Origin of the sequence: Streptomyces sp. NPDC047049 (assembly GCF_040643995.1) — a bacterium.
GTDB classification, from domain to species: domain Bacteria; phylum Actinomycetota; class Actinomycetes; order Streptomycetales; family Streptomycetaceae; genus Streptomyces; species Streptomyces mooreae.
This window is the reverse complement of sequence record NZ_JBEYVM010000001.1, coordinates 748273-804958: the sequence shown is the minus strand read 5'-3', so window position 1 is coordinate 804958 and position 56686 is coordinate 748273. Positions and strand designations below refer to the sequence as shown.

Here is a 56686-nt window from a genome sequence, read left to right as displayed (position 1 = left end):
ATGGCCAGCCGGGGCCGGGTGCGCAGCACCACGAGGACCATCACGGCGACGTGGGTGGCGAAGGCCGCCCCCCCGATGACGCTGGCGAACGGGGACGCGAAGGCTGCGTGGGTGACCGCCGACACGGCGAAGGCACCCGCGGACAGCCAGTAGGCACCCACCGGGCGGAAGAGCGTGAGCAACGGCCCGGCGGCGACCAGCGCGCTGAAGCCGGTAACCAGGACGCCGCGCAGCGAGCCGCCCCCGTCGCTGTCGGCGAGGCTCGCCAGGAAGACACACGCCGAGAAGAAGCCGACGAGGGAGTGCGGCAGCCACCGCGCCCAGTGCCGCAGCCGCTGCGGCAGGAAGGGCAGCCACCGGGACACCTTGGCGTCCTCCAGCGGCGGCATCGGACGGAAGGCGAAGGCGCCGACGAACAGGTCCTGGCGCAGCCGGTGCAGGGCCCCGTGGGCTATCCGGGCCTCGGAACGCAGGTGGCTCTGCGTCTGGGTGGTGTCGTTCACGCTGACAAAGGTAAGCAACGAAGGGCCCCCGGGCGTCCCCACCAGTGAGGATCTGCCGAGGTCCGCCTCAAGTACTACAGGTCCGGCGCAGTTGGGCGAAGAGTGTGTGACAGCTGGGGCTGCCGGGGGTGACGGGGCCGTAGTGACCGACGCCGGGCAGCTCGCGCAGGTCCGTGGTGCCGGGGCTGTGTGCGGCGTAGCGACGGGAGAGGTCGAGCGGGACGTCCGGGTCGTCGGTGCCGTGCAGGATCGTGACCGGGACGCCGGCGGGCGGGTGGCACACCGGGTCGGCAGCGGCGATCCGGTCCGCGAGGCCGGGCCCGTCGCCGAGCAGTTCGGCGACCGCGCCGTTGCTCAGGCCCAGCGCATGGGCGCGGGCGAGGTCGGCGACCGGTGCGACGGCGAGGACACGGGAGACGCGGGTGCCGGGGCGGGCGGCGGCGAGCAGCGCGAGCTGGCCGCCCGCGGAGTGGCCGGCCAGCACCACATCCCCGCCCCCCGGCAGTTCGCGCACCGCCGCCGCGAGGCCCGCCGTCACATCGTCGAAGGTCTGCGGCGCCCCGCCGCCCGCACCGACCCTGCGGTACTCGGCGAGCGCGACCGGCAGCCCCTGCGCGGCCAGTGCGGCGGCGAGCGGCGACAGATGGCGGCGGTCGTAGGCGGCGCGCCAGAAGCCGCCGTGCAGGAGGACGACCAGCGGGGGCCCGGCCGCCGGCGCCGGTGCCCCGTCGGCCGTCCTCGCCTCGTCCGCCCTCCGCTCGCCGTCGGCCCACCGCTCGCCCTCGTCCGGCCGCTCGCCCTCGGCCGCCCGCGCGTCCTCGGCCGCCCGCGCGTCCTCGGCCGCCCGCGGCAGGTACAGGTCGACGATCTGGTCCGGATGCGGCCCGTACGCCACCGTCCGGTCCGGCGCCACCGGGGCCAGCCCCAGCAGCGCCGCCTCCTCGTCCGCCGCGCTCACCCGCCGGCCCCGGCCGCCCCGGACTCGACCTCGGGCAGCGCCCGCAGCACCTCGCCGAGCACCCACGCCGCCCGCTCGGCGTCCGCGAACGAGGTGTAGAGCGGGGTGAAGCCGAAGCGCAGCACGTCGGGCCGGCGGAAGTCGCCGACCACCCCGCGCCGGATCAGCTCGTCCATCACCTCTTCCGCCGCGTGGGAGCACTCCAGCGACACCTGGCTGCCGCGCCGCCGGTGGTCGTACGGCGTGACGGAGCGGGCCCGGCCCGGCGGCACGTAGGCGTTCACGCACTCCAGGAAGAAGTCGGTCAGGGCGAGGCTCTTGGTGCGTACGGCCTCGATGGACACCCCGTCCCAGACCTCCAGCGCCGCCTCCAGCGCGAGCAGCGACAGGATGTCGGGGGTGCCGACCCGGCCGCGCGTGATGCCCTCGGCGGGGACGTACGCGGGGTCCATGGCGAACGGGTCGCCGTGCGAATTCCAGCCCGGCAGCGGCGATTCGAACCGCTCCTGGAGGCTTTCGCGGATGTAGAGGTAGGCGGGCGCCCCCGGGCCGCCGTTGAGGTACTTGTACGTGCAGCCCACGGCGAGGTCGACGTGGTGCGCATCGAGCCCGACCGGCAGCGCACCGGCGCTGTGGCACAGGTCCCAGACGGCGAGCGCGCCCGCGGAGTGCAGCGCGTGGGTGATGCCGGGCAGGTCGTTGAGCCGTCCCGTGCGGTAGTCGACGTGGTTGACCAGCGCCAGCGCGGTCCGCTCGGTGACCTCGTCGGCGATCCGGGCGGGCTCGACCGGGCGCACCGCGAGGCCGGTCATCCGGGCCGCTGACCGGGCGATATAGCCGTCGGTGGGGAAGGTCGTGGCATCGACGAGGATCTCCGTGCAGCCCTTGCCGGCCATCCGGACGCCGCCCACCACGGCCTTGAAGAGGTTGACGCTGGTCGAGTCGCCGACCACCACCCGGCCCGGTGCCGCTCCGATCAGCGGCGCGATCTTGTCGCCGACCCGCTCGGGCGCGGTCCACCAGCCGGACTCGGTCCAGGACCGGATGCGCAGCTCGCCCCACTCGCGGGCGATGACATCGGCGATCCGGCCGGGCACCGTACGGGGCAGCGCGCCGAGGGAGTTGCCGTCCAGGTAGACCGCGGCGTCGCCGGAGGCGTGATCGGGCGCGGCGTCGAGGACGAAGCGGTCGCGGATCGCGGCGAGCGGATCGGCGGCGTCCCGCTCCGCGGCGCGCGCGGCATGCTCGCGGGCGCCGGACGGCTCCTGGAGGCCGGCGTGGTCGGGGAATTCCGGGGTCTCAGACATGGCTGCGCGCCGTCCACAGCTCCGGGAAGACGTTCTTGCGTGCCCGCTTCTCCAGCCAGGCCACCCCCGCGGAACCACCGGTGCCCATCTTCGCTCCCATCGCTCGCCGGGTCGCGACCAGGTGGTCGTTGCGCCAGCGCCAGACCAGCTCGGCCACATCGGTCAGCGCCTCGCCGAGCCGGACGAGGTCGGAATCCTGCGGCCCGGCGTAGATCCCGGCCCAGACGGCCTCGACGGCCGGGTCGGCCTCGTAGCGCAGCGCGGGGTCCCGCCGGAGGACGGCCTCGGGCACGGCATGGCCGCGGCGGGCGAGCAGCCGCAGCACCTCGTCCCACAGGCTCGGCTCCTGGAGGGCCTTCTCCAGTTCGGCGTGCTCCCGCGCGGCGCCGCGGTGCGGCACCAGCATCGACGCGGACTTCTCACCGAGCAGGAACTCCATCCGCCGGTACATGGCGGACTGGAAGCCGGACCCCTCGCCGAGCGCGCTGCGGTAGGCGTTGAACTGCGCCGGGGTCAGCCGGGCGAGCGGCTTCCAGGCGGCGTTCAGCGCCTCCAGCTCGTAGGTGGAGCGGCGCAGCGCCTCCTCGGCCTCCGCCAGGTCGTCGCGGCGCAGCGCCTTGGCGGCGGTGCTCCACTCATGGACGATGACGGTGAACCACAGCTCCATGACCTGGGTGGTGACCAGGAAGACCATCTCGCCGGGGTCGTCGGAGAGCGGGTGCTGCAGGTGGGTGAGGACGTCCGCCTGGACGTAGTCCTCGTACGGGGTCGTCCCGCTGCTGCCGATGCTGAGATCCGGGGCGAACGGCGGGTCGGGCTCGGCGGTGCCGGCCGGTGCAAGGCCCGTTGCCGGTGCGGTCGAGGCGCTGTCCACGGGGTCGGTGGGAGACGGCTGCGACATGAGGGACTCCTCAGGTGCGAACTACCGGGTAGCGGTCCGCCCCTTCCTCGTCGGCTCGGGAGCCCCGGTCCCCTCGGGCGCGGGATGACCCGGCCCACTGGAAATGATCCGTGCTGGGCAGCGACCGCGCAAGGGCCGACCGCGATCACGCGGCCGGCCCGTTGATCTTGCCCGGCAGGTCCCCGCGGGAGGGCGACGGCCCTGCTGCGGGGAGAACCGGAGGCAGCCCCTCAGCTGAGGGTGTCGGCCGCGGTCGGCGAGGAGTCCCGCAGGAAGGTCGAGCAGCGCTCGTACTCCTCCTGCTCACCGATCGCCTGGGCGGCGCGGGCGAGGGCGTGCAGCGCCCGCAGGAAGCCGCGGTTGGGCTCGTGCTCGAACGGCACCGGGCCGTGGCCCTTCCAGCCGGCCCGGCGCAGCGCGTCCAGGCCGCGGTGGTAGCCGGTGCGGGCGTAGGCGTACGACTCCACGACCCGGCCTTGCTCGAAGGCGTCGTCCGCGAGCTGGGCCCAGGCCAGGGAGGAGGTCGGGTACTTCGCGGCGACGTCGGACGGCGCCGTGCCCGAGGCGAGCAGTTCGCGGGGTTCCGGGTCGTCGGGCAGATGGGTCGGGGGCGGTCCCCCGAGCAGGTTCTCGTGAATGGCCATGCTCCCCAGTCTGCCTGGTCGCCGGGGCGGGGCGGGCGGCGGCCGGGATCTTGCCCCTGGGGGGTACGGCGGGACGGGGGCGGATACGGGTGGCCGGCGGCCTGGGCGGCTACGGGCCCGGAGGCCTGGCCCGGTCTCCTAGGGCGTGTCCCCCTCGGCCGGCCGGCCCGGCCGTCCCCCGCCGCGCGGCAGCCGCTGGACCCGCCGGACCGTGGTCTCGCCCGGATCCAGCGGCGGTGCGCTCACCCCGCAGTGGTAGGTCGTCTCCGCCCGGCAGGGCTCCTCGGCACCCGGCGCGGCGCGCAGCACATTGGCGCGTACGGTCAGCGCGGCGATCAGCGCGCCGATCACCAGGATGCCCGCGCACAACGGCATGGCCCGCCGGAAGGCCGCGCCGAACGCCTCCGCCGAGCGGTAGGCCTCCGGGCCGATGCCCGCCAGCAGCGGCAGCGCGGCCACCGCCATCAGGCTCGCGGCCCGCGCCGCCGCGTTGTTGATGCCGCTGGCCAGGCCCGCCCGGTCCACGTCCACCGACGCCAGCACGGTCGAGGTGAGCGGCGCGACCAGCGTCACCATGCCCGCGCCCAGCACCACCAGCGCGGGCAGCACGTCGGCGAAGTACGAGGCGCCCCGGCCCACCCGCGTCATCAGCAGCATCCCCGCGGCGCACAGCAGCGGTCCGACGGTGAGCGGGATCCGCGGCCCGATGCGCTGCCCCAGCTGGCCCGAGCGGGCGGACAGCAGCAGCATCAGCACGGTGGTGGGCAGCAGCGCGGTACCGGCCTGCAGCGCCGAGTACCCCACCACGACCTGGAGCTGGAGCACCGCGAGGAAGAAGAAGCCGCCGAACGCGGCGTAGACGCACACCGTCACGGCGTTGACAGCCGAGAACAGCCGGATGCCGAAGATCGCCGGGGGCAGCATCGGATCCTTCCGCCGCCGCTCGACATGGACGAAGAGCACCCCGAGCAGCACCCCGGCCACCGCCGGGACGATCACGCCGGGCCCCGCGCCCCCGCCCGGAGCGGCGATCAGCGCATAGGTCACCCCGGCCAGCGCCAGCGCCCCCAGCACCGCGCCGGGCACATCGAAGCCGCGGCGCTCGCGGGCGTCCCGCTCCCGGGTCTCGGGGACGTGCCGCAGCGCCACCGGTACGCACACCGCCGCCAGCGGCACGTTCAGGAAGAACACCCAGCGCCAGCCCGCCCCGTCCACCAGCCAGCCGCCGATGAACGGGCCGACCGCCGCGGCCACACCGCCGAGCCCCGACCAGGCGCCGACCGCCCGCGCCCGGTCATCGGGGTGGAAGACGGCCTGGATCAGGGCCAGCGAGCCGGGGGTGAGCAGCGCCCCGCCGACGCCCTGCAGGGCCCGGGCCGCGACCAGCACCCCGGCGCCCGGCGCGAGCCCGCACAGCAGCGAGGCCGCGGCGAACCACACCACGCCGATCACGAACACCCGGCGCCGGCCGAAGCGGTCGCCGAGGGCGCCGCCCAGCAGGATCAGCGAGGAGAGGGTGAGCATGTAGGCGGTGACGGTCCACTGGAGGACCGCCAGGTCCGTGTTGAGGTCCCTGCCGATCCTGGGCAGGGCGACATTGACGACGGTGCTGTCGAGCATCGCCATGCCGGACCCCAGCACGGCCGTCGCCAGCACCCACCGGCCCTGTGCCGAGGCCAGCCGGACCCCGCCGGGCGCACTCGGTTCGCTCATACCGCGAGCATGCCCGTATCCGCGCCCGCTCGCCCGCCCTGAGCGCACGGCAGGCACTGGGTCCGGGCACAGGCAGGCACTGGTCCGGGCGCGCGGCGGGCGCGCGGCGGGCACCACCGGGTCCGGACACACCGAAGGCCCCGCATCACGGCGGATGCGGAGCCTCGGTACGCAGCGGGACCGGCCATGCGGCCGGCCGCGCTTACTTGATCTTGGTGCCGGTGGAGCGCAGGTTCTCGCAGGCCTGGGTGACGCGCTGGGCCATCCCGGCCTCGGCCAGCTTGCCCCAGCTGCGCGGGTCGTAGGCCTTCTTGTTGCCGACCTCGCCGTCGACCTTCAGCACACCGTCGTAGTTACGGAACATGTGGTCCGCGACCGGGCGGGAGAAGGCGTACTGGGTGTCGGTGTCCAGGTTCATCTTGACCACGCCGTTCTCCAGCGCGGTGGCGATCTCCTCCGGGGTGGAGCCGGAGCCGCCGTGGAAGACGAAGTCGAACGGGGCGGCCTTGCCGTACTTGGCGCCCACGCCCTCCTGCAGGTCCTTCAGCAGCTCGGGGCGGAGCACGACGTTGCCCGGCTTGTAGACGCCGTGGACATTGCCGAAGGAGGCGGCGAGCAGGTAGCGGCCCTTGTCGCCCAGGCCCAGCGCCTCTGCGGTGCGCAGCGCGTCGTCGACCGTGGTGTAGAGCTCGTCGTTGATCTCGTGGGTGACGCCGTCCTCCTCGCCACCGGTCGGGGTGATCTCGACCTCAAGGATGATCTTGGCGGCGGCGGCCTTGGCGAGCAGTTCCTGGCCGATGGCCAGGTTGTCGGCCAGGTTCTCGGCCGAGCCGTCCCACATGTGGGACTGGAACAGCGGGTTCTGGCCCTTGGCCACGCGCTCCGCGGAGATGTCCAGCAGCGGGCGGACATAGCCGTCGAGCTTGTCCTTGGGGCAGTGGTCGGTGTGCAGCGCGACGGTGACGTCGTACTTCTCGGCCACGACGTGCGCGAACTCGGCGAGCGCGACCGCGCCGGTCACCATGTCCTTGTTGTACTGGCCGCCCAGGAACTCCGCACCACCGGTGGAGATCTGGATGATGCCGTCGCTCTGCGCCTCGGCGAACCCACGCAGCGCGGCGTGCAGCGTCTGCGTCGAGGTGACGTTGATGGCCGGGTAGGCGAACTTTCCTGCCTTCGCCCGGTCAAGCATCTCGTTGTAGACCTCGGGGGTTGCGATGGGCATCTGTCCGCTCCTTCAGGTGTGCGGGTGTGCTTTCTTGGCCCTGACCAGGGGGCGAGGACTTCGCCGAGCACATCTTCCCAGACTCGGCCGATTGCTCCACATCCCGCGCCCGGCCGTCCCGCAGTGTGGGCGGCCGGTTTCACGTGAAACCAGCCGCCCCTCGGTAAAGCCGCAGTTCAGCGCGGTTCTGCCGGATTTCGCGCGGTCCTCGGCCGCGGTCAGCTCAGGCCGAGGTCGCCGAGCTGGTAGCCGGTGATATAGGGGACTCCGGCCTCCGCGATCGCGGACGCGGCGCCCCGGTCGACGATCGTTGCCACCGCAACGACCTCGGCGCCCGCCTCACGCGCCGCCTCGACGGCGGTCAGCGGGGAGCCGCCGGTGGTGGAGGTGTCCTCGACGACCAGCACCCGGCGGCCCTTGAGGTCCGGACCCTCGATACGGCGCTGCATACCGTGCGCCTTCTGCGCCTTGCGGACCACGAACGCGTCCAGCCGGCCGCCGCGCGCGGCGGAGGCGTGCAGCATCGAGGTCGCGACCGGGTCGGCGCCGAGCGTCAGCCCGCCGACCGCGTCGTAGTCGAGGTCGGCGGTGATCTCCAGCATCAGCTGTCCGACCAGCGGCGCGGCCTCGCCGTCCAGGGTGATCCGGCGCAGGTCGATGTAGTAGTCGGCCTCCTTGCCGGAGGAAAGCGTCACCTTGCCGTGCACCACGGCCTTGTCCTTGATCTGCTGCAGCAGCTCGCCGCGCACGTCGTCACTCATGCGCACGAGCTTACGGGCTGCCACGGCAACCTTTTCAGGCGCGCACGGCCCCGCAGCAGGCGCACGTCACCCCGCGGCAGACACCCGGCCACGGCCCTCGGGCGGTATGCCCGTGCCGGCCCTCAGGCATTTCCCCGCGACAGGCTCCGCCAGCTCCAGGTCGTGGAGATCTCCAGCGGGTCGATGGGCGTGACCAGGCGCGGCAGGGTGTTGAGGCCGTTCGGCGGGCCGGACTGCGGCTCGACGCAGACCGCGGCCTCCTGCTCGTCGTAGACCACGACCCACTCGCCGCGGCTGCTGACCGTCAGCTCCAGCCGGTCCGGCCAGGTGAGGGTGGCCGCGACCCCTTGCGGCATCCCGAAGCAGTCGTCCCAGGGCCCCGGCTGCGGCGGGATCCGCCGGCCGGTCGGGAGGTGGTCCGCGCCCCGCTCCTCCTGCCATTCGGGCGTGAAGTCGAGCCGTGCGTCCGCGCCGCCCTCGCCGAGGTTCCGCAGGAACCAGGGGTGCCATCCGGCCTGCGCGGGGAAGGAGTCGCCGGTGGCCTCGACGCACAGGGTGAGAGTGAGCGAGCCACCGTCCGCGGCCAGCTCGACGACCTGGGTGACCCGCCCCGGATACGGCCAGGGCGCCGCCGGATCGGCCAGGTCGTAGGTGAAGACCGCCTCCGTGGCGCTCGAACGCGCGGTCCGCCAGCGAAGGTCGCGGCCGGTGCCGTGGATGGCGTGCGGCGCGGCGTTGAGGGGCATCCGGTGCAGCTCGCCCCCGTTGCGGAACTGGCCGTGCGCGATCCGGCCGCACCACGGAACCATCGGGAAACAGCCGTACCTGTCGCCCTGCCGCAGCAGCTCCGTACCGCCCACCCGCAGGCCGGCGATCCGACAGCCGTTGTCCGGACGGACGGTCACTTCGGTGTCTCCGGCGGCCAGCCGTACGCCTGGTGACGCCTGCTCCGGCGCCGCGTTCCGCGTGGTGTTGTCGGTGCTCACGGGAACGACCCTAATGGTGCGTCGGCCCCCGGCGCGGGACGCCGCTACAGGGCGCGGGGACGGCGCGGGACGCCGGGACGGCGCGCGGCCGGCCGGTGAACGACGGGGTCAGCGCCGCCGGCGCAGCACCCGGCCGACGACCACGGCGGACGCCAGCACCACGGCGGCGGCGGGCGCCGCCCAGCGCAGGGCCACCGAAGTGCCGTGCGGTTCGGGCGCGGGCACCGGTGCGTACCGCCCGCGCGGCGGGGCGTGGTCGACCTCCTCCGCGCTGCGCCCGATCATCGTCCGGCGGGCGTGCGCGGCCTCGGCGGGGGCGAGGCCGTCCGGATCGTGACCGTAGGCGTGCTCGGGGTGCCCGTCGTGCGCCGCGCGGAAAACGTCCTCGGCGTCTCCCGCGTCCCCCGCGTCGAGATTCCCGGCGTCCCCGGCCGCCTCGCCGAGGCCCGCCGCCTCCCCGGCGCCTTCCTCACCGCCCGGGCCTCCGTCACTGCCCGGCTCCAGGGACGACGGCGGCACCTCCGTGCCGGACACCCCCGGCTGGGCCGCGTCGGCGGTGCCCCCGGCCGAAGGGCCGTCGCCGGTCCGCCCCGTCACCGGACGCTGCCGCAGATCGGCCGCCAGGTTCTCCGCGAAGCGGTCCAGCAGCCGGCGGCCGGCGGTCCGGGCCGACTGGTCGGTGGCCTCGGCGAGCCGGCCGTCGCCCTGGACCGTGCCCGAACAGGCCAGCGTCGTCCCGGGACCCGGTTCGGTGGCCGGGGAGAGCCGTACGGTCAGGGTCAGCGTGACCGACCCGTCGCCCCGCGTCTCGGTGCCCTTCGCCTCGACGGTGACCATGGCGGCCGCACCGCCACCGTCGCCGCCCGTGCCGCGGTCGCCCGGACCGCCGTCGCCGGGCCCGCCGTCGCCGGACGCATCGTCCTCGGCGGCGGCACTGACCGTCAGCGTGCCGCGGTAGGTGATGGTGGAGCTTCCGATACGCAGCCGCAGCCTGCCCACCGGGGTCCGGGGGGTGGCATCGGCGTCGAGCTGGACTCCCGGGACACAGCGCGCCACCCGCTCCGGCTCGGTGAGCGCCTGCCGCACGGTCCCGACGGGAAACGGAACGTACACCTCATGCTCCATGACATGGGAGCCTACCCAGCGCCCCCGCACCCCGTGCCGCCCGGACAGAACTTTCTGCGCGGCGCCCCGGCTTCCGCGCCGCCCCCGTCTCCGCGACCCCCTCCCCGTCCCCTCACGGGACCCTCACCAGCCCCTCCCCTGCCTCGCACCTCCGCCCGCTCAGTCGAGGTACCGCGGATGCATCAGCGTCGACGCCGGCAGCCCGGACATCCGCTCGTGGGACTCGCCGCGCCACCCGGCCCGCAGCTCCGCGCAGGTGAGCCCGGCGGGCGGCGGCGCGTCGGGCGCCAGACCGAGCCGTGGCCGGTGCCGCGCGGCCAGCACGAAGCCCCAGTACCGGTCCGGGCCGGCCGACGGCGCGGCGGCGGGCACCTCCGCGTCCACCGACGGCACGGGGGAGGCCGCGCGGTCCGGGCCGCCGTAGAACGACGCGGGCCGGCCGGCCAGCCGGTACGGCACGGTCGCCAGGCCCACCGACCGGACCGTCGACTCCACCGTCCAGTACAGGCGCGCGCGCCCGACCGGCGGTCCGGCATGCACCACCAGCCGCCCGTCGGGTGCCAGCAGCCGCGTCGCGAGACCGTAGAACTCCTGTGAGTAGAGCTTGGTGCTCGCCGCGATCCCCGGGTCGGGGAGGTCGGAGACGATGACGTCGAACGGCGCCTGCCGCCGGCCGCGCCCGTGCAGACCCTGCTGCCGCAGCCACTCGAAGGCATCGGCGGTCACCACCCGCACCCGCGGATCGCTGAGCGAGTGATGGTTGAGGCGGGAGAGACCGGGGTCGCGGCGCGCGAGCCCCAGGACACCGGGATCGAGTTCGACGACGGTGACCGAGCGGACCTGGCGGTGGCGGAGGATCTCGCGTACCGCGAGGCCGTCGCCGCCGCCGAGGACCAGCACCCTGCGGTGCGGGCCGGCCGCCATCGCCGGATGCACCAGCGCTTCGTGGTAGCGGTATTCGGTCTCCGCGCTGACCCGGAGCCGGCCGTCCAGATAGAGCGCCAGCGGCCCGCCTAAACCTTTCCTCCCCCGCCCCGCACCGGCTCCGTCCCCGTCCCCCGTACCGCCGGTCATCACCACTTCCTGGATGCCGGTCTGCACCGCGACCCGCGCCGAGGAGCCGTACACCGCCTGCCGGGCGGCCCGCTCGAACGGCGCGGCCAGCAGCACGCCCGCGGCCAGCAGCACGAGGACCAGGGCATTGGCGGCGAGCAGCGTCCAGCGGGCGCGGGCGCTCAGGTCGTCGCGGAAGAGCCACAGCACCAGCACGCCGCCGGCCACCGCGTTGACCCCGCCGGTGAGCAGGGCGCCGGTCAGCTGGCCGAAGAGCGGCAGCAGCAGGAACGGAAAGGCCAGGCCCCCGACGAGCGCACCGACATAGTCCGCGGCGAAGAGGTCGGCGACCGCGCCGCCCGCGTCCTGCCGGCGCACTCGCTGGATCAGCGTCATCAGCAGCGGCACCTCGGCGCCGATCAGGATGCCGATGGCCAGGGAGAAGCCGACGAGCGCGGAGCGGGACTGGCCGAACCAGGCGAAGCAGGCGTAGAGCGCCATGGCGGAACTGCCGCCGACCAGCGCCAGGCCGGCCTCGACCGCGCCGAAACCGACCGCCGCCCGGCAGCGCAGCCGCTTGGCGAGCAGTGCGCCGACGCCCATCGCGAAGACCATGACGGACAGCACGATCGACGCCTGGGTGACGGAGTCGCCGACCAGGTACGTGGCCAGCGCGACCAGTTCGAGTTCGTAGACCAGGCCGCAGGCGGCGCAGACGAAGACGACAGCGAGGACGAGCAGCCGGCCGGGCCCGGCCGGCACGGGCAGTCGCGCCGGTGTCATGGCCTCCGGCGGCCCGGGGACGCCGGTGAGAACGGGCTCTGGCGGGTCGATCATAAAGTGAACGCTACGTGACGGTTCCGTGCCCCTCCGTCACCCACACGGGTGCAGTCTGCGGGCCGCACCCGCCGACGGCGGCACCGCCCTCACACGGGGCGCGCGGTGCGCTTCCGCACCACACCGGGCGACCGGCCCGCGCGCCCGGCACCGTCAGCGCCCCTCCAGGCACCGACGCCCCCGGCGCACAGCTCGTACGCCCCTCGCGCCGCCCACGGCCGCACACCCTTCCACCGACCGGAGCGGCCCGCTTCGCCCACTCCGGCTAGACCGCCGCGACCGCCGCCCGTACGCCCACCCGGGTACGCGTGGCCACCAAGCGGCCCTCCTGGGGATACGCGTGCCAGGTCCGCCAGCGCACCTGGCCCTGCTGGCACTGCGCCAGCATCGCCGTGAAGGCGTGCGGCGAGCCGGGGAACGTCCCGGCGAGGCCGTGCGGATGCTCGGCCACCAGCGCGAGCAATTCCTGTGCACGCCCGGCGAACGAGCCGCGCGACAGCGTCTCCACATGGGCGGCGAACTCGTACTCCCAGTCCCCGAGCCGCTTCGCCACCCCCAGCGGCAGCGGCGTGCTGCTGCCCGGCATACAGGCGACCGTTTCGGAACAGGTGCCGCGCTCCTCCTCGAGAAGCACCTGGTGAGAAGCGCCGAGCAGCCTCAACTGCAGCTGTGCGCCGTGAAGTTCGAGATCGAGTACGGCGAGGGCCGGCAGGGGTTCCCTGCCCAGCGCCCAGGCCAGGTCGGAGGCACGGGTATCGGTGTACGCCGTCTGCAAAGTGGTGAGCATGGGTCGGCTCCGCAAGCACGCAGTGGAATGGTGGGCCGGCCCGCCCGTTGAAGGCAGGGAATATCCGCATGCCTGCCGGCTCGTGCCCACGTGGGAACGGAGAACGTGGGGGATTCTCCAGGGAGAGGGAATCATGAAAGCCCTGTCGCCCACAGCGCTTTTACCCATCTTCTCCGGCTTTCCATCCGCCCGGGGGCCCTGCAGTTCACCTGTTCAACAACCAAGCGCCCAGCGGGTGTTGATGTCTTCATCAGCACCCGCCAGGCGCATATGCGGTGAGCAACAGCCCTTCCGCACAAGTGGAGTTGGAGAAATCGGGCATCCGGCGCAGAAGCAGCCGGACGTCGGCTCAGGAGCAACCGACGGCCGGCTCAGGAGCCGCCGCCGGCCCAGGAACCCACCTCGGCCCAGGAACCCGCCACCGGCTCAGGAGCCGCCGCCACCACCGCAGCCGCCACCGCCACCGCCGCCGCCACAGCCGCCACCACCGCAGGAGGAACCGCCGCCACAGCCCCCGCCACCGTGATGCCCGCCGCCACCGCCGTGATGGTGCCCGCCACCCAGGCCCGACCCCCCGTCACCGCCGGCCCACCAGCTGCCGCCGCCCGCCGCGGACGAACCGCCCCGGCCCCGTCCGCCCCCTGATCCGTTGATGTGCCGCGAGACCAGGGCCAGCAGGCCGCCGACCAACACCGCGCAGGCCACCAGGAAATACACGATCCCCATCTGCCTCACATTCCTTTCGTTCCCCCGAAGCGAGGCACCCGCTCCGTCCGGCGCCCGGTGCGCCGTTCCGGCGCCGTCCCGCGCCGGGGCCGTCCTCGTCGACGGCCGTCGCTGTCCTTCGTACGGGGCTGCTGCCCGGCTCCCGCGATCTCAAAGCACTGTTGAGGAATTCCAGAGGTTCGACGGAGGATGGCGTCCATGGACCGACCGCTGCTGAACCGCCGCCTCGCCGAATTCGGCACCACGATCTTTGCCGAAATGTCGGCACTCGCCGTACGGACCGGCTCCATCAACCTCGGCCAGGGCTTCCCCGATGCCGACGGCCCGGAAGAAGTCAGGGAGGCGGCCGTGCGTGCCCTGCGCGACGGCCGCGGCAACCAGTACCCGCCCGGCCCCGGCATCCCCGAGCTGCGCGCCGCCGTCGCCGCCCACCAACAGCGCTTCTACGGACACCTCGGCCTCTCCTGCGACCCCGAGACCGAGGTCCTGGTCACGGCGGGCGCCACCGAAGCCATCGCCGCCTCGCTGCTGGCGCTGCTGGAGCCGGGCGACGAGGTCATCGCGCTGGAGCCGTACTACGACTCGTACGCGGCCGGCATCGCGCTGGCCGGCGGCCGCCGCGTCCCGGTCACCCTGCGCGCCGACCCCGCGTCCGGCTCTTACCGCCTCGACCTGGACGAACTGCGCGACGCGGTCACCGACCGCACCCGCCTGATCCTCCTCAACACCCCCCACAACCCCACCGGCACCGTGCTCTCCCGCGAGGAGCTTGCCGAGATCGCCCGCCTCGCCTGCGAGCGCGACCTCCTCGTCATCACCGACGAGGTCTACGAACACCTCGTGTTCGAGGGCGAGCACCTTCCCCTCGCGTCGTTCCCCGGGATGCGCGAACGCACCGTCACCATCGGCTCGGCCGGCAAGACCTTCTCCTTCACCGGCTGGAAGGTCGGCTGGGTCACCGCACCCCCGGAGCTGGTCAGCGCCGTCCGCTCGGCCAAGCAGTTCCTCACCTATGTCTCCGCCGGGCCCTTCCAGTACGCCGTCGCCGAGGCGCTGGCCCTCCCCGACAGCTACTTCACCGCCCTGCGCGACGATCTGCGCGCCAAGCGCGACATCCTGGCCGCCGGCCTCACGGAGGCGGGCTTCACGGTCTTCCGCCCCTCCGGCACCTACTTCATCACCACCGACATCCGCCCCCTCGGCCACGACGACGGCTTCGCCTTCTGCCGCGCCCTCCCCGAACGCGCCGGCGTCGTCGCCATCCCCAACGCCGTCTTCTACGACCACAAGGACCAGGGCGCCCCGTACGTCCGCTTCGCCTTCTGCAAGCAGGAGTCGGTCCTACGGGACGCGGCGGACCGCCTGCAGAAGCTCTGAAGCGAGGTGCCGCCGCATCCCGGACCGTGCTCCGTGCGTCACTGAGGAGCGACCGGCATGGCCTCGAAGTCGTCGAAGAGGTAGGCATAGACCTGCGCGAGATAGGCCCGCAGCTCCCGCTGGCCGGGGAATTGCACATAGGTCAGGCCGAACCACTGCGCCACCGTCAGCGGCTCATTCGCCACGAGGTGCCGCAGCCCCGCCCGAATCGTGTCCTGATAGTCGGGCCAGGCGAGGTCGAAAACCTCCCGCAGCATGCCGAGGTCATCGACGGCTTCGACGCCGAGCACTCCGGCGCAGAAGTTCACCAGGCGGCGGTCGACACCAGGGACGTCCAGACCGATATCGGCCAGCGAGACGGTGACCGGGTCTATTTCCTCGTAGCCGCCCGGGTACGGGTAGAGCGTGGTGTTCCGCAGGTCGGCGTCGCTCTCCGGCCCGTCCTCGCGCTCCAGATCCCGCGCCGGGCGGTACACGCCGTACAGCAGACCGCGGGTCGAGAAGTCCGCGTAGACGTAGTTCACCTCACCGCTGGGGCTGTACGGCTGCCGGGGATCGATGGTGATCGCCGTGGCCTTTCCCAGGCAGTTCTCGCCCTCTCCGTAAACCGCCTCGAACGGCAGAACCGGCGAGAGGTCATGATTCTTCAGCGCCGCTTCACGCAGGGCATCGTCCGCCCGGACCATGGCCTCCTCGGTGTCGAAGCGGCTGGCCCAAGGGCCGGTGCGCGGTGGCAGTTCGTCGCGCATTGTCATGAAACGGAGACTCCGTCCATCGAGAGTTCGAGCCGGTCGGGCGTGGCCGATCTTCCCACGGGCAACCTGTGGTGCGGCGGGGCGTCACACCACGTAGCCGGGTGGCGGGACATCATCCGGAGCCTCCGGCGGCTCCTTGCGGTCACCATAGAAGTAGTCGTACAGATCCTGCAGGTAGGCGTAGAGAAGGTCATCGCGCCAGAAGTTGACCCTGGTCAGCTCGTACCAGTCCGCCACGCCGGCGGACCGCTCACGAAGCAGGTACTCCAATGCTTCACGCAGGTTCCGGGCGTCTGGCGACTTAGGGTTCCGGGCGATGTACGACTTGTAAAGGGAGACGTCATCGATGAACTCGATATTGAGGCAGGAACTGAAGAATTTACCGACCCCACCCACCTCCGCAAAAAAATGCGGGACACTCGACGGGTCGAATTCCCTGGAGTACATTCCCACCTCACCTGTTGAAGATTCTCACCGGCTCCGGGAACATGGTCACCAATTTATGCCCACCATTCCCGTCCGGTGCATAGATCGCCTTTATCTTCGCGTGCTGAAAGTCCACCGGCTTATAGTTGATGCTTTTATCGGAGTTCATCGGATTGTCGGGGTCGATGTAGAATCCGCGGAATCTCTGACTGTGGTCACCGAGGCCCCAGGCGTCTTCGGGCGAGAAGACGACTTCATGCCGGTTGGAGTTGGGCATTCGTGTTCTCTCGCCGTCGATTCTACCCCTGGCATGCTCATCTGCATGCATAAACGCTTCACCTTGCCCCTCCGCGAAGGCCGTGGAGAAGGAATCGCATTTATGCTTTTTCCCGGTCTCCGCATCCAGGTGCGCGTCCTCCCCCAACCGCTCCTTGGCGTTCGGTCCGTGCACTGGGTCGATCTTGTTCTCGGTCTGCACATAGCCGCCTTGGCGGGCAATACGCGGATTACCGTCGTCATCTTTGAGCAGATCCCCGTTCGCGTCCTTGGGCCCGGTCGGTGTGCCCAGCCGGTCCTTCAGCATGTCGTCGGTCGGATCGAGATGCCGCTGCGGACCGTGGCCCTGCCGACGGAGGTCATCGACACGCTCGCCCACGCGCCTCTTGTGCTGGTCACGAAGGTCGTCCTCGCCCAGCGCCCGCTGGCCGAGCTTCAGGTGAACCGCGTCCCGTTCGTCGTGGTGACGCCGCATGTTCTTGCGGATCGCCTCTTCGGCGTCGTCGATGTTCTTCTTGGTGATGTCCAGCCCGTGCCCGATCGACCGGTGCCCCCTGGCCATCGCCTTCGACATGTCGGTGATCATGGAATCGATGATCGGGCGGACCGCCTTCTCCACGATCAACCCGAACCTGCCCTTGCCGAGCAGTCTGCCGCGCGTTTTGGAGTCCAGATTGCTGCTGTGGCCTTCCACCCTCTCCGCATGCCCGTGGGCGTCCTTGGCCGCCTTCGCCAGATTGTCCGGGTGCGCCCGGAACCCCTCGCTCATGCCGCACCCCCCGCAGCGCCCAGCGCCGCGTCAACGCCCTTGAAGACGAGACCGGAGACGGCCTTCTCGATCTCGGCCTGGAAGGGTTCGATCGCCATGGAGACGAGTTCGGCGATGAGGACGTCCTCGATCTCCTGGATGACCTCTCTGACGATGCGCTTGCCGACCTCGATGGCTGCCGCCTCGGCGGCTGCCGCGATGCCGAGGGTCGCCACCGTCGCGGCGGCCGCGGCCGCCATTTCGACCGCGGTGATGACGAGTTGGGCGATGACCACGCCCTTGGCCGCGACCACACCGACGGCCGCGGACTCCAGTGCCGTGGCGAGCACTTCGCAGCAATTGGCCAGGACCACGTGGTGTTCGCCGGAGACCTGGGTCCACTTGCTGAGCAAGGCGTCGTAGGACGCGCCCTCATAGGCGTCGGCGAGGCCCTTCAGGGCCCCGTCCATCCCGTCGTGCGACTCCTTCAGCCCCTGGCCGAACTCCCGCACGTGCCCGCCCCAGGCCCGGAGTTCGTCCTCGTCGATGTCGGGCCACTCCAGGCCCATCAAATCCATGATCCAGACGACTTCACCAGGCAGCTCGATGGACACCGCCGGCCTCCCCCCAGGTCCGCGTCCACCCCGACTCCGTGGGCGGACTAACAATGCACGACGCAGAGTTCCACAGGTGGCCGAAAATGTTAAGCCTGGCCGGAACGGCCTCCCTCGCGCTGCCGCCCCCTTCTCCGGAAACCGGCCGCGTCCGGCTCCGCCCCGGCGCAGACGGACGCGGGCCCCGGAGCAATGCTCCGGGGCCCGCGCAGCCAGGGTGGGTGAGGCGAGGCTCAGGCCTCGTCGTCGCCCGGCTTCTCGTCGGAGTCGCCGTCGATCTCGGCCTCCAGGCCAAGCTGCTCGACGATCCACTTGTCGAATTCGATCGAGGCGCGGACCCAGCTGACCGTGCTCGACACAAAGTGTTCGAGCGAGACACCGGTGCCGATCAGCATCGATGCCTCACCGATCAGACGGACCGTGCCGTCGTCGTGGGTGTGGGTGTAGGCCTTGGGCCACAGCGTCCGGCGGTTCCAGTCGTCGATCGCCTCCAGCAGCTTCGACTTGTCGTCGATGCCGTGGGCACGGTCGTAGAACGTACGGACGGAGAAGATCTGCTGCTCCTCCTCGCCCCGGAACATGAAGTACGTGCGGAACTGCTCCCACGGAGCGGCGAGGTCACCCTCCTCGTCGACGACGTACTTCAGCTCCATCTGGTCGAGGAGCTGCTTGACCAGGTCCTGGTCAGGCACGACGGGACCCTCAGGCCCCGAGGGCTCGGGTTCGGGCTGGCCCCCGAAATTCGGAATCGAGGACGGGTCGATGCTCACCGTGGAATTCCCTTCGTCTGGTCCCTGCCATCCTCCCCCACATCCGCCCCGTCCTGGCAACCCGGGACGGAGCGGATACGGGGAAGAGGCCGCTCAGCTGTCGGTCAGGGAAATGATCAGGGACGCGACCGGGCGGCGCAGCCGTACCCCCGGATCGCGGCGCATCCGTGCCCCGGATCGCGGCGCAGCCGTACCCCGGATCGCGGGGCGGTCAGGCCACGGCCCGCCCGGCCGGCTCCACCGACAGCTGGTCGTCGTCCACGTCCACCCGCACGGTGTCCCCGTCCAGCACCTCGCCCGCCAGGATGGCGCGGGCGAGCGGGTCGCCAATGGCCGTCTGGACCAGCCGGCGCAGCGGCCGGGCGCCGTAGGAGAGGTCCGGCGCGGGGGCGTCGGGGACCGGCTCCTGGCCCAGCCAGGCGAGCCAGGTCAGGGCGCGGTCGGTGACGTCCAGGGTCAGACGGCGGTCACCGAGGCGGCGCTGCAGGTGGTCGAGCTGGATGCGGGCGATCCGCTGGAGCTGGTCGGTGCCGAGCGGGTGGAAGACCACCACGTCGTCGAGCCGGTTGAGGAATTCGGGCCGGAAGGCGGCGCGGACCGTCTCCAGCACCTTCTCCTTCTTCTGCTCCTCCTTGAGCAGCGGGTCCATCAGGAAGTTGGAGCCGAGGTTGGAGGTCAGGATGAGGATGGTGTTGCGGAAGTCGACCGTGCGGCCCTGGCCGTCCGTGAGCCGGCCGTCGTCGAGCACCTGCAGCAGGATGTCGAAGACGTCGTGGTGCGCCTTCTCGACCTCGTCCAGCAGGACGACGGAGTACGGACGGCGGCGGACCGCCTCGGTGAGCTGGCCGCCCTCCTCGTAGCCGATGTAGCCGGGCGGCGCGCCGACCAGCCGCGCGACGCTGTGCTTCTCGCCGTACTCCGACATGTCGATCCGGACCATCGCCCGCTCGTCGTCGAAGAGAAAGTCCGCGAGCGCCTTGGCCAGCTCGGTCTTGCCGACACCGGTCGGGCCGAGGAAGAGGAAGGAGCCGGTGGGGCGGTCCGGGTCGGCGATGCCGGCACGGGTGCGGCGCACCGCGTCGGAGACCGACCGTACGGCCTCGGTCTGGCCGATCAGGCGCTTGCCGAGCTCTTCCTCCATGCGCAGGAGCTTCTGGGTCTCGCCCTCCAGCAGCCGGCCGGCCGGGATGCCGGTCCAGGCGCCGACCACATCCGCGATGTCGTCGGGGCCGACCTCCTCCTTGACCATGGACTCCTTGGACGCCTCCTGCTCGGCCTCGGCGGCGGCCGCCTCCTCCAGGGCCTGCTCGACGCCCGGGATCTCGCCGTAGAGCAGCTTGGAAGCGGTGTCGAAGTCGCCGTCGCGCTGGGCCCGCTCGGCCTGGCCGCGCAGCTCGTCGAGCTTTTCCTTGAGGGCGCCGACCCGGTTGAGGCTTTCCTTCTCCTTCTCCCAGCGGGCGGTCAGGCCGCGCAGCTCCTCCTCCTTGTCGGCGAGGTCCTTGCGCAGCTTCTCCAGCCGCTGGAGGGAGCCGGCGTCGGTCTCGTTGCGCAGCGCCAGCTCCTCCATCTTGAGCCGGTCCACGGCGCGCTGGAGCTCGTCGATCTCCACCGGGGAGGAGTCGATCTCCATACGCAGCCGGGAGGCGGCCTCGTCGACGAGGTCGATGGCCTTGTCGGGCAGGAAGCGGGAGGTGATGTAGCGGTCGGAGAGGGAGGCCGCGGCGACCAGGGCGGAGTCCGCGATCTGCACCTTGTGGTGCGCCTCGTAGCGGCCCTTGAGCCCGCGCAGGATCGCCACCGTGTCCTCGACCGTCGGCTCGGCGACCAGCACCTGCTGGAAGCGCCGCTCCAGCGCCGGGTCCTTCTCGATCCGCTCGCGGTACTCGTCCAGCGTCGTCGCGCCGACCATCCGCAGCTCACCACGGGCGAGCATCGGCTTGAGCATGTTGCCGGCGTCCATCGAGGAGTCGCCGCCCGCGCCCGCGCCGACGACCGTGTGCAGCTCGTCGATGAAGGTGATGATCTGGCCCTCGCTGGACTTGATCTCCGCCAGAACGGTCTTCAGCCGCTCCTCGAACTCACCGCGGTACTTGGCGCCCGCGACCATCGCCCCCAGGTCGAGCGCGACCAGCCGCTTGTCGCGCAGCGACTCGGGCACATCGCCCTTGACGATCCGCTGCGCCAGGCCTTCGACGACGGCGGTCTTGCCGACGCCCGGCTCACCGATCAGCACGGGGTTGTTCTTGGTGCGGCGGGAGAGCACCTGCACCACGCGCCGGATCTCGTGGTCCCGGCCGATGACCGGGTCGAGCTTGCCCTCACGGGCGGCCGCCGTGAAGTCCGTACCGAACTTCTCCAGCGCCTTGTAGGTGCCCTCCGGGTCGGCGTTGGTCACCCGCTGGCCGCCCCGGCTCGCCTCGAAGGCGGCCAGCAGCTTCTTGGCGCTCGCGCCCTGGTCGGCCAGCAGCTCACCGGTGCGCCCGCCCTTGGCGGCGATCCCGATGAGCAGGTGCTCGGTGGAGACGTACGCGTCACCGAGCTCCTTGGCGCGCTGGGTGGCGTCCGCGATGGCGGCGAGCAGATCGCGGTCCGGCTGCGGCGGCGCGACCGTCGAGCCCTGGACGCTCGGCAGCCCGGCGAGCTGCCGCTCGGCGCCGTTGCGCAGCACGGCGGCGTCCGCCTCCACGGCGGACAGCAGGTCCATGATGTTCTCGTTGTCCTGCCCGGCCAGCAGCGCGAGCAGGAGATGCGCGGACGTCATGTCCGCATGCCCGGCGGTGACCGCCCGCTCATTGGCGGCGCTCAGCGCCTCCCGGCTCTTGTTGGTCAGCTCGGCGTCCACGTCCTCGCGATCCTCCTCGACTCGTCCTCAGCAGCGTCTTCGCCCAGAGCAGCGTCTTCGCCCAGTCTGACCCCGCCAGGGGCCGGACTCCCGGGGAAATCCTGCTCTCGCCAACGTGCGATAAGTTGAGTCTAAGACACTCAAGGCTGTTTCGGGAGCCGTCCACCTCGGCTCTCGCTCACTCGTGCGAGGGAATCGTGGCCGATCGCGCCCGCCCGTCCCCGCCGCCTGGTGACACTGGCCTTCGACCACAAGGAGGTGCAGCATGACGGCTATGGCACACGAGCCGATGCCCACGCAGGACGACATCCTCCTGGAAGGCTTTCTGGCGCTGGAGACCCCGACGGGTTTCCGGGCCGAGCTCATCGAGGGGGAGATCGCTGTGACACCGCCGCCGGATGGCGACCACGAGGACTACCTGAGTCTCGTCTTCGAGCAGGTGATGCAGATGTCCGCCACTGCCATGCAGTTCTCGGGGCACAAAGGACTCGTCCTCTCCCACGCAGCGGGCCAGCCCGCGGACCACGTGATCCCCGACGCCACCATCGCCCCACGCGCGCTGCGCCTCTTCCGCGGCGCCCCTCCCTGGATGCCCAGCGACGGCGTTGCCATGGTCGTCGAGGTGACGTCGAGCAAGCCCCACAAGGACCGTGTCGCCAAGCGCCACGGCTACGCCCGCGCCGGTATCCCGCTCTACCTGCTGGTGGACCGCAGCAAAGCCACCATCACGCTCTTCAGCGATCCCTCCGGGGACGACTACGTAGGGCACAACACCGCCCCCCTCGGCAAACCCCTCCCCCTCCCCGCCCCCTTCTCCTTCGAGCTGGAAACCACCGACTTCCTCTGACCCCCGGGCCCCGGCCTACCCTTGCTCCCATGGCCCATGACCTCAGCGCCCTCAGCCCGGAATACCTCGCCTTCTGGGGCGAGTACCTGATGCCGACGCTCACCACGCTGCGTACGGACGGGACCCCGCACGTCGTCCCGGTAGGCGTCACCTACGACGCCGGGCAGCGGATCGCGCGGATCATCACCCGCAAGGACAGCACCAAGGTCAAGAACATCGTCGCCGCCGGGGCGGACGGCGCCACCGTCGCCGTGTGCCAGGTCGACAAGGGGCGCTGGGCGACCCTGGAGGGCATCGCGCGGGTGCGTACGGACGCCGAGTCGGTGGCCGACGCGGTGCGCCGGTACGCCGAGCGCTACGGCCGGATGCCGACGCCCAACCCCGATCGCGTCATGATCGAGATCGCGGTGACCAAGGCGATGGGGCGGGCCTGAGCGTCCTCCCGCCGCCCCCGTGCCCCGCTGAGCCCACGCCCTGCCGAGCCCCCGGCCCTGGCTGAAAACGGACCTTCCCGCTCCGTCCCCGGCCGTCCACCTGGTACTCAGGAGTGACGGGAACCGAACAGCTCCGTGCAAGGACGGACGGCATCGGGCCTGCCCCAGGCAAAAGACGGCAGCTGGAGGCCGCATGGCGTCGGCAGTGCGCATCGTGACGACCGCTCCGCGCCGTCCGCCCCCCGCCCGGCCGCACCCGCACGCCGAGCTCTGCCCGCGCTGCGGCGGCCAACTGGCCGTCAGCCAGGACGGCTGGAAGATCTGTCACGCCTGCGGTTACGCTTCGCCGCCCGGTACAGCCCCTCCTCCACGGGCCACCCGCGGGGGTATCGTCGCCCCCACAGTCGCCACGCCCCGGAGGGCACGATGAACTCGGTCCGAGTCACGGCGATCGCCTGCCTGATGCCGCTGTCCGAGCTGGACGAGGATCCGTTCCTGGTCGACGACCGCGGCCAGCACGACATGTGCACCCAGTGGGCGGCAGCCCGTGACTACCACCTGACCTGCCGGCTCAGCCTGCACCACCTGCGCGCCGACCACGGCGCGCTGTGGCGCGATGTCGAAGCGGGCCTGGTGGATGTGTTCGTGGCGCCCAACCGCCGGGCACTGGAGAACGCCATCGACGGCACCGCCGAGTTCACCGCACGGTGCGCCGAGGCCGGGGTGCGGCTGGAGACCACCGACCTCGACGAGCCGGTCTACACCCTGGCGATGAAGTCGCAGGTGCACCGCCGGCTGTCGATGCCGACGGCCGGGTACAACGGCTGCTGAGCGGGCACGGCCGTACGCCGACGGACACCGGCGGCACGGCACGACGCCGCGCACCGCATGCCCCACGCCGCACGCCGCACGCGAAAACGCGACAAGGGCCGGGTTTCCCCGGCCCTTTGCCACCTCACGCGCCGGGAGCCCACGCCCCGGCCGGCCGGATCACTCCGGCCGCTTGGGCCGCCACACCACCAGCGCGCTGGTCTGCTGCACGTCGTGATACGGCACCAGATCCCGCCGGTAGGAGGCGTGCACCGCCGCTTCCCGCTGCTGCATCGCGCTGGCCGCGCCCTCCAGGGCGCCCTGCAGCTCGACGACCCGCTGCTGCAGGGCCACGACCTGGTTCTCCAGCTCGATGATGCGCTTGATGCCGGCCAGGTTGATGCCCTCGTCCTGGGACAACTGCTGCACCGTACGGAGCAGTTCGATGTCCCGGGCCGAATAGCGGCGGCCCCGCCCGGGCGTGCGGTCGGGCGAGACCAGCCCCAGCCGGTCGTACTGCCGAAGGGTCTGCGGATGCAGTCCGGAGAGCTGAGCCGCGACGGAGATGACATACACCGGCGACTCTTCGGTCAGTTCATAGGGGTTACGACGCTGCCCGCCCCGGCTGTCCATCTCAAGCTCCCTTCGCGGCCTGGAACAGCTCCGCCCGCGGGTCCGGGCCCGCGGTCGCCTCGCGATAGGACTCCAGCGACTCCTTCGCCTTGCCGCTGAGGTCACTCGGGACCAGCACCTCTATGGTGACCAGCAGATCACCCCGTGTGCCGTCCTTACGGGTCGCACCCTTGCCCCGGGCGCGCATGGTGCGTCCGTTGGGGGTGCCGGCCGGCAGCTTCAGCGTCACCGGCGGGCCGCCCAGCGTCGGCACCTTGACCTCACCACCGAGCGCGGCCTCCGGGAAGGTGACCGGCACCGTGACGGTGAGGTTGTCGCCCTTGCGGCCGAAGACCGGGTGGGCATCGACATGCACAACCACATACAGATCGCCCGCCGGGCCGCCCTGCTCGCCCGGAGCGCCCTTGCCGCGCAGCCGGATGCGCTGCCCGTCAAAGACGCCCGCGGGGATGCGGACCTGCATCGTGCGGGCACTGGTCGCCCGGCCGCTGCCCTTGCAGACCTCGCAGGGGTCCTGGGCGATCAGGCCCCGGCCCTTGCAGTCGGCGCACGGGTCGGTGAGCGAGAAGCCACCGCCCGCGCCCCGGCTGACCTGGCCGGTGCCGACACAGGTCGGACAGACCCGCGGCGTACCGTTTTTGTCGCCGGTGCCCGAACACGCCTTGCACGGCGCCTGGCTGGACATCCGCAGCGGGACCGTGGCCCCGTCGACCGCCTCGGTGAAGCTGAGCGTCACCTCGGACTCGATGTCCTGGCCGCGGCGCGCGTGGGTGCGCGTACCGGCGCCGCCGCGGTTGAACAGGCCGCCGAAGACGTCCCCGAGCCCGCCGCCGAAGCCGCCGCCCCCGCCGCCCTGACCGGGCGTGCCCCCGAAGAGGTCACCCAGGTCGAAGTTGAAGGAGCCGCCGCCGCCCGGACCCGGGCGGTAGCCGCCGTTGCCGAACAGCGCCCGCGCCTCGTCGTACTCCTTGCGGCGCTTGGTGTCGCCCAGGACGTCGTGGGCCTCGGAGATCTCCTTGAAGCGCTCCTCGGCCTTGGCGTCGCCCTTGTTGGCGTCCGGGTGGAACTCCCGGGCGAGCTTGCGGTACGCCTTCTTGATCTCCGCTTCGGTGGCGTCCTTCGGGACGCCGAGGACCTTGTAGTAGTCCTTCTCGACGAAGTCCTTGGTGCTCATCCCCGACGTCCCTCCTCCCGCACGGATTTACTCTCTGTCCTCACGTCAGCCCTCGTCCGGGCCACCGTTCTCCTCGTCCGAAGCCTTGGGGTCCTCGTCGGAGGCGGACTTGGCGCCCTGAGCGCCCGGCTGGGGCTCGGCGACGGCGACCCGCGCGGGGCGGATCGTTCGTTCACCGATGCGATACCCGGGCTGCAGGATCGCCACGCACGTCGTCTCGGTGACATCCGGTGCGTACGAATGCATCAGTGCCTCGTGGATCGTCGGGTCGAAGGGCTCGCCCTCCTTGCCGAACTGCTGCAGACCCAGCTTGGCGACCACGGTCTCCATCGATTCGGCCACCGACTTGAAGCCGCCGACCAGTTCGCCGTGCTCCCGGGCACGGCCGATGTCGTCGAGGGTGGGAAGGAGCTCGGACAGGAGGTTCGCCGCGGCGATCTCCTTGACCGTGACCCGGTCCCGTTCCACCCGACGGCGGTAGTTCTGGTACTCCGCCTGGAGCCGCTGGAGGTCCGCCGTGCGCTCGTTGAGCGCCGTACGTACCTGGTCCAGCTGCGCCTGGAGCGCTACGTCCGTTACGTCCCCGGCCGGGGCCGAGCCCGCCTTGTCGGCGGACTCGGCCTGCGCCGCGTCTTCGGGAGCGGCGTCGGAAGGGACGTCGGGCTTCTCGTCGAAGCCCGGGGTCTCCTCCGTCACGCGGCACCGTCCTTCTTGGGCTTCTCGTCGTCGACGATCTCGGCGTCCACGACGTCGTCATCGGCCTTGGCCTGCTCGGCACCCTCGGCACCCGCAGCGCCCTCGGCACCGGCCGCACCCTGGGCGTCGGCGTACATGGCCTGGCCCAGCTTCTGGGAGACGGCCGCGACCTTCTCGGTGGCGGTCCGGATCTCGGAGGTGTCCTCACCCTTGAGCTTTTCCTTCAGCTCGGTGAGGGCCTCCTCGACCTCGGTCTTGACCTCGCCCGGGACCTTCTCCTCGTTGTCCTTGAGGAACTTCTCGGTCTGGTAGACGAGCTGTTCGGCCTGGTTGCGGGTCTCGGCGGCCTCGCGGCGCTTGGTGTCCTCGTCCGCGTACTGCTCGGCCTCCTGGCGCATCCGGTCGACCTCGTCCTTCGGCAGCGAGGAGCCGCCGGTGACGGTCATCTTCTGCTCCTTGCCCGTGCCCAGGTCCTTCGCGGTCACGTGCATGATGCCGTTGGCGTCGATGTCGAAGGAGACCTCGATCTGCGGGACCCCGCGGGGGGCCGGCGGCAGACCGGTCAGCTCGAACATCCCGAGCTTCTTGTTGTACGCCGCGATCTCGCGCTCGCCCTGGTAGACCTGGATCTGCACGGACGGCTGGTTGTCCTCGGCCGTCGTGAAGATCTCGGACCGCTTGGTCGGGATCGTGGTGTTGCGCTCGATGAGCTTGGTCATGATGCCGCCCTTGGTCTCGATACCGAGGGACAGCGGGGTGACGTCCAGCAGGAGGACGTCCTTGACCTCACCCTTGAGGACACCGGCCTGGAGGGTGGCGCCGATGGCGACGACCTCGTCCGGGTTGACGCCCTTGTTGGCGTCCTTGCCACCGGTCAGCTCCTTGACGAGCTCGGCGACGGCGGGCATACGGGTGGAGCCGCCGACCAGGACCACGTGGTCGATCTCGGACAGGTTGATACCCGCGTCCTTGATCACGTTGTGGAACGGCGTCTTGCAGCGGTCCAGGAGGTCCGAGGTGAGCTGCTGGAACTGCGAGCGCGTGAGCTTCTCGTCCAGGTGCAGCGGGCCCTCGGCGGACGCGGTGATGTAGGGAAGGTTGATCGTCGTCTCGGTGGAGGACGACAGCTCGATCTTCGCCTTCTCGGCGGCCTCGCGCAGACGCTGCAGCGCCATCTTGTCCTTGGACAGATCGACGCCGTGGCCGTTCTGGAACTGCTTGACCAGGTAGTCGACGACGCGCTGGTCCCAGTCGTCACCACCGAGGTGGTTGTCACCGTTGGTGGCCTTCACCTCGACGACGCCGTCGCCGATCTCCAGCAGCGAGACGTCGAAGGTGCCGCCACCGAGGTCGAAGACCAGAATGGTCTGGTCGTCCTTCTCCAGGCCGTAGGCCAGGGCGGCCGCGGTGGGCTCGTTGACGATGCGCAGGACGTTGAGGCCCGCGATCTCACCGGCCTCCTTGGTGGCCTGGCGCTCGGAGTCGTTGAAGTAGGCCGGAACGGTGATGACCGCGTCGACGACCTTCTCGCCCAGATACGCCTCGGCGTCGCGCTTGAGCTTCTGCAGGATGAAGGCGCTCATCTGCTGCGGGTTGAAGCCCTTGCCGTCGATGTCGATCTTCCAGTCGGTGCCCATGTGGCGCTTGACCGACCGGATGGTCCTGTCGACGTTGGTGACCGCCTGACGCTTGGCGACCTCGCCGACCAGCACCTCGCCGTTCTTGGCGAAGGCGACAACGGACGGCGTGGTCCTGGCGCCCTCGGCGTTGGTGATGACGGTGGGCTCACCGCCTTCGAGAACACTGACGACGGAGTTCGTCGTGCCCAGGTCGATGCCGACCGCACGTGCCATTTCAATTCCTCCAGCTGACTTGAGTGGAACAGGCTCAAGAGTGCAGTACCGAAGAAAACCTGTCAACAGACCTGAGTCTCATGGACTCAAGTTTTATGTCGCTCTTATCGTCACCAGGCTTCGGGGCCCAAGACGCCGGGGATGTACCCAGGGTTGCCTTCGCGACGCAGATCACCGGCCGGGCGGCTTCATGGCACGGGGGAGAATGGGTAACCTCAGCGACAGACCAAAAAAGTTACCGCTTAGTAGTTACTCCGTTTCCGCTCTCGCAGGTACGAGGAGCCTCCCATGCAACTCGCCGCGATCATCGTGTCGCTGGTGCTCATCGCGGTCGCCGTGGCGCTGTTCGGCCGCGCCCTCCTGCAGATCTACCGCCAGCTGCGACTGGGCGCTCCGGTGCCCGCCGGCACCCGGACCGACGCCCCCGTCCAGCGGACCGTGACGGTGGCCAGGGAGTTCGTCGGCCATACGCGCATGAACCGCTGGGGCGTCGTCGGCGTCGCGCACTGGTTCGTGGCGGTGGGCTTCCTCACCCTGCTGCTGACGATCGTCAACGCCATCGGCCAGCTCTTCCAGGCCGACTGGCTGATCCCGGTCATCGGCGACTGGCTGCCGTGGGAGATGTACGTCGAGGCGATGGGCACGCTGACGACCGTCGGCATCATCGTCCTGATCGTCATCCGCCAGCTCAGCCGCCCCGGCAACGCCGGCCGCAAGTCCCGCTTCGCGGGCTCCAACACCGGCCAGGCGTACTTCGTCGAGTCGGTCATCCTCATCGTCGGCATCTGCATCGTGACGCTGCACGCCCTGGAGGGCGCCCAGCACGGCGTCGACCACTACGAGGCGGCGTACTTCCTCTCGTACCCGCTGGTCGCGGCGTTCAAGGGGATGAGCCTCGGCACCCTGCAGAACCTCACCTACTTCTTCGCCGGCCTCAAGATCGCGACGTCCTTCATCTGGATGATCACGGTCTCGCTGAAGACGGACATGGGTGTCGCCTGGCACCGCTTCCTGGCCTTCCCCAACATCTGGTTCAAGCGCGAGGCGGACGGCTCCGTCGCGCTCGGCGCGCTGCAGCCGATGACCAGCGAGGGCAAGCCGATCGACTTCGAGGACCCGGGCGAGGACGACCAGTTCGGCGTCTCCCAGGTCGAGCACTTCTCCTGGAAGGGGCTGCTCGACTTCTCCACCTGCACCGAGTGCGGCCGCTGCCAGTCGCAGTGCCCCGCCTGGAACACCGGCAAGCCGCTCTCCCCCAAGCTCCTGATCATGTCGCTGCGCGACCATGCGCACGCCAAGGCGCCGTACCTGCTCGCGGGCGGCGGCAAGGACGAGGAGGGCAACGAGAAGGCGAGTGCCGAGCAGCTGGCCGGCGTGCCCGCGGCCGCGCTGGCCGAGGCCGAGCGCCCGCTGATCGGCACCCTCGAAGAGAACGGCGTCATCGACCCCGACGTCCTGTGGTCCTGCACCACCTGCGGCGCCTGTGTCGAGCAGTGCCCGGTCGACATCGAGCACATCGACCACATCGTCGACATGCGCCGCTACCAGGTCATGATCGAGTCCTCGTTCCCGTCCGAGGCGGGCACGATGCTCAAGAACCTGGAGAAGAAGGGCAACCCCTGGGGCCTGGCCAAGAAGCAGCGGCTGGCCTGGACCAAGGAGGTCGGCTTCGAGGTCCCGATCGTCGGCCAGGACATCGAGGACCTGACCGAGGTCGAATACCTCTACTGGGTCGGCTGCGCCGGCGCCCTGGAGGACCGCGCCAAGAAGACCACCAAGGCCTTCGCGGAGCTGCTGCACATCGCCGGCGTGAAGTTCGCGATCATGGGCGGCGACGAGAAGTGCACCGGTGACTCCCCGCGCCGCCTGGGCAACGAATTCCTCTTCCAGCAGCTCGGCGCGGAGAACGTCGCCACGCTGAACGCCGCCTTCGGTGAGGATGACGAGGACGAGTCGACCAGGAAGCCCAAGGCGTCGAAGAAGATCGTCGCGACCTGCCCGCACTGCTTCAACACCATCGCGAACGAGTACCCCCAGCTGGGCGGCGAGTACGAGGTCATCCACCACACCCAGCTGCTCCAGCACCTGGTGGACGAGGGCAAGCTCACCCCCGTCACCCCGGTCGAGGGTCTGATCACCTACCACGACCCCTGCTACCTGGGCCGCCACAACAAGGTCTACACCCCGCCGCGCGAGATCATCGCCAAGGTGCCGGGCCTGCGGAACGAGGAGATGCACCGCCACAAGGAGCGCGGCTTCTGCTGTGGCGCCGGTGGTGCCCGCATGTGGATGGAAGAGCGCATCGGCAAGCGCATCAACAACGAGCGCGTCGACGAGGCCCTGTCGCTCAACCCCGACATCGTCTCGACGGCCTGCCCGTTCTGCCTGGTCATGCTCACCGACTCGGTCAACGGCAAGAAGAACGACGGCAAGGCCAAGGAATCCGTCCAGGTCGTCGACGTGGCCCAGCTGCTGCTGGACTCCGTCAAGACCCCCGTCGACCCGGCGGGCGACGAGGAGACCGAGGACGCGCCGGAGCCGGAACCGGTGAAGTGACGAAGTAACGGCGCGCACCAGCGCGTTGGCCGACGGCCGGTCCCCTGTTCGCACGGGGCCGGCCGTCGGCGGTTCGTACCGCGGGCGCGGACGGGCAGGGCAGGACGGCGGCACCGGGACCCCGGGCCGCGGACGGCAGGACGGCGGCACCCGGGCACCCCGGGCCGCGGACGACGACACGACCACAGCGGTACGGGCGGGGCGGGGACACGATGCGCAGACGGATCGCCACGGCAGCGGGCCTCGGGCTGGCCCTCCTCCTCGGCTCCTGCGGCCTGCTCTCCCCCTCCGGCGACCCGCACCGCACCGCCCCGCACCGCGCCTCGTCGCTGCCGGCCGCGCGCCCCGTCCCGGCCGGCCGGGGCAGCAAGACCGCCGCCGACTTCAACGGCGACGGCCACCCCGATCTCGTCCTCGACAGCCTGCTCGCCCCCGCCCGCGGCCGCGACGACGACCCGGGCATCGGCATCCTCTACGGCTCCGCGCACGGACTCGCCCCGGCCACCCGGGAGTTGCTCACCCCGGCCCGCAACGCCGCCCGCACCGGTCCGGCCGTGCCCGCCGCCTTCGACGCCGAGACCGTCTGCGACCTCGACCGGGACGGCTTCAGCGATCTCGTCGTCACCACCGACCCGCCCTACGACGGCGTGGGCCGCCCGCCCGTCCCCGTCCAGCTGCTCTTCGGCTCGCCCCGGGGCCTCGGCGCCGCCCGCGCCGTGCAGCTCCGCATCCCCGACCGGGCGCGGTTCGGCAACGAATGGCCCGGTCAGCCGGTCTGCGGCGACTTCGACGGCGACGGCGCGAACGACCTGGCCGTCACCGCCTCCGGGCCCCGGATCAGCTACCTGAAGGGCCCCTTCACCCGCACCGGCGCCCCCGCGGCGGCCGGCGCCCCGCTCCCCGTCCCCGGCACCGCCCTGGCCGCCGCCGGGCCCCTCGCGCCGTCCGCCGACATCGACCACGACGGCGCCGACGACCTCCTCGTACGCTCCGCCGCCCCCGGCCGCCGCGCCCGCAGCCGCCTCGCCCTCGGCGGCCCCGAGGGCCCCCTCAAGGCCGGCCCGGCCGCCTACCCGCCCGGCTACGCCACGGCCTTCGGGCGGTTCGCCGGGGCCGGGCGGGGGGTGACCTCGGTCACCGCCGACACCGGCGGGGAGCTGTCCGTCGGCGGCCGCCCCGGCCGGATCCGGGCGGACACCGGTGGGGTTCCCACCCTCGCCGCCGCCGATGTGGACCACGACGGCCACCCGGATCTTGTGATCGGCGGCACCCGCCCCGCCCTGCTGAGCGGCACCGCGGCCGGCCTCTCCGCCGCCGCCCGCCACCTGCCCGTGCCCCGTCTCCCCGGCGCCGGGCGCCCGTACTCCACGGTTCTCGCCCTCACCGACTTCGACGGCGACCACCGCGCCGACCTCGTCCTGTTCACCCGGCGCGGCCGCACCCACGACAGGGTGACGGTCCTCCCCGGCGGCCCGTCAGGCCTCACCGCCCGCCCCGCCCTCTCCTTCACCACGGCGGACTTCACGCCCTCCTGACGAACCGCCAGGAGATTGTGGCCGGTGGCTAATACACTTGCCCGGCGCCGGGACGCATCCGAGCATGACGCCATGAACACAGACACGGGCAGGCACACGGCTGACGACCCCGGCGCCTGGGCGCGCCCCGCACCGGGGGAGACACCGCCCGCCCCGCCCGTCACGGTCCGGCTCGCCCTCCCCACCGACGCCCCCGCGATCGCCGCCGTCCACCAGGCGTCACGGCAGGCCACCATGCCCTACCTGCCGCCCCAGCGCCGTACCCACGACGAGGTCACCCGCTGGATCCGGGAGATCGTGCTGCCGCAGTGTCACACCTTCGTCGCCACCCGTGGCCCCGAGCTCCTGGGCTACGCGGCCGTACAGGGAGACCTGCTCGACCAGCTCTACCTCCGCCCGGACGTCCGCCGGCGCGGCATCGGCACCCTCCTCCTCGACGCGGCGCGACGGCACCGCCCCGGCGGTCTGTATCTGCACGTCTTCCAACTCAACACCGATGCAAGGGCGTTCTACGCCCACCACGGTTTCCGGGTGGTGGGCGCCGACGACGGCAGCGCCAACATGGAGAACCTTCCGGACCTCACCCTCCGCTGGACCCCGGTCCCCAGGCCGCGGTTCCCTCGGGGAAACCCGTAGGGGACATGCGGTGCCGGGCGCCGCGGCCTCCTGGAGACCGGGGGTGACACCCCTTAGGGGATGTCACAGCTCAGATGCAAACCCGCGCCCGATCCCCCTGCCCGGCCACCCCGCCCGCGCAGACCAGGTACTTTCGACTATGTGGCTGGATTCAGGATGGGTCGCGGACGGGACACCCGCCCCGCGCAGAACGGACAGCAGGGGCACCAGGGGCAGCAGGCTCCGTACGGGCAGCAAGCGCCGTACGGGCAGCAGCCCCCGCCGCCGCACGGGCAGTGGCAGCAGGCACCGCAGCAGTACGGCGGGCCGCAGGGGCAGCCACAGCCGCACGGACGGCACGATGAGCCCGAGTACTTCGGCGACGGTGGCTACCAGCCCCCGCAGCAGGCCTACGCGCCGTACACGAACGACAACAACCCGGGCCACACCCAGCAGTTCAGCGTCGGTGACGCCCCGGACGCCTACGACCCGCCCCAGAGCGGGTACGACAACGGCGCCGACGGCGCGTACGCGGACGGCGGCACCTACCGCGCCGGCCAGAGCACCGCACCGCCGGCCGGCCCCCGGCTGCACTGGAAGCAGCTGCTCTCCGGCATCGTGCTGCGCCCCGATCCCACGTTCTGGCAGATGCGTGACCACGCGGTGTGGGCCCCGGCACTGATCGTCGCCTTCGTCTACGGCCTGCTCGCGGTCTTCGGCTTCGACAAGGCCCGCGAGGATGTGCTCAACGCCACCCTCTCCAACAGCATCCCGTGGGTGGCGATCACCGCCGTGATGTTCATCGTCGGCAGCCTGATCCTGGGCGCGGTCACCCACACCCTCGCCCGCCAGCTCGGCGGCGACGGTCCCTGGCAGCCGACCATCGGCCTGGCCATGCTGATCATGGCGATCTCGGACGCGCCCCGGCTGCTGTTCGCGATGTTCCTCGGCGGTGACAGCACCCTGGTCCAGGTCCTGGGATGGCTGACCTGGCTCGCCGGCGGCTATCTGCTGACGTCCATGGTCAGCAAGACGCACGATCTGCCGTGGCCCAAGGCCCTCGGCGCCTCGTCGATCCAGCTGGTCGCGCTGCTCGCCCTGCTGAAGCTCGGCACCCTGTAAAGCCGTACCGGCCACCGCAAGGGGCCCGCCCCGGAGCACCAGACTCCGGAGCGGGCCCTTTGCCGTACGGGCGGCGACACGGTCTAGCCGCCTCGGGCCTGCTCGGGCCCCTCAGCGTCCTTTGGTCCCCCAGACGTCCGCCGGCTCTCTCAGTCCTCCTGTATGAACCGCTGCCCCGCCGACCCGTCGCACCCCTGCAACCGCAGCGCTTCCTTCGCCGCGCCCAGCGTCAGGCAGAGCGACGGCGCGGCGGCGGGCCGGAGCGTGCCGCCACCGTCCCGTACGAACTGCTGGTTGGCCGCGCCCGAGCAGTTCCACAGCACCAGCCCGGCCCCGGCCCGGTACTGCGCGCCCGGCACATCCAGGCACCGGTCCTGCGTCAGCCCCACATGCACCGACCGCTGCTCGCCGTCGTACCACCAGTCCTGGTTGCGCTGCCCGTGGCAGTCCCAGCCGACGACCGCCGTCCCGTTACGGCTGGACCCGCCGGTCGCGTCCACACAACTCCCCGTGCCGTCGTTCCGCAGCGGCCGGTACCTCTCGTCCCAGGCCCCCGCGTACAGCTTCGGCTGCCCGGTGCTCGCGGAGTCGGCGCAGGAGGCCTCGCGCAGTGTGGTGGCGTACAGCTGGGTCAGGCACGAGGCGAAGGCGCCGTGCCCGCGGGCGTTGGGGTGGAAGGACTGCCGCACGGAGTTCGAGTCCGGCGGAATCGGGTTGGTGAGGTTCACGTACAGCCCGCGGGCCCAGGTGTCCTCCATGCACACCTCGTGCCCGTGGAAGAGCCGCGAGGCGTCGAGGTAGGTGGCCCCCGCGTTCAGCGCGGCCCGGCGCATGCCCCGCTCGAAGGCCGGCACGGCGGTGTTGCGCCCCCAGCCCGCGTCGGAGGTGTAGCCCGTGCAGCCGCCCGGCAGCTTCCCCGGGTAGTGCGGGTTGTCCTCGACGTCCGGCCCGATCGGACTCGGATACGACATCACCACGAGCCGGTAGTCGCCGTCCGCGTACCCCGCGTCCCGCATCACGGTCCGCAGATCGCCGACGGTCCGCTCGACCTTCGGCACCAGCCCGTCGACCCGCGCCTGCCACCCCGGCTGGTACTTCGGCTCGCAGGTGCCCTGCAGCGTGAACCAGCGCACCACGCAGTCCGTCATCACCGGCCCGAACTGCAGATCGTCATTGGCGCCGGCGACCAGCAGCACCATCTTCAGCCGGGTGTTACGGGCCGCGACGGCGAGCGCGTCGCTCTGCACCAGCTCATCGGCGTACTGCTTGCTGCCGCCGATCACGATGTTGCCGGTGCCCGCGCCCGAGCAGGCGGCGTTGTACGTCACATCCGCCGCGATACCGGTCCGGTGGACCGCCGCGTCCGGCGACCGGTGACACCAGTTCGCCGGCCCGTCCGTGCCCGGCTCGTACGTCCCGACACCCTCCCCCGAGATCTCACTGTCCCCCAGCGAGATCAACGAGGTCTTCCGCTCCCCGAGGGGCCGCACGGCCGGATCCCCGTAGAGCCGGGCCGCCTCCCGCGCCCGGACCTTCTCCAGCTCCGGCGCCAACGGCTTGCCGGCCGCGGACCCGGCCCCGGCCGCCGTCGGACGCGCTGCGGTGCCGGTGGCCGTGCCGGTAGCGGTGGCGGCATTCGCCCCGCCCACGCCCCCGGAGAACACCACGGCCAGCGCCGCGGCCGAAACCACCACACCGCCCCTCAGCCGCCGCCCGCACCCCGCCCGCACCCGGCCTCCCGTACGGGACCCTGCTCCCGTACGCCGGCCACGTAACGCCCACTGGCCACGTAACGTCCACTGCCCGCGTAACGCCCGCCGCCCACGTCTCGCACGCACCATGGGGCCTCCCCTCCGGTCTGCTGTTACCGCGGGTTGTACGCGGAGGCAGCCGACAGCGGAACACCCGGAACGGAATTGGCCGGAACCGGCACCGGGCAGCACACCCGGGCCACCCGGCCGCCAACTCCCTTACGCGGGACGACACTCAGCGACCGGCCGGGTCGGCAACCGGCTGGGGCGGCACCCGGCAGCCAGCCGGGTCAGCTCAGGCAGGACCGGCCCGGCCCGACGCCTCAGGCGTCGAGAACCTGCCCCTCGCGCCGCACCACCGGCGGCTCCACGCTCCACGGGAAGTTGATCCAGTCGTCCGTGCGCTTCCACACGTACTCGCACTTCACCAGCGACTGCGACTTCTCATAGATCACCGCGCTGCGGACCTCCGCCACGGTCCCCTGGCAGAAGTCGTGCACCAGCTTCAGCGTCTTGCCGGTGTCGGCGACGTCATCGGCGATCAGCACCTTCTTCTCCGAGAAGTCGATCGCGTTCGGCACCGGCGCCAGCATGACCGGCATCTCCAGCGTGGTCCCCACCCCGGTGTAGAACTCCACGTTCACGAGGTGGATGTTCTTGCAGTCCAGCGCGTACGCCAGACCGCCCGCGACGAAGACCCCGCCACGGGCGATCGACAGCACGACATCGGGCTCGTACCCGTCATCGGCGATCGTCTGCGCCAGCTCGCGGATCGCCCCGCCGAACCGCTCGTACGTCAGGTTCTCCCGCACGTCACTCACGTATCTCTCTCAGACCTTCTGTGTGCACACCCTCTGCCACGCGCCCGCCCTGTCGGGCGCGCCCCCCACACCGGAGCGGCGGTGTCATACCTGCGTCCGGTGAAAGTTCTTGAACGACCGGGACGGCGTCGGACCGCGCTGCCCCTGGTAGCGGGAGCCGTACTTCTCACTGCCGTACGGGTGCTCGGCCGGCGAGGTCAGCCGGAACATACACAGCTGCCCGATCTTCATCCCCGGCCACAGCTTGATCGGCAGCGTGGCGACATTGCTCAGCTCCAGCGTCACGTGCCCGCTGAACCCCGGGTCGATGAATCCGGCGGTCGAATGCGTCAGCAGCCCCAGCCGCCCCAGCGAGCTCTTGCCCTCGAGCCGGGAGGCCAGGTCGTCGGGCAGCGTGATGACCTCGTACGTCGAGGCCAGCACGAACTCACCCGGGTGCAGGATGAACGCCTCATCGCCCTCGGGCACGACCTCTCGCGTCAGGTCGGTCTGCTCGATGGCGGGGTCGATGTGCGGATAGCGGTGATTCTCGAACACCCGGAAATAGCGGTCGAGCCGCACGTCGATGCTGGACGGCTGCACCATCGACTCTTCATAGGGGTCGATGCGCACCCGACCAGCGTCGATCTCGGCCCGGATGTCCTTGTCTGAGAGAAGCACGCAGACGAGGATACGCGCCCGCCCGGCCGCCCTCGCACGACGAGGGCCCGGCCCCCCACCTGGGAAGCCGGGCCCTGCCCACTCCTCGTCGCGCTTGCTCTGCCGCCGCCCCGCTCACGGGGGCGGCGCAGCTCTGCCTGTCTTCTTGATCGCTACCGCTTGGCGTGCTCGACGGGCACCGAGTGCCGCAGCCGAGCACAGCGCGGGCAGCGCAACAGCCGTCCGGGACCGAGCCGGTCGGTGGTCTGCATCGGGAACGAAGCGGTGCTGAACACGTGGCCCTCGGCACAACGTACGACGGTGCGCTCCATCAAGTCCCTCTCCCAACTGCGTGGACAACAAAAGCCACATTAGGGGATGAACTGGGCGCCCTCACAAGCGGCACTCCGAGCCCCCACCGTACGCCCCAACTCCCGCACCGAGCACCCGCATCCCACCCGGAAAGCCCCCACCCCCACACCCGCCACACCACCCCCAAAACCCCCACCGAACACCCGGCACAGGCCCCCACCCACCACGTCCGGGCACGCCAAATGCACCGCGAGGCGGCAATGGGGTAGAGTGTGCGACGATGTTCCGCCCTCGATCCGAGGCGGAATTGCGCGGGTGTAGTTTAATGGTAGAACATGAGCTTCCCAAGCTCAGAGCGCGGGTTCGATTCCCGTCACCCGCTCCATAGTTGAGGCCCAGGTCAGTGACCTGGGCCTTGTTTGTTGTCTAGACCGGGCTAGGCGTCGCGCACCAGATCCGCACCAGAAGGCTCGCTGCGCTCGCTACCGGACCCCGCGGTAGGGGCAGTTCAGGAGCACACCACGCGTTGGCGCAGGAGCGCTGACGTTCCCGGCCTCCTGGAACTGCAAGCAGTCAGATCACAGATCAGAGGTGCCGCGCACAGCGCGGCGGCGCCGGGCCGTCACCGCCGCACGGCTCCCTCCTCGTCTTCGCCGCCGGGGCCGCGCGCCGTCGACGCCCGCGCCCACAAGGGGCGAAAGACCAGGCCGGGGGTGGGGCGGTCGGCTCCACCGCTTTACCCACCTCCCCGGTTCGGGTCCCGCGTCGAGCACCGCACGTCCAGGGCCTGTCCGATGGGTCGCGCAGCTTTCGGGCGCCCCTCGGCGAAGCTGGCCGTTGGGTGGTCGCCGGGATGACGCGGTAGCTGGGGCGCTCCGCGGCCCCTCCAGGTCGCGACCCCGTTCGAGGCTCTGACTATGCTGACCGCTCCGCGGTGGATGCGAACGGTTGCGCCACTCCGGTTGCTCTTGGGAGAGGTGTGGGTGTGGCCAAGCCTGTGCGTGCGGCTGTCGGGAAGGTGTGGATCAAGTGCACTTTCTGTCAGGGCGATCTGTTTCGGGACCGTGAGGTGAAGCTCAACAGCTCCGGCATGGAGTTCATGAACTTCGGCTGGGCGAACGAGTCGGCGACCGGGCTGATCTGCTGGAGCTGCGGCTATGTGCACCTGTTCGTGAACAGAGACCTCGAACTGTACAAAGTGAAGAAAGAAGACAGGGGCTGATGTAAGTCCCGCTCGCAGGTGGTCGGCGAGCGTAGGCCCTCCATAGGAGCTGTCCGGTGGGTCATGGGGAGACTCACCGGAGGCGCCCCAGCACACCAGAAGCGCACCAGAAGCGCACCAGAAGCGCACCAGCTGGGGCGGAGAACCACGGTCAACAGTGGTCCGATCCGAGGGTTCGCAGCAGTGCTGCAGCGAGCCGTTTCACCTGGTCAGCACCCATAAGCGAGGCAAACCGCCGGTGATTCCCAAGCTCAGAGCGCGGGTTCGATTCCCGTCACCCGCTCCAGACTGAAGCCCCAGGTCAGCGACCTGGGGCTTCAGCGCTGCCTGGACCTCTTCGGAGTGGGCACGCCCTCGGCCTGGCCCAACGCCCTTCTACAGGGCGGACAAAGAGGTAGCGCACGACACCTCAGAGGTCACGCGGCGAGCACCATCAGCGCGTAGAGCCGTTCTCCCGGAGTCGCAGCCGATCTCGTCCCTGGGCCGTCGCAGGTGGCCCAAGCGGTCGTGCCGGCGCGTATGAGGAAGCGGCCCGATGGAGAGAGGTGCGCGTCCGGCGCAGCGGCTACATGTCTTCGGTAGCTGTTCTGGGCGGGTGGTAGGCGGCGCCGGCGAGGACGAAGTCCACGAGTCGTGTGGCGTTGTCATCGTAGGCTGTTTCGAAGTCAGCCTGTTCGTCGATGGGCGTGACCAGAAAGCGTTGTATCAGCGTGCTGATCACGGTTTCCAGGATGAGCGGCGTGGTGGCGTCGTCGGCGACTTCGCCGCGCTGGATAGCGCGGCGAAGGACCTCGGCAACTGTCTTGCTGTGCAGGTGTCTCAGCTCGGCCACGGCCTGTCCGAACAGCTGGGGGTAGATCTTGGCCTCGACTGCTGCGCGGAGTCGCACCAAGCCGGATGGGCCGAAGAACGACTGGCGCAGAACGTGGGTGGTGGCGATGAGGTCACCGCGCAGTGAACCGGTGTCGGGGAGTTCGTCGGTGAAACGCTGCGAGGCAAGTGCGCTGACGATCAGCTTCTCTTTGCTGTCCCAGCGTCGGTACAGCGCCGCCTTACCGACGCCGGCCCGTCGTGCCACCAGGTCCAGGGTCAGCCCGGACCAGCCGACCTCTCGGTAGACATCGAGTGTGGCGGCCAGAATCCGCGGCTCGATGTCGGGATCGGCAGGGCGGCCGGGCCCTTTTCTGCTGGGAGTGTCGTGAGGCACGACGACGAGTCTGCCATGTCAGGACGGCGTTGGCGCAGGTGGCGGGCGGGGGGCTTCTCGGCGGGGACCTCGCCGGTCCCGTTCTCGCCGGTGGACGAGACCGCCCTGGCCGGACGTAGGCGCTCTCGGGATCGCCCTGGGCCTCGTCGGCGAGAGCGTGGGCGCGCAGGGGCAGGTACTCGTAGAACCAGGCGACCGTTCCGACGTCGATCGCCGCTGCCAGGGCGTCGAAGTGGGCCGCGACGATGGACTGCCGACCGCGGTGCAGCGCAATGAGCGCGGCGAGCGCGCGCAGCGCTCGGCTCAGGGCGAAGTGTTCGCCGGGATCGAGGCCGGCCTCGATTTCCGTGCGGGCGTCGTCCCAACGACCCGTGTGGAAAGCAAGGAGAGCGCAGGCGAGGTGGGGCCCGGGCAGGGAGAGCCCTCCGGTGCGCTCCGTGGTCGGGTGCACGGATGCGAGGGGGCGTGGTGCGTCCTGAATACGGGCCTGCCCGTCCCTCACTTGACAGCCTGAAGGCCAGAGCCATAGCGTCGCACCATCAATAACGGACGCTGATCGTCTGAAATTACTGGGCACGACTCACCGCCTGGCATATCCCTCAGGCGACCCGGCATGGCGCGGCGCTGGCACCACCCTCGGGGAACCGACACCTCGCACCGCAGATCCCGCCACATCAGCTGTTCGACCGATCCCTGACAACCCATCGGCGCCGCGCGGCCGCGCGGCGCCGGCCGAAGGAGGCTCTTGATGCGAGTACGAATAGAAGCGGAGCGCTGTGTTGCGTCCGGGCAGTGCGTCCTGGTCGCCCCCACCCTGTTCGACCAGGATGACGACGGCGTCGTGGTCCTGTTGAAGGAACAGCCCGACGAAGCCGAGCGGGGCGCGGCGCAGGAGTCGATTCAGCTCTGCCCGGCGGCTGCGATCATGGCCGAGGCGTGAGGTGAACACCCCCGCCGTGCCTCCGCCCGAACACCTGCAACACATCGCTGTCGTCGGCGCGGGAGCCGCAGGGCTCACCGGCGTCGAAACCCTGCGACGAGAAGGGTTCACCGGGCGGCTGACCCTCCTGGGCGATGAGCCGAGTCCGCCCTATGACCGTCCACCGTTGTCCAAACAAGTCCTCGCCGGTACATGGGACTTCCCGCAGACGCTGCTGCGCACCGCGGATCACTACGCCGGGCTGGACGTGGAACTGCGCACCGGGTGCCGCGCGACCGGACTCGACCTGAAAGGGCGCAGACTCCACCTCGACCGGGGTGGGCAACTGGCCTTCGACGGCCTGCTCATCGCGACGGGGGTCGCGCCGCGTCGGCTGCCGTTCGCAGACGGCCTGGACGGTGTCCACGTCCTGCGCGGTGAACACGATGCTGCCGCGCTCCGTGACCATCTGCGGCAGGAACCGCGCGTGGTCGTGATCGGCGCCGGCTTCCTGGGCCTTGAGGCCGCGGCCGTCGTCCGCGACCTTGGTCTGAACGTCAGCGTCGTGGACCCGCAACAGACGCCCATGGAACGCCAACTCGGCAGACAGACAGGCGCGTTGGTCGCCGAGCTGCACCGCACACGCGGTGTGCGGATGCACACCGGACGAGGCGTCACCGGCCTGGTCAGCAACGGCGGACGGGTGACGGGCGTACGAACCAGCGACGGCGACGTGCTGGACGCCGACTGCGTGCTGGTCGCCATCGGTGCCACGCCGCAGGTGGAGTGGCTGCGTTCCTCCACCGTGCCGCTGATGGACGGGGTCGCGTGCGACGCGTACTGCCAGGCGGCCCCGGGCATCTTCGCCGCCGGGGACGTGGCCTCGTGGCCCAGCACCCGCTACGGGCGGCGGATGCGCCTGGAGCACCGGATGAACGCCACCGAACAGGGCATGGCGGCGGCCCGCAACCTGCTCCACGGCAACGTGGACGCGTACGACCCGCTCCCGTACTTCTGGACGGACCAGTACGAGGCCAAGATCCAGGTGTACGGCCTGATCCCGGCCGGCGCGGAGATGACCGTCGTCGAGGGCGACCTTGCCGAAGGGGCGTTCGTGGCCCTCTTCCACGCGGCCGGCCGTCCCGTCGCGGTGCTCGGCTGGAACAGCCCCAAACACCTCCGCCGCTATCGGCAGCAACTGCTGGAAACCCCTTCGTTCGAGCGATCTGAGACAGGTGCGTGAGATGAACCCGGAAACCGCGCAAGTCACCCTTGCCACGTCCTTCCCCTGGCCGCGCCTCCCCTTCGACCCGCCGGAGATCTACGCCTGGCTCCGTGAGGAGCGCCCGGTCACCAGGGTGACCACCAGGGCCGGCGAACCGGCCTGGCTGGTCACCCGTTACGACGATGTCCGCGCCGTACTGGCCGACCCGAGGGTCAGCGCCGACATTCGCCACCCGGGATTCCCCCTGATCTTCTCCCGCCATGAGGAATCGGCGCCCGACAACACCCGCTCCTTCCTGCGGATGGACCCGCCGGAACACACCCTCTACCGCCGCCTGCTGTCGAAGAACTTCCAGGTCAAGCGAGTGGAGGCAATGCGCCCCGCGGTCCAGGCGCTGGTCGACGACGCCATCGACGCGATGCTCACCAACCCGCACCGCCCCATCGACCTGGTCCAAGCGCTGGCGCTGCCGGTGCCCTCCACCGTACTGAGCTGGATCCTGGGCGTACCGGTGGAGGACCAGGCGTTCTTCAACAAGATCGCCGAGCAGCTGGGCCACCGGGGCGACGGCTCCGACCCCACCGTCATGGACCAGGCCCGGAACGCGCACGCGGAACTCCACGCGTACGTGTCCCGGCTGGGCGCCGCGCGGGAAGCCGCCGAGGACCCTGGCGACGACATCCTCGGGCAGCTGGTCAAGGCAGCCCGGGAGGGCGTCATCCCACCCGAGCAGGTGGCCAACATCGCCCTGGTGCTGACCGTCGCGGGCCACGACACCACCGCCGGCATGACCGCCCTGGGAACCCTGACCCTGCTGCAACACCCGGACCAGCTCGCCGAACTGCAGCAGAACCCCGCACTCATCCCCAACGCCATAGAAGAACTGCTGCGCTACCTCACCATCGTCCACCTGGTGGTGACACGCGTGGCGACCGAGGACCTCGAAGTCGGTGGCGTGGTCATCCCCGCAGGAGAAGGAATCATCCCCCTCAACTTCGCCGCCAACCGCGACGACACCCACTACCCCGATGCGGACCGCTTCGACATCCACCGCCAAGCCCGCGACCACATGGCCTTCGGCTACGGAGTGCACCAGTGCATGGGCCAGCCGCTCGCCCGCATGGAACTACACGTGATCTTCGAGACACTGCTGCGCCGCATCCCCACGCTGCGACTGGCCGTGCCCGTCGAAGACGTCCCGTTCAAGTCATGGGCGAACATCAACGGCGTGTTCGAACTGCCGGTGACCTGGTGACCTGAGAGAAGCACCGTCTCGGCCGGTCGGCCGAGACGGTGCCGTCGCTGCCGACGCCGGCTGACCGGCCCGAGCACCGGTGTGCCGTCAGCCGCAGCTGTCACCTCTGTCCGAAGTGCAGGTGAGCCATCGGCCGCCCCTGATATCCCCGGCCGACCATGTCGCCCGCCACCTGTTCCCCGCTCGTCTGCCGTTCGGCGCACCGTAGGAGTCCGCCCCGTGTGCAAACACCGCTCGACCACATCAACCACCCGCGGCAGCGCCGTCATCGGCGTGCTCGCCGCGGCCGGGATCACGGTCTCGCTGATGCAGACCCTGGTCGTGCCGCTCCTCCCCGACCTCCCCCGCCTCCTGCACACCACTGCCGGCAACGCCTCCTGGACCATCACGGCGACCCTGCTCGCGGGCGCGGTGGCCACCCCGGTCATCGGCCGCCTCGGCGACCTCTACGGCAAGCGGCGTCTGCTGCTCGTCAGCATCGCCCTGCTGGTGCTCGGCTCCGTGATCTGCGCCCTGACGGACTCACTCACCGCCATGGTGGTGGGCCGAGCCCTGCAAGGCATGGGCATGAGCGTGGTCCCGCTGGGCATCAGCCTGATGCGCGACATCGTTCCGCCGGAACGGCTGGGTGGCGCTTTGGGTTTGATGAGTTCCTCCCTCGGCGTCGGCGCCGCACTCGGCCTGCCTGCCGCGGCACTCATCGCGCAGCACGCCGACTGGCATGTGCTGTTCTGGGGCGCGGCCGGGTTGGGCATGGTCATGGCGCTCCTCGTGCTGTTCCTCGTTCCCGGCACACCGGCCACCGCAGCCGGAGGTTTCGACCTGGTAGGGGCACTGGGAGTGGGCACGGGCCTGGTCTGCCTGCTGTTGCCGGTGTCCAAGGGAGCCGACTGGGGATGGAGCAGCCCTACCACGCTCGGCCTGTTCGCGGCCGCGATCGTGGTGCTCCTCGCCTGGGGCTGGTGGGAACTTCGTACGCCGGCCCCGCTGGTCGACCTGCGGACCACCGCGAAGCGGCAGGTGCTGATGACCAACCTGGCTTCGGTCGCCGTCGGCTTCGCCATGTACGCCATGTCGCTGATCGCGCCCCAACTGCTCGCCCTCCCCAAGGAGACCGGCTACGGGCTCGGCCAGTCCATGATGGCCGCCGGCCTGTGGATGGCCCCCTCCGGTCTGGTCATGATGGCGGTCTCGCCATACGCGGCCAAGCTTTCGGCGGCGCGCGGACCGAAGACGTCGCTGCTGCTGGGAGCCCTGGCCATCGCGGCGGGCTACGCCCTCGCGCTGCCGCTGATGGGTCATCTGTGGGGTGTCCTGGTCGTCTCCAGCGTCGTCAGCGCCGGCATCGGCCTGGCTTATGCGGCCGTGCCCATGCTGATCATGGGTGCGGTCCCGGTGGACGAAACGGCGGCGGCGAACGGGCTCAACAGCCTGATGCGCTCCATCGGCACCTCGGCCTCCAGCGCCGTGGTCGGTGTCGTGCTGGCCCACATGACCACCCGCATGGGGTCGGTCACCGTTCCGAGCCAGGCGGGCTTCCGCACCGGATTCGTTCTCGGAGGAGCCGGTGCCGTGCTGGCCGCCCTGGTGACCCTGTGCCTCCCCGGCCGCCCCCCTCACTCTCCACCGGCCAGCAGACGGCCATCGCTGAGATCGTGGCCGTTCGAGCGGCCCCGGCGGTGGCCGCACGTTTCTTCTCCCGGCCGGACGTAATCGACAGGGCAGTAGCACGACTGGTCCCCAACGCCACCAAGACTCTGAACGCACTTCTCACCGAAGCACGAAGCAGCTGCGAACCGAGGTGATTCGACGCGGATGCGGGCGCATCGCAGCCGCGCCCCCCCAGGCCAGCGGCCTGGGGCTGGTTCGTTGTTCCAGGCTCTCGAGGGTGGCGTGCCCTCGGTGTGCCCTCGGTGTGCCCCAACTCCCGGGGTGCCCTGCTCGGTGGGGCAGCTGCGAGGGAGTTCAGGTGCGCTGCGCAGCCGGCACGTGCCGGCCTCCGCGCCCGGTGAGCAGCGGTCGGCAAGAGACAGAGACGCGAACGTGCTGGAGCAGTCCCTCCCCGACGCGCCATGGGCACGACCGGGAGGGCGGGAGTGAGCCACGTCACTTGCCGGGGGTGCATAGCGGGGCTGGGGCCAGTGTCTTTATTCAGGGTGTAGGGGCCGTTGAGGTAAGGGGGGACGCTGATGGGGCAGTTGCGGGCCGATGAGTTCGACCGGTTCGTGGCGGCTCGGTGGTCGGCGTTGCTTCACCTGGCGCGGCTGTTCACCGGTGGAGACCGGCACCGGGCCGAGGACCTGCTGCAGGAAGCGCTCGTCAAACTGTGGTTTGCCTGGCCGAAGGTGGCCAAGGAGGCGCCCGAGGCCTATGTGCGCAGGGTCTTGGCCCGTGCTGCGGCTCGCTCGGCACGGCGCCGCTGGTGGGGCGAGCATCCTGTGGACCAGTTGCCCGACCCGCCCGAGGTGGCAGACGAGACCGCCGCCGTGGACGAGCAGAACCGGTTGGAGGCCGTGTTGGCGTTACTGCCGGCGCGGCAGCGGGCCGCGGTGGTGCTGCGCTACTACCAGGACCTGCCCGAGCGGGATGTCGCGGAGGTGCTGCGCTGTCCCGTGGGCACCGCCCGTTCGCTGACGACCCGCGGCGTTGCACGGTTGCGTCAGCTTCTGGCTGAGGCAGAGCCGGTGGAGTGAAGAGGGAGCCATGGATCACTTCGAGCAGGAGCTGGCGCGGATGATGCGCGACAGCCAGGAGGACACACTCTATGAGGACCGGCACCGGGACCGACTGCACGCCGGCGTGCGCGCACGCCGGCGTGCGCGAGCGGCCTGGACGGCCACGGGATCAGTGCTGACCGTTGCCGGGCTGGGAGTCGGACTGATGGTCCTGCCGAGCTCTTTCGCTCAGGACGGCCCCACCCACCCTCAGCGCCGCCCCTGCACCCCCGCCGAGTCAGTCCCCATGCCGTCGGTGCCCCGCCCCGTGCCCGGTGTCACGAAGGTGCCGATGCCGACCTGCACGTCAACCACCCGGCTGGTTCCGATGCCGGCCTGCCCCTCAACCACCCGGCTGGTCCCGATGCCGACCTGCGCCTCAACCACCGGCCCGGTGCCGATGCCGCACCGTCCCTCAACCGCCGGTCCCGTTCCGACGCCGACACGAACCCCGACCGCCAGGTAGCGCCTTGGCCGCGTTCAAGCGGCCTCCACAGGTGTGTACAGAAGCCCAGCGTTCGTACACCTGGGCCAGAGATGGACGGCGACGTCCTTTTTGCGCGCGCGCCGCGCCCCGGGCAACCGAATGGGCCACAGGGGCCTGCCTCGGAACCCCCCGTGCGGGCCGGCTCCGCACAGTCAGCCGCTACGTATTCGTCGATCCTCAAGACCGTCGCCTCCCGGCCCCACAGTGGCGGGAGGCGCAGGAGGCACCGTGCTCACCGCGTTCGCCAGGGTGTTCAAGACGCCCGACCTGCGCAAGAAACTGCTGTTCACCTTGGGCATCATCGTGCTCTACCGGATCGGCGCACACGTCCCGGCCCCAGGGGTGAACTACGCGAACGTCGAGTTCTGCATGGAGCGGCCCCATGCCAACAGCGGGTTGCTCGGCCTGGTGAACATGTTCAGTGGTGGTGCGCTGCTGCAGGTCACCGTCTTCGCGCTGGGGATCATGCCGTACATCACGGCGAGCATCATCCTCCAGCTGCTGACCGTGGTGATCCCCCGGCTGGAGGCCCTCAAGAAGGAGGGGCAGACCGGGCAGGCGAAGATCACCCAGTACACCCGCTATCTGACCGTGGCGCTCGCCGCCCTGGAGGGCACCGGCCTGGTGACCGCTACCCGCGCCGGTTCGCTCTTCCGGGGCTGCCCGCGCCAGATCGTGCCCGACAGCTCGGCCTTCACCACCCTCACGATGGTCGTCACGATGACCGCCGGCACCTGCCTGCTCATGTGGCTCGGTGAGTTGGTCACCGACCGCGGTATCGGCAACGGCATGTCGATCCTGATGTTCCTCTCGATCGCCGCCCGCTTCCCGGGCGCGCTGTGGCAGATCAAGCTTGAGGGCGAGCTCGCCGGCGGCTGGATCGAGTTCTTCGCGGTGATCGCGGTCGGCCTGGCGATGGTCGCCCTGGTGGTCTTCGTCGAGCAGGCCCAGCGGCGCATCCCGGTGCAGTACGCGAAGCGCATGATCGGCCGCCGGTCCTACGGCGGTACGTCCACCTACATCCCGCTCAAGGTGAACCAGGCCGGGGTGATTCCCGTCATCTTCGCGTCCTCGCTGCTCTCCACCCCGGTGCTCATCGCACAGTTCAGCGGGTCGAAGGCGGCATGGGCGACCTGGCTCGCCACCAACTTCAGCAAGGGAGACCGTCCCGTTTACCTCGCCGCGTACTGCCTGCTGATCGTGTTCTTCGCCTTCTTCTACGTGGCCATCAGCTTCAACCCCGAGGAAGCCGCCGACAACATGAAGAAGCACGGTGGCTTCATACCGGGCATCAGGGCGGGCCGCCCGACGGCCGAGTACCTCAGCTACGTGCTCAACCGGATCACGTGGCCGGGCTCGCTGTACCTGGGGCTGATCGCGCTGGTACCCACAATGGAGTTGTTGCTCTTCCACGCGAACCAGAACTTCCCGTTCGGCGGGACGAGCATCCTCATCATCGTGAGTGTGGGCCTGGAGACCGTGAAGCAGATCGAGAGCCAGCTTCAGCAGCGCAACTACGAGGGATTCCTCCGCTGATGCGCGTCGTCCCCGCCGGCCCCGGGGCCGGCAAAGTACCCAGGTCGCGCACCGCATCGTCCCACCGCGCCAGTGCCGTGCCGGATGGACCGGTGAACAGCGGTTACTGAGTATCCCGGATCGCGAGACGCATTCTCCGTGGCCTGCACCGCATGCCTGCCTCGGGTGTGCGAATTCGCTTTCCCGAATGAGGAGTTGCCTACCAGGCCGAACGTGCCGGCCACGACACGACCGGCCTGGGGGCGCTGCTCGTGTCCGCCCGGGGCTGCTCGAAGGGGCACCCGTGGACGGGGCGGGCGGACGCTAGCGGCCGGTGTAGGTGAACTCGTCGTCCGGGCTGGTGGGAGAGGTGGCCTTGCCGACCGTCACGGTGATGTCCACCGTCTGGTGGACGTCGAAGAGATCAGGCGCGGTGGCGATGACCTGGCGGGTGGAGACGAACTCGACCGAGCCGGATGCCTTGTCCTTGAAGTGCACGGTGGCGCCCCGGGCGAAGCCCTCGCCGTTGATGGTGACCGGGGTGCCGACCTTTCCGCTGGTCGGGCTGACCGAACTGACCACCACGGGTGCGGGTCCGCCGTAGGCGAACTGGCTCATGGGGATGGCCGGGGAGGTGCCGAGGGTGTTGGTGACGCGGACGTGGACGACGCCCGTTCCGTTGGGGACCTTGGCGGTGATCTTGAGGCCGGAGGGGTCGATGTCGATGTCCTCCTCGGTGCAGGCGAAGCGGCCGAAGTCGACCATGCTGTCCTGACTGAAATACTTGCCATTGATGGTCACCGTGTCGCCTGCCGCGCCGAAAGTGGGGCTCAGGTCGGTCACCACCGGCGGGGAAGGCACGTCAGGCGCCCCCACCAGGTCCAGGTAGGTGGAGTTGGCGTGCTGGTAGGCGACCTGGCCGAGGAAGTCCTGGGTGGTCTTGTTGACCAGCTTCTCGTCAAGGCTCGTGTATCCGGTGTTCATCAGGCAGAGCGTGCCGGGCTGGACGTAGACGTTGCCGTTGGTGCGCCTGGCGATCTTCCCGATGAGCAGCTTCACTTCGTCGGTCGCCTGCGGCCCCGGGCTCGGGTACCAGTCGGTGGTGGTGTCGAGATCGGCCCACGCGTGCGGTACCAGGTCGTAGGCGTTGTTCTGGCGCTCGTCGATGACCCACGGCACGGAGTCGAAGTAGTCGACGAAGCTCTGCACGCCGGCGGTGGGAGCGGCATAGGTCATCACCGCGAACTTCGGCTGATTCGTCCAGGTCTGTGCCTGCAGGTACGGCGCGAGCATGCTGGCGATGCAACCGCCCAGGCTGTGGCCGGTCAGATAGACGGTCGGCTGCGGCGAGGAGGGCGCCGCCTTGAGCGCGACGGCGAGCGCCTGAGCGAGCGTGGTGTTCGGGGAGGGAGAGGCGATCGAGCGGGCGGTGACCACTCGTGTGAACGCGTCCTTTGCGCCCTTGGAAACGTAGATGGGCTTCGGCGATCCGCTTTCGGGGAACTGGACGACCGTGCCGACTTCGAGGTCTTCGAGGATGTCGGTCCAATCGGCGTCCGTTCCGCGAGCGATCACGGCGAATTCGTTCGAGCCGTTGGTGCTCCGTACGAGGTAGGCCATGTTGGCGTTGGCCTCGCTCAGGGCGAGCCACACCAGCTCCCACTCGTCCTGCGTTGCCAGGGTGGGATCGTGCAGTTGCGCGTTGATGCCGGTGATGATGCGGTGGGTCTGCTGCTCCAGGGTTTCCCCGGACGGACGCGGGGTGTTCCCAGTGGCTGCAAGGGCCGCGAGGGTCATGGTCACCTGGGCGATTGTGGGGTCGGGCGCCATCGTCGTTCCTGCTCCTCGGAAGTTTTGCCGGTGCGGAGGGGGACGGCCTTCGGCGGCATCCGGGCAGATCCGTGCCGAACCGACCGTCAGAGTGGGCATCCCGCGCCGGATGCGCACCGCTCCCCCTCATTCGACTGGAGGGAGAGCGGTCGCGACCTTCAGGCGGTTACGCTGCTCGGCCCTCCCGCCTGCCCGGCGCGTGCTCGCCGTCAGGCCAGGCAACGAGCGAAAGCCTGCACCCTGCCGAAGTGGTTCGCCTCGTTCGCGAAGCGAATCGTCCACCGTCTGTCGCCCGCCGCGCGGTTGCCCGTCACATCGATGCTGGCGGAGGACACGAGCCAGCCACCGCTGACGGCAACGGTGCCCCTGGGGCAGGTGACAGTGACGGTCTCGGTCTGGTTGGCTCCGATGGGACGGACCGGGCTCTCTGCGGTGAAGACGCGGTGGTGCGGGGTTTCGTCATCGGCCAGTGCGGGGGACGCCAGGCAGACGGCCAGCGCGGGTACAGCGGCCAGGGCGAGGAGCTTGGTGCGGGACATGCTGTGACCTCTCTGAGTGGTTCGTGCGTTCTCTGCGAATCGAACGCACCAGCCCAGGCTAGGAATGGGGCGGACGGAACCGCCATCCAATGCACTCCATTGGGGTGACGGAACGCGCCCCCTTGATTACTGAACGTGGTGACCTCGCAAGGGCGGGGCGGTCTTCAACTGACCGACGCACGCTGCCTGTTGAGCGGAGCTCAGCGACCGTCTCGCCCCTGGGTCCTTTGCGTGCGGTACGCGGGCGGCGTGCACAACCCGAGCGTCTTGGTGTAGCGGTCGGCCCGACGCCTATGCTGAGCTCATGACCTCCAGCGAGTACCCCCGAGGTTCCAGCGCAGCCCAGGTCGTATGGCTGGATGAGCTCGCCATCGAGATCAATGAACTCGTCGCACGCGACGGCCTTCCGCTGCCCTGGGACTTCGGCTGCGACTACAGCCCCGAAAGCCTTCCCACCCTGGAAGCCGCCGCGCTCGCCTGTCAGGACCTGCCGTGATCGTCGACCCCGTGCACGTTCACGCGTGGTGTGTTAGCGGGACGTGAGTGAGGCGTTCACGGAACGTCAGTGGTGCCGGGAAGAGTGGTGTGCACACCGCGGGAACGGCCAAAGCGACTCCCGCACGAGATGCAGGGGGAACCCGATATGCGTACGTCCCGGATTCGTAGCGCCGCCCTGGCCGCCGTCACCGCCGCGCTGGCGCTGGGCCTGACCGCCTGCGGCGGCGCCGAGGGCGGCGCGAAGGCGGCGGGTGGCGACAACGCCGCCGGCAGCGCGCAGAGCCAGTCCGCGTCCGGCGGGGGCGGCACGGGCGGCGCGGGCGGCGCGGAGCAGGCCAACGGCGGTGGTGGTGACGCCAAGGGGGGCGCGCGTTCGACGACCGCCTCGGGCGGGACGGGCGAGGTCGCGGGCAAGGGCACCACGGCCGGCGCCGGGCAGTGCCGCGGCGACGAGATGCTGCTCACCGCGGTGCACCGGTTCGCCGGACAGCAGGGCGACCACCTGCTGGTCACCGCGTCGAACAAGGGCACCAAGCCCTGCTGGGTCACCTCCTACCCGGCCGTGAAGCTCGGCGAAGCCGAGGGCACCGCACTGCCGCACTCCAAGAAGGACAACCCCGGCGGCGGCAAGCACCTCACGCTCCAGCCCGGCGGCAAGGCCTACACCGCGGTGAACCTCTTCGACTACGGCTCGAAGCACCAGACGGCACAGTCGTTCGCCCTCGCCCTGCGCGGCGCGGACGGCCACACCGGCCCCTCCTACTCCGTCGCCCTCACCGGCGCCAAGCAGTTCAGCTGGAACGAGGCCGACGTGCTGAACTGGAGCACCACGAAGCCGTACAACTTCTGAGACAAGGTCTCGCGTCAGGCCGTGGTGCGGACCGCGGCGTAGACCCGGGCCCCCTTGCCGCCGTCGGCGGATCTGCGTGTTCGTCCATGGAGCGCGGACGCTACGCAGGCCCCGCCGTCACCGTGATCGTGGCCGGCCGGTTGTCCACGGGATGCTCCCGCTGGAGGCGGGGGGCGTCCGGTGGCAGGTTCTCGTAGGTGACGCTGATCTCGCGAGGGTGACCGGCCACCTGGTCGGCGTACGAGCTCAGGGACGTCCTGGGGGGTGCGCCCTTCAGGTCATAGGTGCGCCAGAAGTCCCGGACCGAGGAGTCCCCCGAGCCGTGCACCTTGTAGGTCAGCCTCGCCGTGCCGTGGGTGACACGCGCCGTGAGCGGCACGTAGAAGCGCGACTCGGAAGGGTGCTGGTCGGGTTGCAGGCCGGCGATCCGCTGCGCCGCTTCCTCCGGCCGCGGGGGCTGCCGCGCGCCCAGGGTCAGGACGCCCCAGAAGCCCACGGCGACGGCGGCCATGGTGCAGCACACGAGCAGCGGGGGGAGCCATCGGCGGCGCTCCGGCACGGGACGATCAGCCCTTCCACGTACGGACGCTGCTCTGACCGCCCATATCGAATTCCTTGGCCAGCCCGGCCTCGTGCAGCCTTCCCATGTCCTTGTCCGTGACCACTCCCAGCTGCGGCACATCGGTGCTCTTGTTCACCGAGCCGTCCCAGTTGTAGCGGTCGGCGACGTGCACCTGGTAGTTGATCTTCGTCTGCGGTTCACCGTCCGGTCCGGGTACCACTTCCACCTGGGCGACGGTGTTGTAGTGGCAGGCGCCCACCGCGTGGTACCAGTCGGGGTCGGACGTGGCGTTGTAACCCTGCCAGCCGGTCTGCTGGACCATTTTGACGGGCTTGCCCGTGCGTTCGTACTCGGCGAGCGCCTGGGCCTTCCACGCGTCCGCGTTGGCGGCCACGTTCCTGTCGGCGTCCGCCTGCATGTCCGGCATGTCTTCCAGCATGTCGTCGACGTCCAGGTTCAGGGGCTCTCCCGTGTTGGAGAGGTAGTGGAGCATGTTGCGCGCCGCGACGGTCCCGCCGAATTCGGCCGGCGACAGCATGGCGTAGAAGCCCATGACGTTCTTCCGCTGCCGGTCCGCGTCCGTGGGCTCGACGGAGCCGTGCTCGCCGGAACCGGAGTCGGCTTCCGGCGGCGGCAGCAGCACGCCACCCCGTCCCGAAAGGACCTTCCCCATGAGGAGTCCGCCGGAGACGTCGTCCCGTACCGCAGCCTTCGTCGCGTCGTCCAGGACGCTGTATTCCACCGCCTTCCTGACGCGCTCCAGCTCATTCGCGACATGGAAGTCCACTTCCGCGGCGTAGGTCAGAGCCGCCTCGGCGCGCGTGTGCACCGCCTCGGCGTTGTCGTGGTCGGCTCGTTCGGCGCCGGCGGTGTCGGGGTCGTTCTGCGGGAAGTCACGGTCGGGGACGGTGACGGTGCCGTCGTCCTCCAGGGTGAGATCGGCTGCCTTCGTCATGGATTCGGCCTCGGCCAGCCAGGTCGACGCGAGCCTGAACCCGTCATGGGCAGCATCCAGCGTGAGCGCCGCGGCCCTCGACTCCCGGTAGGCGATGGTCATTTCGTCCAGCAGCACCCGCAGCCTGTGCAGGGCCGCGGCTGCGGCGGGGCCGTGCCACACGTGGGGCAGGCGGCGGGTGACGTCCCGGATGCGGTTACGGGCCTCCGTTGCCGCGGCGGCGAAGTCGTCCCACTCGGCGGAAGCGCGCTGCCAGTCCTTCGGCTGCGCCGCACGCAACTGCGGAACCGTGACCTTGTCCCGCCGCACGGCCGACTCCTTGACCCCGCTCTTCCCCTTGCGGGGATCACCGAAGGTCGCCATCAGTGCGCCTCCCGGTGCCGGTGCAGCAGCGCGGCCATGTCGTCGGCGGTCTGCTGGTCCGAAGCCGCGTAGGACAGCCGCGTCGTGCGCATTTTTTCGGCGAGGTTCCGGCACTCCCGTGCCAGCCGGGCGTACTCCCCCTCCCAGGCGGACGTGACGCCCTTCAATTCCTGTCCGCTGTCCCACTGCCGGTGCGTGCGCGCCGCCCCCTCCGAGGCGTCCAGGCCCTTGTCCGCCCGCTCCAAGGTCTTGGCCGCCTCGTCGAGCATGTCGGCGAACTGTCGCATCTCCTCGGTGTCCGTGCCGTATCCGTGCATACGCGCCCTCCTCGGCAACTCGGCGAAGACTGCTGCCTCTTGACACGCCATGACGGCCGGTACGGTTCTCCCGGCGGTGGGCCACGAGGGTGCGCACGGTTCCGTGGGGCGGTGGTCCGGAGCCCGGCGGGCAGGTGGGGGACGGGCCCGGTGGGGTGGCCGGGCCCGTCACCGCTGGGTCAGGCGCGGGCGTGCGCCGCCGGGTCGAGGGGGGTCCGGGCGGTGAGGACGATCTTGCCGCGCAGGTGGCCCTCGTCCAGGCGGCGGTAGGCGTCGGCGGCCTTCTCCAGCGGGAAGACCGCTTCGAGGGGCATCTGCAGGCGGCCGTCCTCGACCATGGGCAGTACGTCGTCCATGACCTGCGGGAGGGGCAGCATCTCGCGGGAGAAGCGCACGCCGTGCCGGGCGGCGTCGAGGTCGGCGATGGTGAGGACCTTGTCCGGGCTTCCGGTCAGTTCGACGGACAGCGGCAGGACGCCGCGTCCCGAGGCGTCGAGGACGGCGTCGATGCCCTGCGGGGCGGCGGCGCGGATCCGGTCGGCCAGCCCGTCGCCGTAGGTGACGGGGGTGGCGCCGAGGTCACGGAGGAAGGGGTGGTTGGCCTCGCCGGCGGTGCCGATGACGGTGGCGCCCAGGGCGCGGGCGAGCTGGACGGCCATGAGGCCGACGCCGCCCGCTGCGGCGTGGACCAGCAGCGTCTGGCCGGCGACCACGCCGAGCCGGCGCAGGGTGCGGTACGCGGTCTCGGTGGCGACCGGCAGGGCGGCGGCCTGCTCGAAGGTGAGGCTGTCGGGCTTGGCGACGATGTTGCCGGCGTCGGCCAGGGCGTGGGTGGCGGCGGCGTCGTGCCGGACGGTGAGTCCCAGCACCGCCTGGCCGGTGCTCCACTGCGTGACACCGGGGCCGAGTGCGTCGATGACACCGGCCATCTCCAGGCCCAGGGTCTGGGGTTCGGCGGGCGCCTCCTGGCCGGGGGCGAACAGGCCCCGGCGCTTCTTGGAGTCCAGGGCGTTGGCGCCGGCGGCGTGGATGCGGACGCGGACCTGGCCGGGGCCGGGTTCGGGGAGCGGCACGGCGGCCAGTTCCAGTACCCCGGGTCCGCCGTAGGCGGCGTGCTGGAGTCTGCGGGCGAGGGCGGTCATGGCGGGTCCTTCCGGGAGGGAGGGGGGACGAGGGGGCGGGGAGGGTGGTGTTTCGGAGGGCGGGGCCGGGGCTCGGCGCGGGGGCTCGGCTCGGCGTCGGGGCGGGGCTCGGCGCCGGGGCGGGGCTCGGCGCCGGGGTGCCCGGGGGCGGGCCGGCGTAGGTGTCGCTGGGCCCGGTCCGGCGTGGGCGTCCCCGGGGCGGCCCGCATGGGCGGCGTGCCCCGGCCGGGTGTGGCGGCCGGCGGTCCTTGCCGTGACCGGTCGGCCCGTGCCACGACCGGTCAGGCGGGCAGGGCCGGGTAGTCGGTGTAGCCGCGCGCTTCGCCGCCGTAGAAGGTGGTGCGGTCGGGCTCGTTGTAGGGGCCGCCGGACGCGAGACGGCGGGGCAGGTCGGGGTTGGCCAGGAACAGCGCGCCGAAGGCGAGCATGTCCGCGGCGCCGTTCTCGATCAGGCCGAGGGAGTCGTGGCCGGTGGGCTCGGGGTGCGTGAACGGGTTGAGGACGAACGTGCCCGGCCAGTCCTTGCGCAGACGCCCGGTCAGACTCTGGTCGGGGCCTTCGAGCACGTGCAGATAGGCCAGGTCCAGCGGGGCGAGCGCGGCCACCAGGGCCGTGTAGGTCGCCTCCAGGTCCGACGGGTCCGTCTCGGCGATGTCGTTGAACGGGGCTCCGGGGGAGATACGGATACCGGTCCGGTGGGCACCGATCACCTCCGCGACGGCGCGGGTGACCTCGACGGCGAAGCGCACCCGGCCCGCGACGTCGCCTCCCCACGTGTCGGTGCGCTGATTGGCGTTGGGGGCGAGGAACTGGTGGATCAGGTAGCCGTTCGCTCCGTGGAGCTCCACCCCGTCGAAGCCGGCGGCGATGGCGTTGCGCGCCGCGTCGGCGAAGTCGGCGATCGTCCGCACGATCTCGTCGTGCGCCAGTTCCTTCGGTGTGACGAAGTCCTGGGGACCCTGGTGGGTGTACACCTGGCCCTGCGCGGCGACGGCGGAGGGGCCCACCGGGGTCAGACCGTCAGGCAGCAGGCTGGGGTGGCCGATCCGGCCCGTGTGCATCAGCTGCGCGAAGATCACCCCGCCCTCGCGGTGGACCGCGTCGGTCACCTGCCGCCAGGCGGCGACCTGCTCGGCGGAGTGCAGGCCCGGGGTGTCGGGGTAGCCCTGGCCGACCACCGACGGCTGGACGCCCTCGGTGATGATCAGGCCGGCGCTTGCCCGCTGGGCGTAGTAGGCCGCCATCAGCTCCGTCGCACCGGCCCCCGGCCCGTAGGCGCGGCTGCGGGTCATCGGCGCCATCGCCACGCGGTTGGCCAGGCGCTTGCCGCCCAGTTCGATCGGGTCGAATGCGGTCGTCATGATCACTCCTTCGGTAGGGGCGGGAGGCCGCCCGTACTGGCGGCGCTCCCTCGGCATGCGAGGCTCAGCAAACCATTACCTGGCCGAACAAGTAAAACCCTGCAAAGCCATCCCGACCCCCTGCGTGAACTGCGTCACCCGCCGCCTCGCACACCCGGAAACCCTCCATTGACATGCGGCAACAACCCATTGAACCCAAGGGCACCACAAGGCATGGAGGGTCGCTATCCTGGCTGCATCCGGCGAGCTGTGAGCCGGATTACTGTCCGGCAAAGTTCAGCCGGGAAAGGACGCACTTGATGAGCCGGACAACCAATCGCACCACCCAGCAGGACGCGCCGAGCCGGCCGCAGCAGGCGACGCCGGCCACCTCCTCCGTACCGGTGCCCGCTGCCGCCCAAGCGGGGCCGGTCAGCCACGCGATCTTCCGGGTGGCCCGCCTGCACCGCATGATCGCCGGACAGCTCCTGCGTCCCCTCGGCCTCCACCTCGGCCAGGAGCTGGTGATGATGCACCTGTGGGAACTCGGCCCCCAGCGGCAGACCGACCTCGTGCGCCTGGTCGACTCCGACGCCGCCACCATGACCCGCAGC

At 70.7% G+C, this 56686-nt stretch carries 53 protein-coding genes and 1 tRNA gene (2 of these 54 running past the window's edge); 19 read left to right on the top strand and 35 right to left on the bottom strand.

Going from position 1 to position 56686, the window contains the following annotated elements; all coding sequences use genetic code 11:
* From ABZ851_RS03730 to ABZ851_RS03670, 13 genes are all read right to left on the bottom strand, one after another.
* Nucleotides 1–455, bottom strand: partial view of a histidine kinase gene (locus ABZ851_RS03730; RefSeq protein ID WP_361121824.1) — the 5' portion only. 865 nt of this gene lie to the left of the window's left edge; the window shows 455 of its 1320 coding nt (coding positions 1–455); it begins with the start codon at nt 453–455; its stop codon lies off the left edge, out of view.
* A 115-nt stretch (nt 456–570) separates the two neighbouring features.
* The gene (locus ABZ851_RS03725; RefSeq protein WP_361121567.1) at nt 571–1461 is read right to left on the bottom strand and encodes an alpha/beta hydrolase; all 891 of its coding nucleotides are present in this window, start codon (nt 1459–1461) and stop codon (nt 571–573) included.
* Nucleotides 1458–2768 carry a kynureninase gene (kynU, locus tag ABZ851_RS03720; protein WP_361121564.1) on the bottom strand — a complete coding sequence of 437 codons (1311 nt, stop codon included), beginning with the start codon at nt 2766–2768 and terminating at the stop codon, nt 1458–1460. Before kynU ends, ABZ851_RS03725 begins: the two co-directional genes overlap by 4 nt.
* Nucleotides 2761–3669, bottom strand: a complete 909-nt coding sequence (locus ABZ851_RS03715) for a tryptophan 2,3-dioxygenase family protein (protein ID WP_361121561.1) — start codon at nt 3667–3669, stop codon at nt 2761–2763. Before ABZ851_RS03715 ends, kynU begins: the two co-directional genes overlap by 8 nt.
* A gap of 230 nt (nt 3670–3899) precedes the next feature.
* Complete coding sequence (locus ABZ851_RS03710; RefSeq protein WP_088798583.1) at nt 3900–4313, bottom strand: DUF3151 domain-containing protein; 414 nt, start codon at nt 4311–4313, stop codon at nt 3900–3902.
* A gap of 138 nt (nt 4314–4451) precedes the next feature.
* A complete protein-coding gene (locus ABZ851_RS03705) occupies nt 4452–6026 on the bottom strand; it encodes an MFS transporter (RefSeq protein ID WP_361121557.1) in 1575 nt (524 codons plus the stop codon).
* A gap of 202 nt (nt 6027–6228) precedes the next feature.
* Entirely contained in the window at nt 6229–7251 is a 1023-nt protein-coding gene (gene fbaA / locus ABZ851_RS03700; RefSeq protein ID WP_088798585.1) for a class II fructose-bisphosphate aldolase, read from the bottom strand.
* A gap of 218 nt (nt 7252–7469) precedes the next feature.
* A complete protein-coding gene (gene pyrE, locus ABZ851_RS03695; protein ID WP_088798586.1) occupies nt 7470–8012 on the bottom strand; it encodes an orotate phosphoribosyltransferase in 543 nt (180 codons plus the stop codon).
* A 122-nt stretch (nt 8013–8134) separates the two neighbouring features.
* Entirely contained in the window at nt 8135–8998 is an 864-nt protein-coding gene (locus ABZ851_RS03690; protein WP_361121553.1) for an aldose 1-epimerase, read from the bottom strand.
* Nucleotides 8999–9106: 108 nt separating this feature from the next.
* Nucleotides 9107–10123: a carbon monoxide dehydrogenase subunit G gene (locus ABZ851_RS03685; RefSeq protein WP_361121550.1), complete on the bottom strand. Its 1017-nt coding sequence runs from the start codon at nt 10121–10123 to the stop codon at nt 9107–9109.
* A gap of 159 nt (nt 10124–10282) precedes the next feature.
* Nucleotides 10283–12013 carry a polyamine aminopropyltransferase gene (locus ABZ851_RS03680; RefSeq protein WP_361121547.1) on the bottom strand — a complete coding sequence of 577 codons (1731 nt, stop codon included), beginning with the start codon at nt 12011–12013 and terminating at the stop codon, nt 10283–10285.
* A gap of 265 nt (nt 12014–12278) precedes the next feature.
* Nucleotides 12279–12800: a DUF2617 family protein gene (locus ABZ851_RS03675; RefSeq protein ID WP_088798590.1), complete on the bottom strand. Its 522-nt coding sequence runs from the start codon at nt 12798–12800 to the stop codon at nt 12279–12281.
* A gap of 426 nt (nt 12801–13226) precedes the next feature.
* Entirely contained in the window at nt 13227–13526 is a 300-nt protein-coding gene (locus tag ABZ851_RS03670; RefSeq protein ID WP_361121544.1) for a hypothetical protein, read from the bottom strand.
* A 198-nt stretch (nt 13527–13724) separates the two neighbouring features.
* Between ABZ851_RS03670 and ABZ851_RS03665 the strand changes: the two genes are divergently transcribed.
* Nucleotides 13725–14903 (top strand): pyridoxal phosphate-dependent aminotransferase, encoded by a 1179-nt coding sequence (locus ABZ851_RS03665; protein WP_361121541.1) that lies wholly within the window; start codon nt 13725–13727, stop codon nt 14901–14903.
* Nucleotides 14904–14941: 38 nt separating this feature from the next.
* Here ABZ851_RS03665 and ABZ851_RS03660 read toward each other — a convergent pair whose 3' ends face one another.
* From ABZ851_RS03660 to clpB, 6 genes are all read right to left on the bottom strand, one after another.
* Entirely contained in the window at nt 14942–15658 is a 717-nt protein-coding gene (locus ABZ851_RS03660; protein ID WP_361121538.1) for a hypothetical protein, read from the bottom strand.
* Nucleotides 15659–15742: 84 nt separating this feature from the next.
* On the bottom strand, nt 15743–16105 hold the full coding sequence (locus ABZ851_RS03655; protein ID WP_361121535.1) for a hypothetical protein: 363 nt from the start codon (nt 16103–16105) through the stop codon (nt 15743–15745).
* Nucleotides 16106–16112: 7 nt separating this feature from the next.
* Nucleotides 16113–17129, bottom strand: coding sequence for a hypothetical protein (locus tag ABZ851_RS03650; RefSeq protein WP_361121532.1), 1017 nt, complete (start codon nt 17127–17129; stop codon nt 16113–16115).
* Nucleotides 17126–17722: a hypothetical protein gene (locus ABZ851_RS03645; RefSeq protein WP_361121529.1), complete on the bottom strand. Its 597-nt coding sequence runs from the start codon at nt 17720–17722 to the stop codon at nt 17126–17128. The genes ABZ851_RS03650 and ABZ851_RS03645 overlap by 4 nt, the downstream gene beginning before the upstream one ends.
* 233 nt (nt 17723–17955) lie before the next feature.
* Nucleotides 17956–18492, bottom strand: a complete 537-nt coding sequence (locus ABZ851_RS03640; RefSeq protein WP_088798597.1) for a YbjN domain-containing protein — start codon at nt 18490–18492, stop codon at nt 17956–17958.
* Nucleotides 18493–18703: 211 nt separating this feature from the next.
* Nucleotides 18704–21334, bottom strand: a complete 2631-nt coding sequence (gene clpB / locus ABZ851_RS03635) for an ATP-dependent chaperone ClpB (protein WP_361121526.1) — start codon at nt 21332–21334, stop codon at nt 18704–18706.
* 265 nt (nt 21335–21599) lie between these two features.
* Between clpB and ABZ851_RS03630 the strand changes: the two genes are divergently transcribed.
* From ABZ851_RS03630 to ABZ851_RS03620, 3 genes are all read left to right on the top strand, one after another.
* A complete protein-coding gene (locus ABZ851_RS03630) occupies nt 21600–22181 on the top strand; it encodes a Uma2 family endonuclease (protein WP_361121523.1) in 582 nt (193 codons plus the stop codon).
* A 29-nt stretch (nt 22182–22210) separates the two neighbouring features.
* Nucleotides 22211–22615 (top strand): pyridoxamine 5'-phosphate oxidase family protein, encoded by a 405-nt coding sequence (locus ABZ851_RS03625; protein WP_361121520.1) that lies wholly within the window; start codon nt 22211–22213, stop codon nt 22613–22615.
* A 426-nt stretch (nt 22616–23041) separates the two neighbouring features.
* Nucleotides 23042–23446: a hypothetical protein gene (locus ABZ851_RS03620; protein ID WP_336047311.1), complete on the top strand. Its 405-nt coding sequence runs from the start codon at nt 23042–23044 to the stop codon at nt 23444–23446.
* Nucleotides 23447–23605: 159 nt separating this feature from the next.
* Here ABZ851_RS03620 and ABZ851_RS03615 read toward each other — a convergent pair whose 3' ends face one another.
* The 4 genes from ABZ851_RS03615 to dnaK are packed head-to-tail and all read right to left on the bottom strand — an operon-like array spanning nt 23606 to nt 27781.
* Entirely contained in the window at nt 23606–24058 is a 453-nt protein-coding gene (locus ABZ851_RS03615) for a helix-turn-helix domain-containing protein (RefSeq protein ID WP_361121517.1), read from the bottom strand.
* A 1-nt stretch (nt 24059) separates the two neighbouring features.
* Nucleotides 24060–25232 carry a molecular chaperone DnaJ gene (gene dnaJ, locus ABZ851_RS03610; protein ID WP_361121514.1) on the bottom strand — a complete coding sequence of 391 codons (1173 nt, stop codon included), beginning with the start codon at nt 25230–25232 and terminating at the stop codon, nt 24060–24062.
* Nucleotides 25233–25277: 45 nt separating this feature from the next.
* Entirely contained in the window at nt 25278–25928 is a 651-nt protein-coding gene (gene grpE / locus ABZ851_RS03605) for a nucleotide exchange factor GrpE (RefSeq protein ID WP_336047313.1), read from the bottom strand.
* Nucleotides 25925–27781 (bottom strand): molecular chaperone DnaK, encoded by a 1857-nt coding sequence (gene dnaK, locus ABZ851_RS03600; protein WP_361121508.1) that lies wholly within the window; start codon nt 27779–27781, stop codon nt 25925–25927. The genes grpE and dnaK overlap by 4 nt, the downstream gene beginning before the upstream one ends.
* A 288-nt stretch (nt 27782–28069) precedes the next feature.
* Between dnaK and ABZ851_RS03595 the strand changes: the two genes are divergently transcribed.
* From ABZ851_RS03595 to ABZ851_RS03580, 4 genes are all read left to right on the top strand, one after another.
* Complete coding sequence (locus ABZ851_RS03595) at nt 28070–30337, top strand: (Fe-S)-binding protein (RefSeq protein ID WP_361121506.1); 2268 nt, start codon at nt 28070–28072, stop codon at nt 30335–30337.
* A gap of 212 nt (nt 30338–30549) precedes the next feature.
* Nucleotides 30550–31872, top strand: coding sequence for a VCBS repeat-containing protein (locus ABZ851_RS03590; RefSeq protein WP_361121503.1), 1323 nt, complete (start codon nt 30550–30552; stop codon nt 31870–31872).
* Between the two features lie 72 nt (nt 31873–31944).
* The gene (locus tag ABZ851_RS03585; protein ID WP_336047316.1) at nt 31945–32508 is read left to right on the top strand and encodes a GNAT family N-acetyltransferase; all 564 of its coding nucleotides are present in this window, start codon (nt 31945–31947) and stop codon (nt 32506–32508) included.
* 156 nt (nt 32509–32664) lie between these two features.
* Nucleotides 32665–33609 (top strand): YIP1 family protein, encoded by a 945-nt coding sequence (locus ABZ851_RS03580; RefSeq protein ID WP_361121821.1) that lies wholly within the window; start codon nt 32665–32667, stop codon nt 33607–33609.
* A gap of 149 nt (nt 33610–33758) precedes the next feature.
* Here the strand turns inward: ABZ851_RS03580 and ABZ851_RS03575 are convergent, their stop codons facing one another.
* From ABZ851_RS03575 to ABZ851_RS03560, 4 genes are all read right to left on the bottom strand, one after another.
* Nucleotides 33759–35303 carry a ricin-type beta-trefoil lectin domain protein gene (locus tag ABZ851_RS03575; protein ID WP_361121499.1) on the bottom strand — a complete coding sequence of 515 codons (1545 nt, stop codon included), beginning with the start codon at nt 35301–35303 and terminating at the stop codon, nt 33759–33761.
* 380 nt (nt 35304–35683) lie between these two features.
* On the bottom strand, nt 35684–36181 hold the full coding sequence (locus tag ABZ851_RS03570; RefSeq protein WP_088798612.1) for a phosphoribosyltransferase: 498 nt from the start codon (nt 36179–36181) through the stop codon (nt 35684–35686).
* Between the two features lie 84 nt (nt 36182–36265).
* Nucleotides 36266–36841 (bottom strand): dCTP deaminase, encoded by a 576-nt coding sequence (gene dcd, locus ABZ851_RS03565; protein WP_129295524.1) that lies wholly within the window; start codon nt 36839–36841, stop codon nt 36266–36268.
* Between the two features lie 152 nt (nt 36842–36993).
* Entirely contained in the window at nt 36994–37152 is a 159-nt protein-coding gene (locus ABZ851_RS03560) for a hypothetical protein (protein WP_016573140.1), read from the bottom strand.
* Nucleotides 37153–37443: 291 nt separating this feature from the next.
* On the opposite strand from ABZ851_RS03560, the gene ABZ851_RS03555 reads away from it, so the two are divergent.
* Nucleotides 37444–37517 (top strand) — tRNA-Gly (locus ABZ851_RS03555).
* A gap of 600 nt (nt 37518–38117) precedes the next feature.
* The gene (locus ABZ851_RS03550) at nt 38118–38354 is read left to right on the top strand and encodes a hypothetical protein (protein WP_361121495.1); all 237 of its coding nucleotides are present in this window, start codon (nt 38118–38120) and stop codon (nt 38352–38354) included.
* A gap of 565 nt (nt 38355–38919) precedes the next feature.
* Here ABZ851_RS03550 and ABZ851_RS03545 read toward each other — a convergent pair.
* Nucleotides 38920–39561, bottom strand: coding sequence for a TetR/AcrR family transcriptional regulator (locus ABZ851_RS03545; RefSeq protein WP_361121492.1), 642 nt, complete (start codon nt 39559–39561; stop codon nt 38920–38922).
* 748 nt (nt 39562–40309) lie between these two features.
* Here ABZ851_RS03545 and ABZ851_RS03540 point away from each other — a divergent pair.
* The 6 genes from ABZ851_RS03540 to secY all read left to right on the top strand — a co-directional run bounded on the left by ABZ851_RS03540 (nt 40310) and on the right by secY (nt 47697).
* Complete coding sequence (locus ABZ851_RS03540) at nt 40310–40501, top strand: ferredoxin (RefSeq protein WP_361121489.1); 192 nt, start codon at nt 40310–40312, stop codon at nt 40499–40501.
* Nucleotide 40502: 1 nt separating this feature from the next.
* Entirely contained in the window at nt 40503–41723 is a 1221-nt protein-coding gene (locus tag ABZ851_RS03535) for an FAD/NAD(P)-binding oxidoreductase (RefSeq protein WP_361121486.1), read from the top strand.
* Nucleotide 41724: 1 nt separating this feature from the next.
* Nucleotides 41725–42960, top strand: coding sequence for a cytochrome P450 (locus tag ABZ851_RS03530; RefSeq protein WP_361121483.1), 1236 nt, complete (start codon nt 41725–41727; stop codon nt 42958–42960).
* A gap of 219 nt (nt 42961–43179) precedes the next feature.
* Nucleotides 43180–44673 (top strand): MFS transporter, encoded by a 1494-nt coding sequence (locus ABZ851_RS03525; protein WP_361121480.1) that lies wholly within the window; start codon nt 43180–43182, stop codon nt 44671–44673.
* 476 nt (nt 44674–45149) lie between these two features.
* Nucleotides 45150–45653 (top strand): SigE family RNA polymerase sigma factor, encoded by a 504-nt coding sequence (locus tag ABZ851_RS03520; protein WP_361121477.1) that lies wholly within the window; start codon nt 45150–45152, stop codon nt 45651–45653.
* 736 nt (nt 45654–46389) lie between these two features.
* On the top strand, nt 46390–47697 hold the full coding sequence (secY, locus tag ABZ851_RS03515; RefSeq protein WP_361121474.1) for a preprotein translocase subunit SecY: 1308 nt from the start codon (nt 46390–46392) through the stop codon (nt 47695–47697).
* Nucleotides 47698–48000: 303 nt separating this feature from the next.
* Here the strand turns inward: secY and ABZ851_RS03510 are convergent, their stop codons facing one another.
* Nucleotides 48001–49473 carry an IPT/TIG domain-containing protein gene (locus ABZ851_RS03510; RefSeq protein WP_361121818.1) on the bottom strand — a complete coding sequence of 491 codons (1473 nt, stop codon included), beginning with the start codon at nt 49471–49473 and terminating at the stop codon, nt 48001–48003.
* Nucleotides 49474–49715: 242 nt separating this feature from the next.
* Entirely contained in the window at nt 49716–50045 is a 330-nt protein-coding gene (locus ABZ851_RS03505; RefSeq protein ID WP_361121471.1) for a hypothetical protein, read from the bottom strand.
* Nucleotides 50046–50349: 304 nt separating this feature from the next.
* On the opposite strand from ABZ851_RS03505, the gene ABZ851_RS03500 reads away from it, so the two are divergent.
* Nucleotides 50350–50541 carry a hypothetical protein gene (locus ABZ851_RS03500; protein WP_361121468.1) on the top strand — a complete coding sequence of 64 codons (192 nt, stop codon included), beginning with the start codon at nt 50350–50352 and terminating at the stop codon, nt 50539–50541.
* A 147-nt stretch (nt 50542–50688) separates the two neighbouring features.
* On the top strand, nt 50689–51393 hold the full coding sequence (locus ABZ851_RS03495) for a DUF4232 domain-containing protein (RefSeq protein WP_361121465.1): 705 nt from the start codon (nt 50689–50691) through the stop codon (nt 51391–51393).
* 100 nt (nt 51394–51493) lie between these two features.
* Here ABZ851_RS03495 and ABZ851_RS03490 read toward each other — a convergent pair whose 3' ends face one another.
* From ABZ851_RS03490 to ABZ851_RS03470, 5 genes are all read right to left on the bottom strand, one after another.
* Nucleotides 51494–51904, bottom strand: coding sequence for a hypothetical protein (locus ABZ851_RS03490; protein WP_361121462.1), 411 nt, complete (start codon nt 51902–51904; stop codon nt 51494–51496).
* Between the two features lie 55 nt (nt 51905–51959).
* Complete coding sequence (locus ABZ851_RS03485) at nt 51960–53273, bottom strand: hypothetical protein (protein ID WP_361121459.1); 1314 nt, start codon at nt 53271–53273, stop codon at nt 51960–51962.
* Nucleotides 53273–53590, bottom strand: coding sequence for a type VII secretion target (locus ABZ851_RS03480; RefSeq protein ID WP_361121456.1), 318 nt, complete (start codon nt 53588–53590; stop codon nt 53273–53275). The genes ABZ851_RS03485 and ABZ851_RS03480 overlap by 1 nt, the downstream gene beginning before the upstream one ends.
* Before the next feature lie 179 nt (nt 53591–53769).
* Nucleotides 53770–54732 carry an NADP-dependent oxidoreductase gene (locus ABZ851_RS03475; protein ID WP_361121453.1) on the bottom strand — a complete coding sequence of 321 codons (963 nt, stop codon included), beginning with the start codon at nt 54730–54732 and terminating at the stop codon, nt 53770–53772.
* A 281-nt stretch (nt 54733–55013) separates the two neighbouring features.
* The gene (locus tag ABZ851_RS03470) at nt 55014–56093 is read right to left on the bottom strand and encodes an alkene reductase (RefSeq protein ID WP_361121450.1); all 1080 of its coding nucleotides are present in this window, start codon (nt 56091–56093) and stop codon (nt 55014–55016) included.
* A 383-nt stretch (nt 56094–56476) separates the two neighbouring features.
* Here ABZ851_RS03470 and ABZ851_RS03465 point away from each other — a divergent pair, with 383 nt between their 5' ends.
* Nucleotides 56477–56686 carry the start of a MarR family transcriptional regulator gene (locus tag ABZ851_RS03465; protein ID WP_361121815.1) on the top strand. Its footprint extends 321 nt past the window's final position, so 210 of the gene's 531 nt are visible here — the first part of the coding sequence; it begins with the start codon at nt 56477–56479; the stop codon falls past the right edge of the window.

Coding starts and splice junctions, on each gene's coding strand:
- ABZ851_RS03585 (WP_336047316.1), top strand. CDS start 31,945: ATGAACACAGACACGGGCAGGCACACGGCTGACGACCCCGGCGCCTGG.
- ABZ851_RS03500 (WP_361121468.1), top strand. CDS start 50,350: ATGACCTCCAGCGAGTACCCCCGAGGTTCCAGCGCAGCCCAGGTCGTA.
- ABZ851_RS03495 (WP_361121465.1), top strand. CDS start 50,689: ATGCGTACGTCCCGGATTCGTAGCGCCGCCCTGGCCGCCGTCACCGCC.
- ABZ851_RS03505 (WP_361121471.1), bottom strand. CDS start 50,045: ATGTCCCGCACCAAGCTCCTCGCCCTGGCCGCTGTACCCGCGCTGGCC.
- ABZ851_RS03650 (WP_361121532.1), bottom strand. CDS start 17,129: ATGAGCGAGGGGTTCCGGGCGCACCCGGACAATCTGGCGAAGGCGGCC.
- ABZ851_RS03685 (WP_361121550.1), bottom strand. CDS start 10,123: ATGGAGCATGAGGTGTACGTTCCGTTTCCCGTCGGGACCGTGCGGCAG.
- ABZ851_RS03630 (WP_361121523.1), top strand. CDS start 21,600: ATGACGGCTATGGCACACGAGCCGATGCCCACGCAGGACGACATCCTC.
- ABZ851_RS03560 (WP_016573140.1), bottom strand. CDS start 37,152: ATGGAGCGCACCGTCGTACGTTGTGCCGAGGGCCACGTGTTCAGCACC.
- fbaA (WP_088798585.1), bottom strand. CDS start 7,251: ATGCCCATCGCAACCCCCGAGGTCTACAACGAGATGCTTGACCGGGCG.
- ABZ851_RS03655 (WP_361121535.1), bottom strand. CDS start 16,105: ATGTACTCCAGGGAATTCGACCCGTCGAGTGTCCCGCATTTTTTTGCG.
- ABZ851_RS03470 (WP_361121450.1), bottom strand. CDS start 56,093: ATGACGACCGCATTCGACCCGATCGAACTGGGCGGCAAGCGCCTGGCC.
- pyrE (WP_088798586.1), bottom strand. CDS start 8,012: ATGAGTGACGACGTGCGCGGCGAGCTGCTGCAGCAGATCAAGGACAAG.
- ABZ851_RS03620 (WP_336047311.1), top strand. CDS start 23,042: ATGAACTCGGTCCGAGTCACGGCGATCGCCTGCCTGATGCCGCTGTCC.
- ABZ851_RS03485 (WP_361121459.1), bottom strand. CDS start 53,273: ATGGCGACCTTCGGTGATCCCCGCAAGGGGAAGAGCGGGGTCAAGGAG.
- ABZ851_RS03490 (WP_361121462.1), bottom strand. CDS start 51,904: ATGGCCGCCGTCGCCGTGGGCTTCTGGGGCGTCCTGACCCTGGGCGCG.
- ABZ851_RS03665 (WP_361121541.1), top strand. CDS start 13,725: ATGGACCGACCGCTGCTGAACCGCCGCCTCGCCGAATTCGGCACCACG.
- ABZ851_RS03680 (WP_361121547.1), bottom strand. CDS start 12,013: ATGATCGACCCGCCAGAGCCCGTTCTCACCGGCGTCCCCGGGCCGCCG.
- dnaK (WP_361121508.1), bottom strand. CDS start 27,781: ATGGCACGTGCGGTCGGCATCGACCTGGGCACGACGAACTCCGTCGTC.
- ABZ851_RS03710 (WP_088798583.1), bottom strand. CDS start 4,313: ATGGCCATTCACGAGAACCTGCTCGGGGGACCGCCCCCGACCCATCTG.
- ABZ851_RS03705 (WP_361121557.1), bottom strand. CDS start 6,026: ATGAGCGAACCGAGTGCGCCCGGCGGGGTCCGGCTGGCCTCGGCACAG.
- ABZ851_RS03510 (WP_361121818.1), bottom strand. CDS start 49,473: ATGACCCTCGCGGCCCTTGCAGCCACTGGGAACACCCCGCGTCCGTCC.
- ABZ851_RS03590 (WP_361121503.1), top strand. CDS start 30,550: ATGCGCAGACGGATCGCCACGGCAGCGGGCCTCGGGCTGGCCCTCCTC.
- ABZ851_RS03480 (WP_361121456.1), bottom strand. CDS start 53,590: ATGCACGGATACGGCACGGACACCGAGGAGATGCGACAGTTCGCCGAC.
- ABZ851_RS03660 (WP_361121538.1), bottom strand. CDS start 15,658: ATGACAATGCGCGACGAACTGCCACCGCGCACCGGCCCTTGGGCCAGC.
- ABZ851_RS03530 (WP_361121483.1), top strand. CDS start 41,725: ATGAACCCGGAAACCGCGCAAGTCACCCTTGCCACGTCCTTCCCCTGG.
- ABZ851_RS03615 (WP_361121517.1), bottom strand. CDS start 24,058: ATGGACAGCCGGGGCGGGCAGCGTCGTAACCCCTATGAACTGACCGAA.
- dnaJ (WP_361121514.1), bottom strand. CDS start 25,232: ATGAGCACCAAGGACTTCGTCGAGAAGGACTACTACAAGGTCCTCGGC.
- ABZ851_RS03540 (WP_361121489.1), top strand. CDS start 40,310: ATGCGAGTACGAATAGAAGCGGAGCGCTGTGTTGCGTCCGGGCAGTGC.
- kynU (WP_361121564.1), bottom strand. CDS start 2,768: ATGTCTGAGACCCCGGAATTCCCCGACCACGCCGGCCTCCAGGAGCCG.
- ABZ851_RS03670 (WP_361121544.1), bottom strand. CDS start 13,526: ATGGGGATCGTGTATTTCCTGGTGGCCTGCGCGGTGTTGGTCGGCGGC.
- ABZ851_RS03675 (WP_088798590.1), bottom strand. CDS start 12,800: ATGCTCACCACTTTGCAGACGGCGTACACCGATACCCGTGCCTCCGAC.
- ABZ851_RS03475 (WP_361121453.1), bottom strand. CDS start 54,732: ATGACCGCCCTCGCCCGCAGACTCCAGCACGCCGCCTACGGCGGACCC.
- ABZ851_RS03520 (WP_361121477.1), top strand. CDS start 45,150: ATGGGGCAGTTGCGGGCCGATGAGTTCGACCGGTTCGTGGCGGCTCGG.
- ABZ851_RS03595 (WP_361121506.1), top strand. CDS start 28,070: ATGCAACTCGCCGCGATCATCGTGTCGCTGGTGCTCATCGCGGTCGCC.
- ABZ851_RS03715 (WP_361121561.1), bottom strand. CDS start 3,669: ATGTCGCAGCCGTCTCCCACCGACCCCGTGGACAGCGCCTCGACCGCA.
- ABZ851_RS03625 (WP_361121520.1), top strand. CDS start 22,211: ATGGCCCATGACCTCAGCGCCCTCAGCCCGGAATACCTCGCCTTCTGG.
- ABZ851_RS03580 (WP_361121821.1), top strand. CDS start 32,665: ATGGGTCGCGGACGGGACACCCGCCCCGCGCAGAACGGACAGCAGGGG.